Genomic DNA, 57,671 nt, shown 5'->3' with positions numbered 1-57,671 from the left:
TGATCCTGCACTGCCCGGACTTCCTGGCCGCGACGCGTTCCCCGCAGGCCGGCACACGGTCATCGCGCGACATGGTCGACTCCCTGCTCGACCAGTTGAGTTCCTCGGAGGCACCGCGTCCGCCGGATCTGGTGATGGTCACGGGCAATCTCGCCGAACGCGCGACCCCGGCGGAATACGAGATGGCACACCAGACCCTGAGTACCCTGCGAGACGCGCTCGCCATCGATCACCGCCGGATCGTGCTGGTTCCGGGCAGCAGCGACGTCAACCGCCTCAAGTGCCACGCCTACTTTCTCCAGTGCGCCGCCGACGAGGAACAGCCGACGCCGCCGTACTGGGAGAAGTGGCAGCCGTTCGCCACGATGGTCCGCCGGTTCCACGGCATGGAGCTGCCCCGGGACCAACCCTGGACCCTCACCGAGCACCCCGACCTGGGTGTCGTCGTCGCCGGTTTCAACTCCACGATGGCCCAGACCCACCTACCCGGCGACGAGTACGGCCACCTGGGCGCGGAGCAGATCGACTGGTTCTCCGACCACCTGTCCGCGCCCGCCCGGCGGGACTGGCTGCGGGTCGGCGTGCTGCACCACCGGCCGGACGGTGCCGCCGGCACCAGCGGTCGGCTCGCCGACGCCGACCGGTTCGTCGACGCGCTGGGCCCGCACCTGGATCTGGTGGTGCACGGCCAGCCGGACGAGCCCGCGCTCGCCCTCCTGCGCCCCGTCGGCGTGCCGGTGCTCGGCGGCGGGAGTGGCGGCTGGCAACTCGTCGAGGTGCACCCCGGCCACCTGCGGGTGCACACGCTGCCCGACGGTCCGTGTCCGGCCGGCAGCACCGGGCCGGTCCCGCTCCCGTACCCGCCTCCGCGCCGGGCGGTGCCCCTGCCCCGCCACCCGGACCCACCGGCGGCGCTACGGCGGCTGGCGGACCAGGTCGCGGAGGTCTGCCGCCTGCGCCATCCGGCGGCCGACGTCACCCTGGTCCGGCAGCCCGACTCGACGAGGGTTGCCTATCTGCGCGTCTCCCCCGACTCCACGCGCGGCGACCGGGGCCCGGCGGAGCAGCATCCGATCGGGGTGTGTGCCGCCGTCCCGACCCACGACGACGTCGGGTGGTTCGTCGAGGTGCTGGCCCGGTTCCGTACCGGCAGCGCCGGCCGGACGGCCAGCCTCGTGCACGTCGGGGCGGCGACGGATCCGCGACTGCGTGAGTGGGCCCGCGGGCGCGGCGTCGCCCTCGTCACCTTCGCCGACTTCCAGCTCGGACCCGATCTCGACCGGTTCACCGAACGTCAGGACGCCGTGCTGGACAGCGACCCCGTCTATCCGTCCGCCGCCTACGTCCCGCAGCGCTACACGGAGTTCCTGCCCGGAGCACGGGCACCGTCGGAGGCACCGCCGTCCACGGATCTCCTCGCGTGGCTGCGCGACTGGGTGGACGCGCCGCGCGGGCGGCTGGTGGTGGTTCTGGGCACCTTCGGACACGGCAAGACCTTCCTGCTGCGGGAGCTGGCCCGCCGGATGCGCGACGACGGTTCCCGCACGGTGCCGGTGCTGATCGACCTGCGGGGCTTCGAGAAGGCGTACAGCCTGGACGAACTCGTCGCCGTGCAGCTCTCCCGGCACGGCCAGCGGCAGATCGATCTCGACGCGTTCCGGTACCTGCGGCGCGAGGGCCGGGTGGCACTGCTCTTCGACGGCTTCGACGAGTTGGCCACCCGGGTCAGCTACGACCGCGCCACCAACCACCTGGACACCATCGTGCAGGCGGCCGAGGACCGGGCCAAGGTCATCGTCACCAGCCGGGACCAGCACTTCCTCACCGACGCCGACGTGCTGTCCGCGCTCGGGGCCCAGCTCGGCGCCGACCGCCGGGTGGTACGCCTGGCCGACTTCGACGACCACCAGATCCTCACCTTCCTCACCCACCAGCTGCGCGATCCGGTCAGGGCCCGGCACCGCCTCGAACTCCTCCGTGACGTCAAGGACCTGCTCGGGCTGTCCCGCAATCCGCGGATGCTCGGGTTCATCACCGAACTGGGTGAGGAGTCACTGCACGTCGGGACGGACGCCGGGAACCCCATCACCGCCGCCGGCCTCTACCGGCGGGTACTCGAACGCTGGTTGGCATACGAGACCAGGCGGCTCGGCCGCCTCGGTCCGCTCGCCCCCAGCGAGGCGGACCTCTGGGAGGCCGTGACCCATCTGGCGCTCCGGCTGTGGGACTCGCCCGACGACAGCCTCAGCCTGGACGACCTCGGGGCCGCCGCGGCCACGCTGTCCCAGCTCACCGCCACCGCGGTCGGTGAGACCGCCGCCCTGGAGCCGCAGGAGAGCGCCCACCTGCTCGGGTCCAGCACACTGCTGGTCCGGTACGGCGAGCGACGGTTCACCTTCGTCCACCACTCGGTACGCGAGTGGCTGATCGCCAACCACCTCGCCGGCCAGCTGACCGCCGGGGGTGGCGCCGCCCCCGGTCTGATCGGCCGGTCCATGTCCCCGCTCATGATCGATTTTCTGGTCGGCCTGGCCGGTCACGACGCCATGCGCGACTGGGCGGAACAGACGCTGGCCGGCCGGTCCACCGCGCGCGGGGTGGGACGCAACGCCGTGGAGGTCCTCCGACACCTGCGGGTGGCCACCTCGTCGCCCCTGCACATGCCCGGCTTCGACCTGCGCGGGGAGGACTTCTCCGCCCGGTTCCTCGCGGGCGCCGACCTCGGCGGGGCCGACCTGACCGGCGCGAGGCTGGTGGGCACCAACCTCACCGGGGCCAACCTGACCGAGGCCAACCTCACCGGGGCCCGCCTGGACCGGGCCACGCTGCGCGACGCCGACCTCACCGAGGCCGACCTGACCGGGGCGAGGCTGCTCGGCACGGACCTCACCGGCGCGGTCCTCACCAACGTGCGGCTACGCCGGACCGCCCTGGTGGCGGCGACCGGAGCCGACGGCGAGGCACTGCGGGGCGTCGACACGCTCGGTGCCGCCCTGCCCGACGACACCGCCGCCGAACCCCAGATCGCCTCCTGCGCCGTCGTGCACGCCGTCGCGGTGGCCTTCGGCGTACGGCTGCTGGCCGGCGGCGGCCAGGACGGCGCGATCCGGGTGTGGGACGCCGGCAACGGAATGCCGCTGCGGATGCTGGCCGGGCACACCGGGACGGTGCGGGCCGTCGCCTACCCGCCCGACGGCCGGCACCTCGCCAGCGCCGGGGACGACGAGACCATCCGCATCTGGGACACCACCACCGGCCACACCCTCCACACCCTCACCGGCCACACCGGACGCATCCGCACCGTCGCCTACAGCCCAGACGGCCGGCACCTCGCCAGCGCCGGAGACGACGAGACCATCCGCATCTGGGACACCACCACCGGCCACGCCCCCCACACCCTCACCGGCCACACCGGACGCGTCCGCACCGTCGCCTACAGCCCACACGGCGGGCACCTCGCCAGCGCCGGAGACGACGAGACCATCCGCATCTGGGACACCACCACCGGCCACACCCTCCACACCCTCACCGGCCACACCGGCACGGTCCACGCCGTCGGGTACGCCCCCTCCGGCGATCGGCTGGCCAGCGCCAGCGACGACCGGCGCATCCACGTGTGGGACGTGACCACCCGCGCCATCGTCCACACCATGACCGGTCACACCGGTTGGATCCGCGCTCTCGCCTTCTCCCCCGAGGGGCGGCGGTTGGTCAGTGCCGGCGACGACGGCACCATCCGGGTCTGGGACGGTGGCACCGGCCAAGCTCTGCATACCCTCACCGGCCACGGCGGCAGCGTCCACGCCATCGCCTACTACCCGGACGGTCGGCATCTGGCCAGCGCGGGCGACGACGAGACGGTCCGGGTGTGGGACACCGCCGAGGGCAGGTTGTCGCGCACCGTCCGGGGCGGCGGCGGCGACTCCCGCGCACTGTGCTTCTCGCCCCGGGAGGGCGATCCGTGGATGGCGGTCGGATCGGGCGACGGCGCGGTACGGATCTGGAGTCCCGTGGTCGGCGACCAGCCCCGCGTGCTCAGCGAACCGGGCGGCCCCGACACCGCCGTCACCGCACTCGCCGTCTCCGGCAACGGCCGCTACCTCGCCTGCGCCGGCCACGACGGCGGCATCCGGGTCTGGGACCCCACCACGGCGGAACTCGAACGGACGTTGACCGGGCACATCGGGGCGGTCCGCGCGATCGCCTTCGAGCCGGGTGGGTGCCACCTGGCCAGTGCCGGCGTCGACGGCACGATCCGGATGTGGGACGTCTCCGGCCACGGAGCGGTCCGTGCCCTAGCCGGGCGGTACGGCGGGGTCACCGCCATCGCGTTCTCGCCGGGCGGGCACTACCTGGCCAGTGCCGGCACGGACGGCACGGTCCGGGTGTGGCATCTCGGCACCGGCCGGCGGCAGGTCCTGCCCGGGCACGCCAACACCGTCCGGGCACTCGGCTTCTCCCCCGACGGGCGTCATCTGGCCAGCGCGGACGAGGACGGGACGATCCGGATCCGGGGCCTCGACGCCGGAGCGCGGCCCCGCGTGCTCGCCGGACACGAGGGTGCGGTCACCGCCATCGCCTTCTCCCCGGACGGTTACCACCTGGCCAGCGCCGGAGCCGACGGCGCCATCCGGATCTGGGCCACCGCCACCGGTCAGCTCGCCCACACGATCACCGGCCACGCCGGTTGGATCTGCTCGCTGGCCTACACCCCGGACGGCCGTCACCTGGCCAGTGCCGGCGGCGATCGTGCCGTCCGATTCTGGGACACCACACGTGCCGGACCGCACGCGGTGCTCGTGCCGCTGGCCGCCGGCGGCTCGGCCGTCCTGCTCGACGACCAACGGTACGTCCTGACGGGGCAGCCGCACGGCGAGTACTGGTACGCCATCGGGATGTGCCGGTTCGAGCCGGGCGAACTCGACCCGTACGTCCCGGCGCTACGCCCGGTCCCCTCCGGCGGGCGGGTCTGGTGAACCGGCTCCGCGCTGGTCCGGACCGGGCCGACCCGCGTCGAACCGGTCGAGGTGGTCCAGGATCCGGTGGGCGGCGGACCGGACCTCCAGCGGCGCGGCCGGGTCGGCGTTCGCTGCCTCCGCCCATCGGCGGGCGGTGTCGTGCCCGGCGAGGTCGCACAGGAACTCCACCAGCAACGGGGTCAGCTCCCGACGCAGCAGCCCACGCACCCGGCCGGCCGGCTGGTCCGGGTCCAACTGGTCGGCGATCTCCCGGGCGACCAGCCATTCGAGGACCGACTGGTCGACGAAGTGGAAGCGGTACGCCGAATCGCGCACCAGCAGCGTGCCGGCGCCGAGCAGCCGCGCGGTCGCACTGCGGCCCGGCGTCCCGCCGCCCCGGGCGGTGCCGAGCCGGGTCAGGATGTCCGCCGCCGCACCGAGCGCGTCCGCGCCGAGCGCCGGCTCGCCCGACTCCCACAGCCGCCGGGCCAGGTAGGTCGCCGCACGCTCCAGGTCGTCGAGGACGATGTGGTGTGCCCCGCCCCGCCTGCGTTCCCCGTCGAGCCAGTCGCTGATCAGCCACCGGTAGAGGTCCGCCACGGTCACCCGGCCACCACCCGACGCGGCCGAGCGCAGCCACTGCTCGTCGATGTCGGCGATGAAGGCGAGCATCCGCGGGTTACGGGCCATCCCCGGCAGGCCGCCGACCCGCCCCAGCAACTCCAGCCGGTCACGCGCCCGCTCCGGGCCGCCGAGTCGCCGGGCCAGGAACTCGAGCATCCGCTCCCGGTCCAGGCCGACGAGCCGGACCCAACGCACCACCGCGCCGGCCGGGTCCTCGGCGGCGTACGCGCCGAGCGCGTCGGCGAGCAGGTCGGCGTCCCGGCTCACCAGGACGACCTTGCTGCGACCGGGCCAGATCCGCGCGCCGGCCTCCCAGCCGGCCACCCATTCCCCCAGCTTGTCGTGAGCGGTACGGGTCGCGAGGTCGTCGAGCCCGTCACACAGCAGCACGACACGCCCCTCGTGCAGCAGGTACCGGTTCAGGTCCAGGTCCACCCGACGTACGCCGCTCCGGGCCAGGTTGATCGCCATCAGTTCAGCCAGGCCGACCCGCCAGTCCAGGCTCCGCAGGTCCACCAAGATCGGCACGACCGGGTCGTGGTCGGCGTACAGCCGACGCGCCAGCTCCCGCAACAGGAACGTCTTGCCGGTCCCCGAGGCGCCCAGCACCGCGATCACCTGCCCCTCCGGGGCCGCCAACCACCGGCGGAGGCGGCCCAGCAGGTCGGGTGCCGGCGGGACCGGTGCCCCGTCGGGGGTGCCGGACGACCCGGTGCCGGGGTCGAACAGGACGTAGGGCTGCGCGACGTAGTGGACGGCCGGGAACGCCGGGTCGGCGTCGAGCGACGCCGCCCACCTCTCGGCGGACCGAAGCACGTCGTCGCCGAGTTCGAAGTCGGCGAAGCTCACCAACCGGACGCCCTGGCCGAGGGCCCGTTCCCGGAGGCCGGGGTCGGCCGGTGCCGACCGGCAGACCAGTGTGGCGTCGCGGTGCGGACCCGCCGGCCGGACCACGTCGTCCAGGAACCGCCGCACGGTCTCCGCGCGCGGCTCGCCGTCGTACACGCCGATCCGGTACGGAGCGGAGAAGTGCTCGCCGCCCGGCGAGACCACCAGGTAGCCGGCGAAGGGACCGCCACGGCGTGTACCCGGCCACCGGTGCTCCGCCATGGTGGCGTCCGGCGTACGGGTACGGTAGATCCGGGCCACCCGGGCCAGCAGGTCGGTCCGGGTTCCGTCGGTCAGGGCGTCGGCACCGCCCGTCGCACCGCTGCCCGACCCCTCGGCGTCCGGCGGCCACCAGTGGTCGCCGTAGGCGTGCGAGACGACCTCCCCGGCCGTCGGGGCCGGCCCCGCTCCGTGGCCGCGCGGCAGGACGCGCAGCGTTCCCGGCCGGAGGTCGACCAGCTGGTACCGGTACCCGCCGGCCTCACCCGTCCGGTCCGTGTCCGGTGCGGTGGGGTCGTCCGCGCGGTGCGCACCGACCGCCGGCACCCCGGTCAGACCGAGTTCGCGTACGCCACCCCGGTGACCGTGCAGCACCACGTCCAGGTGGGGAGCCAGCAGACGGGTGAGATCGTCCGCGTCCCGGAGCCCCGGATCGCCCGCCTCGCCGGTCGGGTCGTGGTGCAGTACGCCGACACGCAACCAGCCGCGGCGTTCGTAGGCGCGCAGCCGGTCGGCGAACCAGCGCAGCTGGGCGTGGCCGAGCCGGCCGAACCGCTCGCCCGGCAGGTGACTGACGGACATGGTGGAGTTCAGCACGGCGACCACCGTGCGCGCGGCGGGGACCGGCAGCAGCTGCCAGGGTTGGTGCGGTTGGAACGCCGTCGCGCCGGGCAGTCGGGCGGTCAGCTCCGCGAACGGTTCCCACTTGGGCCAGTACGGCGGGACCGGCTCCGCACCGTCGGCCGCCCGGTCCAGGAAGTGCGCCAGACACCTGCCCTCGTTGACGTCGGACAGGCCGGGGACGACGACCGTCCGGCCGGTGGGCAGGTCCAGCCGCGTCCGCAGGTCCTCCAGCATCCGGTAGGCCGCCTGGTACTCCGCCGGAGTGGCCCGCCGGGTCACCGCGGCGGTGACGACGACGAGGTGCGGGACCATCCGGTCGCGGCGGCAGGTGGCGACGAGGTCGTCGAGCAGGGCCGGGTCGAACCGTCCCGACGCGGGCCCGGGGTCGTCCGCACCGCCCGGTTCCCATCCGGTCAGGTGCAGGATGGTGAGGCGACCGGCGGCGGGCCCCGACCTCCACGCCGGGCCCGCCGACTCCCCCGGACCGCCCGCCGGCTCCGTGTCACCGGGTGGTCCCGCACGCCCGGCGAGCCTGCGCAACACCTCCGCACGGATCTGCGCGAACGGCTGGCGCAGCGCCGGGACCGTCAGTCCGCCCACCGGGGCGGACACCACCGCGGTGAACGACGCCCCGGTCCGCTCCAGGTGCCGCTCCAGGTAACGGGACACGTCGGCGAGCACCCGGCCCGCCTCCGCCCGGTGCAGGGTGCCCAGCAGCACCTGACGGACGCCGGGAAGGAACTCGAGGTGCTGCTCGTCGTCCGCCCCGCCGCCCGGCGACACCGGCGCGAGCAGCCCGCCGTACAGCACCTCGGCCAGGTGGGACGGGCGGGCCCGGGGCACCATCACGGCCTGCACGACGCGGATCACCGCGAGGTTGAGCGGCACCGCCGCCGACAGGTACCGGGCAAGCTGGTAGGCCGGGACCGACGCTCCGGCGCGGAACGTGCGGACCCGCTGCTCAGGGGACGGGTCGACCGAGGGGTCCGCCGACCCGTCCGGGTCCACGGTGACGACCGGCTGGCGGGCGACGGCCACCCCGGCGGGCGTCACGATCGTGTCGATGCCGCCGACCGCCCGGCCGGCGACCAGGTTCGCCCAGGACCGCAGCCACCTCGGCTCGATCTCCAGCACCGGCACCGGCCCGCTGCGCTCCGGCAGGCCACGCCGCCGCCAGGCCGAGGTGAACCCGTACGCGGTGCCCGGCGCGCCGGCACGCGGGGCGGACAGCCGCCCGGGGACCGGGTCGAGACCGGTACGGGACCACAGCCGGTCGGGCAGCGGCTGGAGGATCGCCACGGGTGCGCGGCGCGCCCAGTGCCCGAGCACCCGGGACATCTCACCGTCGTGCCAGGGGCGGCTGACGCAGTCGCTGAGCACCAGGAGAAGGTGGTCGCCGGTCAGGTCGGCCAGGCCCAGGGGTGAGCGCGGCGCGGTCGCCGGCCCCGACCCGCCGGGACGGGCACGCGCGGTCACCCCGATCGTCCCGTCCTGGCGCAGGCCCAGGTACGCCACCCGGATCGTCCGGAACGCCCCGAGCCGCTCCAGCAGGGTACGGACCTCGTGCCCCAGGCGGGCCCAGATCCCGCCGACGGAGCTGCGGTCCAGCACGAGCGTGAGGTGCAACCAGCGGTCCGTCGCGGGCCGCCAGACCGGTGTCCAGAGCCGCCGCTCGGCGATCTGGCAGGCGGTGGCCACCTCGTCGATGGTGGCGCGGTGGCCGGACCGGATGCGCCGCTTCAGCGGGCGCAGGGCGCGCAGCACCTGACCACTGTCGGGCAGCGCGCTGGCGGTGGGCACCGACAGCGGCCACCCCGGCACCGTCGCCAGGCTCAGCCCTCCGTCGTCGGCTCCGCCCACCGGGTCGGTGTCGGGGGCGGTCCCCGGGACCAGCGGTTCCGGGCCGCCCGTGACCGGGTCGGCCGGTTCCCCCGGGCGTCCCGCCACCCGGTCGGCCGCGTCCGGCGGAGTCTCGCCCGCCGGCACCGGCAGCCGCAGCTCGACCTGTCCCGGGCCGGACGGCCGGGACGATGCCGGACCGGGCACGGGGTCCGCCGGACCTGGCACGGATTCCCCGGGCGACGGTCCGGTGGACCCGCTGCCGGCCGGAGTGGACACCCGTCCGGCCACGTCCACCCGCAGGGCGAGCCAGATCGCCTCGGCGAGCTCGGCAGGGGTCAACCGCACGCCGGCGGCGTCGAGGACGGCGAGCAGGCGGTCGATCCGTGCGGTCACCCCGGGCCGCTCAGCTCGCGCAGCACCACGTCGACCAGCTCGTCCCGGTCGGGCCGGCCGTCACCGCTGGCCCGGTGGAGCAGGTACACCGCGTTGAGCAGCTGGTCGGTGGCGAGCTGCCCCTGTTCCCGGCGGGCCAGGAAGTCGGCGATGAGATCGGCCGCCTCGGCGACCGCCCCGTCGCCCAGGTGCGCCCGGACGATCGCCTCGATCCGTCGCTCGTCAGGTTGGGCCAGGTCCAGCTGGACGCACCGGCGCAGGAAGGCAGGCGGGAACTCGCGCTCCCCGTTGCTGGTCAGGACGATGAACGGGAACTCGCGACAGCGGACCCGCCCGTCGTTCACGGTCACCGGCTCGCCGTTGTCCGCCGGGCGCACCCGGACCTGTGGGACGAGGTCCGCGATCCGTTGCAGTTCCGGGATGCCGTACTCGCCCTCCTCGAACACGTCGAGCAGCTCGTTGGGCAGGTCGATGTCGCTCTTGTCGATCTCGTCGACGAGCAGCACGCGGGGCCACGCGTACGGCGCGAAGGCGGTGCCCAGCGGCCCCAACCGCAGGAACCGTCCGATGTCGACCGGACCCCACCGGCCAGGGTCGTTCCCGCTCCGGGGGAAGCGGTCCGCCTCCGGGGCGGTCCGGGCGCCCGGCTGGCCGGCGGCGCGGGCGTTGGCCTCCTCGATGCGACCGACCGCGTCGTAGTGGTAGAGACCGGAGGTCAGCGTGGACCGGCTGGTGATCGACCAGCGCAGCACCGGGCCGAGCCGCAGCTCGTGCGCCACGGCATACGCCAGGGTGGACTTGCCGGTGCCCGGGTGGCCGGTCACCAGGAGTGGTCGGCGCAGGTGCAGTGCGACGTTGACCAGTCGGACCGTGTCCTCGTCGGCCTGGTAGGGCACCGTCCTGGTCCGGTACGGAAGCTTGCGTCCCACCGGCGCGTCCCGGTCCAGCGGGGTCGGTGGTTCCCCGTCGAAGACCCGCCACGGCGGGGGTTCGGCCCGCCGCGCGATCCGGTCGTCGTCGCGGTCGGCGACCCCGGTGCCCTGGTAGATCAGGAATTCACCCACTACCGTATTGCTCCCTGCGTCGGTGGCGCCATCCGTGGCCGCGGTAGCCGGCGACCAGGGTCGTCCCACAGCAGGACGACGTCGTGTCCGCACTCGGGATGCCCGTCGGCACCGGCGCGGTTGCGCAGCCGCCTGATCCGCTCCGGGACGTCGTCCCGGCCGGCCTTGCCGAACTCGGCCGCGACCGCCTCGGAGAGTCGGCTCCCCGGGCAGTCCCGGTGCGAGATCTCGGGCTGCCCGGTGCACCCGCGCCGGCGCCACACCACGATCGGAACGCCGCAGTGCAGCCCGACCTCGAGCGCCCCTCGTGCGGGACCGTCCTGCGGTGAGCCCGGCAGCACGAGCGCGCCCAGCGCGGGTTCAAGCTGGAACCAGGCGTGCAGGGCCCGGTGCTCCCGGCGTTCCAGGCAGGAGACCGGGGTGAGGGCGACGCCGACGTCCTGGCCGTCGAGCGCCTTCCACCGTCGCCGCCAGGTGCCGAGGCGTTCGTCGTCCTCCTCGAAGCGCTCCAGCTCGCGGACCACCACCGGGTTGGTCTGCCCGAGAACCGACCAGGGGTTGCGGTCCGGGGCCTCCAGCCAGTGGTCGACGTCCTCGTCGAGAAGGTGGTACGGAAGCACGAGTTCGATCATGGGACGCCGCCCGTCGTCCGGTCCGCCACGGGCCAGTTCCGGCAGCCGGTCCCGCAGGTGCCGCCGCAGCTCCTCCAGCGACCGGTCGGGGTCGTCCGTGGCGATCGGGGTGATGTCGTCCTCGTCCTCGTAGCGCCAGAGTTCACAGCGGTACCGCCGCCGGTCCTGGCCGGCGGGGCGCACGTACACCAGCACCGACGGGATCCGGGACGTGGCCGCGTCCGGGACGCCGACCCGCGCGTCGGCCAACCGGTTCGCCGCCTCGTCACGGTCCCGGCGGGTCTGCGGAGACATCCGCGCCCACACCCGCAACGATTCGGCGACGGACTGCTCGGCGACGCGGGAGGACATGTCGATCGCGTACGCCAGCACGTGCGGGAAACCGTCCTCGGCCGGTAGCAGCCCGGCCAGCTCGCTGACCACGTCACCGTGGTCGTGCAGGGGGTGCCGGGGTGGCACCGCAAGGTCACCGGCCACCGCCCGGTAGGTCGTCAGGTGCTGTTCGTGGTCGGTCGCCGGCAGCCCGGAGAGGATCGCGCGCAGTTCCCGTTCGGCCCGGCGACTGACCGGTCCCGCCGCGCCGGGAAGATCGTCGGCCAGGCCCGTCCAGCGCCGGTTGCGGCGGTGGTAGGCATCGTGCTCCCGGCGCAGCCGCCGGTACGGGGCCGGATCCATGATCGCCCGGATGGCCCGCACCGGGACGGCGACCCCGCCCGAGGGTTGTCCCGACCGCCGGGTCGCCTTGGTGATGGCACACACCCCACCGGTCTCGGCGTTGAGGACGGGCGCGCCGGACATTCCCGGCGCCACCTCGTCCCCGGTCAGCCGGATCATGTCCTCGTAGTCGCCGCCGTGGGCGAACCACCCCGACGTCCGGCCGACCTGCGGGCCGTACGTCCGGGCGTGCCCGACGACGACGAGCCGCGCCGACATGGCCGGCAGGTGGTCGTCCAACCACACCGCGGGGTGACCGCCGGGCGGCACGACCACCTCGACGACCGCCAGGTCCGGGTACGGGGCGAGACCCCGGCCGGTCAGCGTGGAGGCCCAGCGGACGGTGCCCGGCAGGTCGGCGTCGCGCCACCCGACCGTGACCCGGTCACCGGTCGCGCCGGCCACGTGGGCGCAGGTGGCCACCAGTCCGGGACCGACGAAGAAGCCGCTCCCCTCACCGCGTCCGGAAACCAGCACCAGACAGTCCTTCAGCAACGCGGTCAACTGGTCGGTACGGTCCGGCGCGGCCATGCCGTCACCGGGGGTCGGTGGCCGGCTCGTCGTCCGCCGGCCCCCAGCTCATCGTGACCTTGACGGCGGTCTTGCCCCCGACGCCGCCGAGCGCGGCGACCAGCCCCCGCTCCCCGACCGCCAACTCGACGCCGAGTTCGGCGGTCAGCCGGTCCGGCTTGGCATGTCGCAGTCCGGCGGTCACCCCGGAGGTCACCCACTCGACGATCTCCGCCAGCCCCGGAAGCTCGGCGAACCGCTCACCGAACCCCACGTCGCGGGACTCCTGTTCGGAGTCCACGGTGACCCACATGCTGCGTCCGGAAGGAAGGTGAACCTCGATCAGCTCGCGCACGCCGCGCTCCTCGGTCCCGATGCGGTGACTCTTCGTGCAACCGTAGTGCCACCGGGACCCCTTGCAGAAGAGCCGATCTCGAAAGCGCGCACTCGTCCACTGTGGTGCGTACCCCGTCAGCGGCACCCCGGCCGCCCGGATCCGACAGGTGCGGGCGGCCGGGGTGCTCACCGCCGTCGCCACGGGCAACGCCGGAACGCCACGGGCGACGCCGGGAATGCCACGGGAAGACCCGTGCAGATCGACGTGGGCCGGCACAACCGCGGGTCGACCGGTCCGGGGCCGGGAAGGCTCGTACGCTGGGTGGCGATGACACGGAGGATCCTGGGGCGACCGGTGCGCAGCGTCGCCTTCGACGTGGCCGTCGCCGGCGTGGTGGCGCTCCTCGCGGTCGCCGCCGCGCCCACGCCGGGCGGCTGGGGGGCCAGCGTCGTCGGTTTGGCCATGGCGGTGGCCCTGGTGTGGCGTCGGGTCCGACCGGTGGCGGTCACCGCCGTGGTGGGGGTGCTGGCCGTCGTCCAGGTCGCGTTCGCCTGGGGGCCGCTGACGCCGGGGTGCACCACTTCGCGCCGGTCGGCGACACGGTGGAGGCGGCGGGCAACACGGTGCTGGTTCATGCCGGCAGCACCGGCTACAAGACCATCCACCTACCGCAGGCCATGCCACGGCTCTACGAGACCGTCCTCTACCCGAGCGACGTGGAGATGTGCCGCAACTGCTCACAACTGACCAATCTGGCCTTCAGCGTCGGCGACACCCGGGTCTTCCGCTGGACCTCACCACCACGGGGCAACATCGACACGCTCACCGGCTCGACCGTCGAGGGCTGGGCGGCCGACCTGGACCAGCCGGGCACCTCCTCGACGGTGACCGTGTACCGGGGCGGACCGGCAGGCGTCGGTACATACCTGGGCGAGTTTCCCACGACCCTGCACCGGTCCGACGTGAACGACGCACTCGGCATCACCGGCGTGCACGGCTTCCGGTTCACGCTCTCCGGCTGCTCACCGGGCACCCCGATCCACGTCTACGCCCTCGACCCCGAGGGTGGCAACGGCGACGGCAGCGCCTACCTGGGAGCCCGTTCCTGCACGTGACGCGGGTGATCGCTCGGGGAAGGTGACCCGCGGACGGTGCACGGGGTCGGCGTCGTGCACCGCCTGGCACAATCGCCGCCATGGACGCTCCCGCCCTGGTGCTGGTGCTGCGCTACCGCAAGGCGGTGACGTACGGATTCCACGTCCTGCTCGGCGCGTTGGAGCAGCACCCGACCAGCACCCGGTACGAGGTCCGGTTCGGCGAGACCCCGGAGTCGACGGCGACCCACATCCGGAGCGCGCTCGACGGTGGCGCGCAGCGGGTCCTGGTGCTCTGGTCGTTCTACTCGCCGGACGCCGAGGCGCTGGCGGAGGAGCTGGCGCTGATCCGTGGACTGGTCGACGCCCCCAACGTGGCGCAGGTCGCCGGTGGGGTGCACGCCACCGCCGAACCCGGGCAGACCTTGGACGCGGGGTGGGACGTCGCCGCGGTCGGGGAGGGCGAGACGACGCTGCTGCGCCTGGTCGACGCAGTCGGCGACCCGACCGGGATCCCGGGGCTCGCGTACCGGGACGCCACCGGTGCCGTCGTCCGCACCCGACGCCCGGAACGGCGACCGCTCGACGAGTTCCGCGGCTTCTCCCTCCGGTGGAACCGGTTCAACGCGCTGGAGATCACGCGCGGCTGCGTCTTCTCCTGCCGGTTCTGCCAGACCCCGTTCATGTTCTCCGCGAAGTTCCGGCACCGCAGCGTGGCCAACGTCCGCTGGCACGTCGACGCCATGCGGGAGCGCGGGCTACGCGACGTCCGGTTCATCACCCCGACCGCGCTGTCGTACGGCAGCCAGACGGACGAGGCGAACCTCGACGCGGTCGAGGAACTTCTCGCCTCCTGCCGGGAGGGGATCGGCCCGGACGGGCGGGTCTTCTTCGGCTCCTTCCCCAGCGAGATACGACCCGAGCACATCACCCGCGACGCGCTGCGCCTGGTCCGCAAGTACTGCGCCAACACCAACATCATCGTCGGCGCGCAGTCCGGCTCCGACCGGATCCTGGACGCCGCCAAGCGTGGGCACGGGGTCGAGGAGGTGAAACGGGCGGTGCGCCTCGGCATCGAGGAGGGCTTCCGGATCAACGTCGACATGATCTTCGGCATGCCCGGCGAGGACCAGTCCGACGTCGATTCCTCCCTGCGGCTGGCCCGTGAGCTGGCCGACCTCGGCGCCCGGATCCACGCGCACACGTTCATGCCGTTGCCCGGAACCCCGTGGCGGGAGGCACCGCCCGGGGACGTCGCCCCGGAGACCATCCGGGAGGTGGACCGGCTCTCCCAGCGCGGTGCCCTGTACGGCCACTGGCAGAAGCAGCGCGACCACGCGGTACGGCTGGCCGCGGCCGCCGACGCGCACCCTCGGCCCGGCCGGAGCCGCACCATCCTGCCCGTCGTGGACCGCTGATTCCCTATCGAGGATCGGTTGTCAAGACGGCGGGTTGCTTGACGGTCCGTGACGGTGTCGCGGAGGATTCGGGTGGGGAAGGTCGCCTCGTTCGTACGCTTCGAGCGTCTTTTCGATCATGTCCCGTGAGGACTTGGTGAGGGGCCTTCCCCGCCCTGCGCTTGTTGCTGCGCCGCCTGCGGCGGATCTCCTCGGTCACGGTCCACTGCTGCGCGATGATCTGTTTCGCCTGCTGTGGGGTGACCGGGGTGCCGTCGACGTCGCAGATGACATACGGCATGCGGCGGCGCATCACGGTCCAGAGCCGTTCGGCGAGCCGGGCCGCGACCACACAGCTGGCCTTGAGGTGTTCGGCACCGCGTTCGACCATCTGCTGGTGGTAGACGCGCGCGAGCTGCGGGTCCTGCTTGCGGGCCCAGTCCGCGGCCCGGATCAGAGTGGCCCGGGCCAGCCGGGAGCCGGCCTTGGACATCGGCTGGCCCTTGCGGTCGGTGTCACCGGTCTCTGACGCGCGCGGCGCCAGCCCCAAGTAGGACTTGAAGTGCGCCGCGGTGGGGAACCGGGCGGCGTCACCGATGACCGCGGTCATCGCCGGTCCGCCGACCTCGGCCAGGCCGGGCAGGCTACGGGCCAGTTGCATCGGGTCGACCCACCGGTAGCAGGTCTCCCGCTCGGCCGCGTGCGCGGCCAGCTCGGTGGCGATGGCGCGTAGTAGCCGGACCTCGGTGGCGATCTCGGCGGCCAGGTCGGTGAACGCGACCGCCGGGTGATCACCGTAGAGGTCGACCGCCGCTTGGGCGGCGGCCAGCCACTGCTCGGCGCGTGCCGCTCCTTGGTGGTTGTGGGAGGCCTTGACGATCAGCGCGGTCAGCCGGGCCCGGCCCAGCCGCAGCAGGGCACGCGGGTCGGCGTAGCGTTCCAGCACCGCCAGATCGGCCTTGCCCAGATCACCGGTCAGCGGGGTGCACGGCATGACCTGCCGGACCAGATCCTTGATCCGCACCTTGTGCTCGGATGCGGCCATGGTCAGCCGGTCACACGCGCGCACCCGCCGGTCCAACGCCGCCGCGGCCGCGCCCGGCAGTTCGAGGGGCCGTAGCCCGTCCGGGTCGATCAACGGCAGGCGGGCCAGGGTATCCGCGTCGATGCCGTTGGACTTCGCATGCCGCGACAGGAACCGGCGCAGATCCGCCGCCTTCGCACTCGACACCCGGAACACCAGATGCCCCCGAGCGGTGAAGAACACCGCGATCGGCAGCCACGCCGGCCCGGTCGGCTCGATCACCACCTCCAACCGCGTCCCCGTCGCAGCGCCGGCCAACGCCGCGGACTCGATCGCGGTCAGGCTCTCCACCGTCGGCTCGCACCGCCGCCGGCACACCTCCCGTCCGGCCTCGTCACGCACCCGTACCGTGTGCGCCGACGCGATCCCCAAATCGATACCGACCAACCTGCGCTGCACTTACCGCCTCCCAGGCACATAGACCATCTACCTGCTCCGGCGATCCGCGCAGGTCAACACCGCACGACAGCCACGGTCCCAAGGAGGCAGAGCCCTCCGACGACGGCTCCCACTCATGTGCTGCAACCGGGCCCGGCCTCGCAGGGCCGGCCCACTTCCCTCATCCGGGGCATCCGTGGCCAGACCAGCGGTGGCAATCAGCGGTACGAGGCTCTCCCTCAGACCCCAACTCGTCGCCACCCACCGGACCAACCGGGATGCTCATGCAATCCCAGGACCACCGGGCTGATCAAGCACCGGAGTTCCTTACATGACCCTCCGGGAACCCGGACCCGGACTCCGGTGGCCTCGCCACCGCCTCCGCATTCCGACGGCCACGAGGACGACCCGGTCGGACGACACGGGCAGCGTCGACGTGACCCGGGTCGAATCGACCATCAACGGTCATCTCAGAGTGCCGGAATCCGAACAGAGACCGGATACTGATCGTAAACAGTCAACTTCACCGCGTTGATACAGTGTCGACAGCAGCGGGGGGTGCGCCTCGAGGTTCCACCAACCGATCGGCACCTCGACACATATGCGGGGGGGGGTGCCCACCCCGACCCGAACAGGCGCTGCGACAGGCTCTCGGCGAACTCGGCCCGATTGCGGCGAGTGTGGCGCGGTCCGCTCCCCGACACGTCGACCGGATCGAGGCCATGGTCCGCGACGACGCCCTGGTCCGCCGGATGGTCGATCACTCGCTGCTCTACTCCCATCCGGCGGTTCGCAGCCGGATGGACTTCCTGCTCGCCTCCGACCGGACCACCACGGTGGCGGAGATGTCCCGCCGGTGCAGTCTCGTTCCCCAGGACGACCTGCGCAACGATCTGCACGCCCTGATAGGCCGCTTCCTCTCCCCCGGCATGGATGTGCTGGTGGTGGATCAGACCACTGCGGAGCACCGGGCTGCGGGACTGTCGTGCGTCAAGGTCATCGTGCCGGGCACCCTGCCGATGACATTCGGGCACGCCAATCGGCGGATCCACGGAATCGAGCGATTGAGGACGGTACCCGTACGCCTGGGGCACCGCACCTCCGTGCTGCCGGACACAGCGGTCAATCCTCATCCGCACCCGTTTCCCTGACCGTATTCCCTGCGCTACTCCGGTAGCGTGTCAATGCGCCTACATCCGACGAAACAGTCCTCACCGACCGGTGGTGGGGAGGAAGGCCCTGATGCTTCTCGAGAGCCGTGACCTGTCCGTGGGCTATCGAGACCAGCCCTTGTTCAACGCTCTGCGGATGGACGTCGACACCGGGGAGGTGCTGGTGGTGACCGGCCGCAACGGCAGCGGAAAGTCGTCCCTGCTCAGGTGCCTGGCCGGTCAGCAGCGACCACTCGGCGGCACGGTGACGGTCGAGGGACGGACGGCCGACGACCGTGCCCCCCGCTTCCGCCGCTCCGTCGCCGCCCTCCTCGACGGTGGTGCGTGGTACCCGAACCTGACCGCCGCCGAGCACCTGAGCTTCGTCCAACTGGTCAACGACCCGTTGCCGGACGACTGGTTCACCGCCGCCGACCTGACCACTGCGCTCGCGCTCGACGGTTTCGCCGACACCGTTCCCGGTCAGTTGTCGTCCGGGCAACGCCAGCGGCTGGCGGTGGCCATGGTGCTGGCCCGTCCGAGCCGGCTCCTGCTGCTCGACGAACCGGAGCGGCACCTCGACGAGACCGGCCGTGACGCCGTCGGCCGACTGGTGGTCGAGTACGCCGACCGTGGCGGTGCGGTCGTGCTGGTCACCCACGACGCCTCGCTCGCCACCGGCCCGGGCCTGCGCACGCTCTCGCTGGATCGGGACACCACCGCTCGGCCGGCGGGCACGTCGGGGAAGCGGCGTCGACGCAGCGGCGCGCGATGAGTGTGACGAGGCGGGCACCCGCCGATTCCCCGGTGTCCGACGCGCGGCCGTGGCGGGCCACCCCACCCGGGGCGGCACGGCGGTGGCTGAGGCAGCGCCGCCGCGAGCACGAGGGCCGGGCCGGAAACATCTACTTCCTGTCGTTGTCCATCCTGGTGGGCATCGCTGTCGGGGCGGGTACGCTGCCCCGGCTGCTCAGCGGCGTCAGTCGCGCGGCGGATCCCGCGACGGCCGTACCGCTGCTCGCCGTGGGTCTACTCGGGTACGCCTTCGCCCTGACGGTCGCCGCCCGGTTCGGTCCGGTCACCGCCACCCCGGCCACGTTGGCGTGGTGGTTGACCGGCCCGGTCGACCGGCGGGCTCTCCTGCTCCCCTCCGCCGCGCTGGTGTTGTCGGTCGCCGCCGTCGCCGGTGCGCTGCACGGCGCCTTCGTGGTGGCCGTCGTCGGGGCGACCGACCAGGCGGCAGCCGCAGCGGTGGTGACCGCCGGCATAGCCGCTGGGCTGCTGACCGGGGCCCTCGTCATGGTTGTCCAGACCGTGACCGACGCCTCGGCGACAGTGCTGGAACGAATCGCGGTGCTCCTCGGCGTGGCGGCCGCGGTCCTGACCGTGGTCCGGACTCCGGCGTCGGTGGTGTCCACCTGGATCGGTCCGTGGAGCTGGCCACAGGCCGCCGCCGACGGCCGGGGCGGGTCCTGGTTGCCGTGGGCGGTGCTCGCCGGGCTCGTGGTCACCGCGGTCGCCGTGCGGCGGCTCGACCGGCTTCCCCTGCGCCGGCTGGCCGCCGGCAGCACACTGGGGGCGATCGCGGGTGCGGGGCTGGTGACCGTCGACCCGGGCATCGCGTCCCGGGCCGCCGAGGAACGCCGGTGGGCCGTGCGCTCCCCGAGGGGCGGTGGGCTGCCGAGGGTCGCCGGTCCCCGTGCCGTGGTCGGCCACGATCTCGTCGTACTCCGCCGATCTCCCCAGCATCTCCTGGCCGCCGGGGCGGCCCTGCTGGTGCCGGCGCTCCTGGGCATCCTCACCGGCTGGGGCGTCACGCTGGCCGTCGGCTGGCTGCTGAGCGGGCTCGTCGCGATCACGCCGTCGACGGTCAACGCGAGACGGGACCGAGACCTGCCCGCGTTGCGTCGGCTGCTCAACCTCCCTGGCCCGACCCTGGTGGGCGCCCGGTCGGCGCTGCCGGTGACCCTCGCCGTGGCGTGGTGTACCGGTGCGGGTGCCCTGCTCGCGGCGCGGACCCCCGGCGCGGACGGTTGGGTCTGGCCGCTGCTCGGTGCCGCTGCCGGGCCGGGACTGGCGGTGGGGGCGCTCCGGGCGGCACGACGCGGCGCGGTCCGTCACGAGCTGCCGCCGATCGTGACTCCCATGGGTATCCTGCCGACCGGGCCGCTGCACTGGGCCGCGACCGGCTACGACGTCGCCGTGCTGTTCACCGCGCCGACCCTGGTCGCCCTGGTCACCGGCGCGCCCACCGCCATGATCCTGCCTCAGGCGATCGTCTCGGCGGTCGGGGTGGTCGCGTTCGTCCTTCTCGCCGGGAGAGGCGACGAGCGACGTTGAAGACAGCGGTTCCATGCGGCACCCGGTCCGAGCGGGTGACCACGCTACGACTGCCGACCGGCCACCCACGCGGCGTGCCCGAGCGAACGGCAGGATGGTGCCCGTGGCAGTCGATCCCGAAGTGCTCGGCGATGTTCTCGGCCGGTTACGACCGGAGGTGCCGGGCATCCAGCTGGACCGGTGGGCGCCATCGGTGCAGGGTGCGGTGGGCCAGGTCGTCGGCGTACGCGACGGCAACGGGTCGCCGTACGTCCTGAAGGTCTATCCCGCGACCGCCCGACGGCGGCTGGACACCGAGGTGCTGGCCCAGCGGCTGCTGGGTGAGGTGCCCGGGGTCGTGGGGCCCCGGCCGGTCGGGTACGGGCAGCTCGGGCCGTCGGCCGTCGGCTTCCTGCTCATGACCCGCCTGGACGGCGTGCGTTGGGCGGACCGTCGCGCTGACCTCGACCCGGCCCGGACGACGGCCCTCACCCGTGAGGTGGGTCGGGCTCTGCGGCAGTTGCACCGGGTGTCCGGCCGGCAGTTCGGCGACCTGCTCGACGACGGGCCACGTCGGCCCACCGCGTGGGAGCACGTGGTGGCCCGGACCGGTGAGCTGACCGCGCGGTACCTGCGGACCGGTGGCCCGTCGCGCCTGGCGGATCGGATCCGGCGCTTCGTCGAGGACCACCGCCAGACCGTGGCGGCGTGTCCGGGGCCGGTGCTGTGCCACAACGACTTCGTCGACAGCAACCTGCTGGTCCCCGCCACCGGCGAACCCCGCCTGTGCGGCGTCGTCGACCTGGAACGCGCGTCCTGGAACGACCCGTTGAGCGACCTGGCCCAGACCCGGCTGCACGTGCGCTACCACCGACCCGCCGACACCACCGCCCTCACCGAGGGGTACGGCGTCGACGGCCCCGGTGAGCACCAGCGGTTGGACGTCCACGAGGTGCTGCACGCGCTGGCGGAACGGAACTGGATCGCCTACGACCGCCCCGCCGGCTGGCGGGAGTCGGTCGCCGCCCTGGACGCGCTCCTGGCCGAGAGCACCTGAGCCGGGCGGTGCGCCCGGGCGACTCGGGCGGGCCGGCGCTGGCAGGATAGCGTCGGGGCGGTGCGCACCCCTGGCGAACCAGCCACCCGGACCACGACCGAACGCTCGATCGATGCCCGCGTCCACGCGATCCTGGCGCGGCTGCCGCAGCGCGGACCGGCCTCCTGGCTGACCGAGTTCGTGGTCTTCGGGCTCAAACAGGCCTGGGCGTGCGTTTTCGGCGGGGCCATGCTGGTGGTCATCTTCGCGGCGCACCTCTGGTATCCGCAGGACGCGACACTCGCCCGCAACGACTTCCTGACCATCGCGGCGGTGGCCATCCAGATCGTCATGGTCGCGGCACGCCTGGAGACCCTGCGGGAACTGCGGGTCGTGATCCTGTTCCACCTCGTCGGCACGGCCATGGAACTGTTCAAGACCCAGGTCGGATCGTGGTCCTACCTGCCCGACGGCCTGCTGCGCATCGGTGCGGTCCCGCTCTTCAGCGGCTTCATGTACGCGGCGGTGGGCTCCTACATGGTTCGGGTGAACCGGCTGTTCGACCTACGTTTCGCGCGCTACCCGAAACGCTGGGCGACGGCCGTCCTGGCTACCGCGATCTACGCCAACTTCTTCACCAACCACTACGTCCTGGACGTCCGCTGGCTGCTCATCGCCGTCGTCGTGCTGGTGTTCGGTCGCTGCGTCATGCAGTTCCGCGTATTCCGGTTCCGTTGGCGCATGCCACTGTTGCTGGCGTTCCTCCTCGTCGCCTTCTTCATCTGGCTCGCGGAGAACATCGCCACCTGGTCCAACGCCTGGCTCTACCCCAGCCAGTTGGGCGGTTGGCAACCCGTCTCGCCGGCGAAGCTCGCGTCGTGGTTCCTCCTCATGATCATCTCGGTCGTGCTGGTCACCTGGATCTCGCCGCCGCAACCGCCCGACGACCCACCGTCGGCCCCGCCGGTGGGCGCCGACACGACAGCGTCCGGACCGGACGGGCTCCCGTCCTCCTCGTCGGAGCCGAGCTGATCCCGCTACGGGTTGCCGTAGTTGCCCTCCCAGTGACCGCCGACTGCGGGGGTGTCCGCCTGGATGGCGGTGCGGTTACCGTCGAGGTCGTTCTCCACCACCCGGCAGTTCAGGCAGCTGCCCCGATCGGTGATCCACAGGCCGTGGGTCTGGGTGCCGGGGCCGTTGTCACGGATCAGGTTGCCCCGGATGGTGACGGCGTTGACGCTGGCGTTGATGGTGATCCCGGCGCGGTTCGCGGGCGGTGCCGGCAGCTCGTACGCGGCACCGGGCAGGGGCGTGGCAGCCGACCAGGCGCTGGTCGCGCCGGGACGGATGGGGGCGAGGGTCAGGGTGTTCTCGTCGTTGGCGGCCACGACGGCGAGACGGTCGCCGACGCGGAGCACCTTGCCCCGGTGGCCGTCCTTCGGCCAGGTGGCCTGGTGGTCGACCAGGGTGGTGTCGCGGTAGCGGACGGACTCCCCGCCGCCGGCGGTGGCGGGAGCGCGTTGGCGGCCGTTGTTGCGGATCCGGTTGTTGATGACGACGGTGTCGCGCAGCGGGCGGTCGAACCGGATCCCGTCGGCGCTGTTGCCCCAGATGTCGTTGCTCTCGATGACGATCTCCTCGGCGGCTGTGCCGTCACTGGCACCCAGGTCATGGTGGTGGTAGCCGTAACGACCGTTGCCGCTGATCCGGTTGCCGCGCACCGTGTAGGGGCCCCGGGTGTTGCCGATGCTGACCCCGTCGCGCAGGTTGCCGTCGATGACGCAGTCGGTCAGCAGTCCACCCTTGCCGGGGATACCGGTGGTGCCCTTGGCCGACACCTGGAAGCCCGCCTCGAGGTTCCCGGTCATCGTGCACCCGGTGACGATGAGCCCGTCGGCGCCCCAGTCGGCGATGCCGAAGCGGTTGCCCTGGGCATGGCAGTTGGCGATACGGATGCCGCGCGGCTGGGGTTCGTCCCGGTACTGCATCTCCAGGAAGATCCCGTTGGTGGCGTTGCCCACGGCGCTGCAGTTGGCGATAGTCAGCCGTTCCACGGCCCCCCAGGCGCCGATGCCGACGCCGATGCCGGCACCGCCCATCTCGAGGCCGTTGTCCATCCGGCCGCATCCGACGACCCGTACCCCCTCGACCAGTGTGTCCTGGAGGAAGTCGCAGCCGAACCCGGTGGCGGCGGTGTGGTGGATGAACAGGTTGCGGAACAGCCCGCCGATCACGTACTGCAACCCGAGGCCCTTGGCCAGGGGGTTGTAGTCGGCCGACGCGACGCCCGACCCGTCGATCTCGAAGTCGGTGAAGGTGCAGTAGGCGAGGTGGTGGTCGGGGCTGGCGCCGTGCAGCTGGGCGGTGTGGAACGCCAGGGGCACGGGCTCGGCACGATTGCCCTCGTTGCTCAGCACGAAGCGGGTGGCACCCGGCCCGGCTCCCACCAGCGAGACCCCGCTGCGCCAGACCGTGCCGGCGTCGCGGATCGCGTACACGCCGGGCGGACAGTAGATGACCTGGGCCCGCCCGTTGGCGGCGAACACGTCGCCGAGCCGGTTCACGAGGGCGGCGAGAGCCGGCTGGTCGTTCGTCGTCCCGTCCCCGGTCAGCCCGTGCTCCCGGGCGTTGCACAGCGACGGTGCACCCGCCGCCCCGTGCGGGGACGGTCCCGGAGCGGTCGACGTCGCCTGGCGCGGCACCGGACCCCCCTCCTGTCTGCCGCCCGGAATCCGTGGGCGCCCGGCTCCGCACGATCCGGCAGGACGGTGAGGTGTGCGGACCGGCCACCCCGGGACAGCCTCGGCGTGCCCTGGCTCGACGGTACGGCCGACCCGTGGGACGAATGGCCGGAACCGACGAAACCGGCCGCCCGTGTGGTGCCGGCCGACCGGCACGGGCCCACGGGGAGATCCGGCCGCCGTCAGATGACGAAGTGCGTCCAGTAGGCCAGCCACGCCACGAAGAGGGCGCCCTGCACGAGGGCGAGGGCAGCGGTCAGGTAGGTGTCGAGCGTCGCCTGCCGGGCCCAGCGGGCCAGCACCAGGCAGACCGGGAAGACCGCGAGCAGGTAGCGCAGCAGGCTCTTGTACACCGGTGGGCCCATGGAGAGCGGAACCATGATCGTGACCAGCGCGTAGACGAGGTAGGGCAGCCCGATGTGCCGGACGCCCGCGACGACGACCACCAGGACGGCCACCGCGAACCACACCCGGATGCTGTCCCGGGGCTCCGCCGAGGTCAGGCCCTCGATGAGCACCGCGAGCGGGTTCTGCACGGTGATGGCCCACCCCTTCTCCTGGGCGTGCTTGTAGGCGAACCAGTCCCCGCTCTGCCACCAGCAGAACGCCATGAAGGTGAGCCACCCGGCGGGCACCAGGAGCAACGGCCAGCCGACCCGGACGTATCCCCGCAGCGCCCGGAGGCCGAGCCGGTAGCGCTGCTGCCGGAGCAGGACCAGGGCCAGCGGGACGACGACGAACATGCCGACCGACCGGCTGAGCGCGAGGAAGTAACCGATCACTCCGACGGCGAGCCAGTGCCGGCGCTCCGCGTGGTAGAACGCGGCGAGGGCGAGACAGAGGAAGAGCGACTCGGTCAGCGCCGCCTGGAACAGGAACGCGGTGGGCAGGAGCACCAGGTACCGGGTGAACCGTCGCGCCGAGGCGTCGTCACCGAGCAGCCGTCCGCCCAGCCGGTGAGCGTAGTAGAGCTGGAAGAGGAACGCGACGTTGCTGATCAGGAGCAGCGCCATCGCGGTGTTCCCGCCCAGGACCAGCGCGACGGGCCGGGCCAGGAAGGGGTACAGCAGCGGGAAGCCGAAGTCCCGCCACGGTTCGGTGAGCGGCAGCCGGCTCAGGTGGTCGTAGAGGAACGAGTCCCAGGCGAACCAGAAGGAGATCCACCGGTGTGGGGAGATCTCCTGTTGCTGGAGGCGCATGGTCCGTTCGTCGGCCGGGGGCGCGCCGGGCACGTCGTCGAACACCCGCAGCACCAGCACGGCGACGAAGGTGAGCAGGAGCTTCGTCCCGAGGAAGAGCGCCAGCACGAACGGCCAGGGTGCCGGTACCCGGTCGCCCAGCCGGGCCACCCGGCGGCCCACGCCGACCGCCCGCTCGCCGAGCCGGGAACGATCCAGCCGGGCGCGGGCCAGCGCCACGCGGCGTCGTACGCCGGCACCGGCCCGCCCGCCTGCGCTCATGTGGTGGTTCCCCCGCGTCCACCCCGCAGCCCGGCCGGCCGCGACCGGGCCCGGCATCCCCGTTCCGGGCCGGACGACACCTGCCCCACCCGATCCGACGGGTCGCCACCGGCCGCCGTGCGGACCGCTGCCGCCCAGGTGACATCGTCGCGAAGCCGGGTAAGCGTCCCGCCTCCACGACACCCACCGGTAGCAGGGGGCGGCGCAGGTATGGGTGAAGAGCACGGCACGGTGGTCATCGGCGCGGGGCCGGCGGGGCTGACCGCGGCATACGAGTTGCTCCGGCGCGGGATGCCGGTGCGGGTGTTCGAGGCCGACGAGGTGGTGGGCGGGATCAGCCGCACCGTGGAGCGGGACGGGTGGCGGTTCGACATCGGCGGGCACCGGTTCTTCACCAAGGTGTCGCGGGTCGAGGCGTTCTGGCACGAGATCCTGCCCGACGAGGACTTCCTGCTGCGCCCGAGGATGAGCCGGATCTACTACCGCGGCGCCCTGTACGACTACCCGCTCAACGCCATGAACGCGCTGCGCAACCTGGGGATCGGTGAGGCGGCGCGCTGCGTCGGCTCGTACGCGCGCTCGCGGCTGCGCCCGCCCAGGGACCAGTCGCACTTCGAGGGGTGGGTCTCGGCCCGGTTCGGCTGGCGGTTGTACTCGATCTTCTTCAAGACGTACACCGAGAAGGTCTGGGGCATGCCGGCCGACCAGTTGCAGGCCGACTGGGCCGCGCAGCGGATCAAGAACCTGTCGCTGTCCAGGGCGATGGCGAACGCGCTCCTCCCCCGGCGCAACCGCAAGGACGTCACCAGCCTCATCGAGGAGTTCCAGTACCCGAAGTACGGCCCCGGGATGATGTGGGAGCGCTGCGCCGAGCTGGTCGAGGAGCGCGGTGGGCAGGTCAGCACCAACACCTGGGTGACGGCGCTGCACCGCGACCCGGACCGCCGCCGCGCCGTCGCCGTCGAGGTCACCGGGGCGGACGGTCCCCGGTGGGAGCCGGCGGACCACGTGATCTCCTCGATGCCGATCTCCGAGCTGGTCGACGCCCTGCGCCCGGCACCTCCGGCGGAGGTCCTCGCCTGCGCCGCGGACCTGCGCTACCGCGACTTCCTGACGGTGGCGCTGGTGGTCCCGTCCGCGTTCTCCTTCCCGGACAACTGGATCTACATCCACGACCCGGCGGTCCGGGTCGGTCGGATCCAGAACTTCGGTTCCTGGTCGCCGTACCTGGTCAAGGACGGCCGCACCTGCCTCGGGCTGGAGTACTTCGTCTTCGAGGACGACGAGATGTGGCGTACCCCGGACGCGGACCTCGTCGCCCTGGCCAGCGGCGAGCTGGCACGACTCGGGCTGGTCGCGCCGGGCGTCGTCGAGGCCGGCTACGTCGTGCGGATGCCGAAGGCTTACCCCGTGTACGACGAGCGCTACCAGCGCAACATCGACGTGATCCGCGGGTGGCTGGCCCGGGAGGTGCCCAACGTGCACCCGGTCGGGCGCAACGGCATGCACCGTTACAACAACCAGGACCACTCCATGCTGACCGCCATGCTGACCGCCGAGAACATCGCCTGTGGCACCACGCACGACGTCTGGTCGGTGAACGTTGAACGCGACTACCACGAGCAGACGTCGAACGCCGACGGCAGCAGTGGGTCGGGGACGGGGCGCGACGCGCCCGTCATGCCGGCGCGGGCCTGACGCCGTCCCGCCGTCTCCCTGCCCTGGGCGTCGAGCATCCAGCGACCGGTGAGCCGGTGCCGGTCGGCGGGAGTCAGCGCCACCGGCTCGCGCCGGGGACCAGGCGGGCGACCGGTCGCGCCAGACGTGGCGGCCTGACGCCATCCCTCCGGGTCGGGCCAGGCTTCCGCGCACGTCAATGTCGTGGACGGGTCTTCGGTACCGGACCACGGCCCACGGCCATCGACCGCCGTTTCCACCCGGCGGATTGCGGAATCGACACCGGCCTCGACGACGGAACCCGATCATGAAGGTTGCTGTCAGGTAACGCAGAGGTGTCCGGAGCATTTCTTCAGCCTGATGCGTTGGTAGTGTGCGGCAGTGCCTCCCCCTTCGGTTGCCGAAGACGCCCGAGCCACGGCGGCCCCGAGCGCCGGCGCAGCCACGCCCGGCCGGCCACGTGGCGAGCGCGGCCTGTCCTGGTTGCTGCTCCTGCCATCGGTCGCGATCTTCGTCCTGTTCATCTTCTGGCCACTCGGCCGGACCCTCTACCTGTCCACCCACGCCAATGACATCTTCGGCGCACCGAGCGCCTACGTCGGCTTCGACCACTACGTCGAGATGCTTTCCGGCGAATTCCTCGGGGTGCTCGCGACCACCGCGATGTTCACCCTGATCAGCGTCGTTCCGGCGGTGCTCGGCGCACTACTGGTCGTCCTGCTGCTGGAATCGCGGATCCGGGGCGTACGCGCGTTGCGCACCGCCTTCGCCCTGCCGTTCGCGTTCTCGGTGGCCACCGCGTCGGTGGTCTTCGCCGTGATCTACAACCCGGCCATCGGCATCGCCAACGGGCTGCTCGGCGCGGTCGGCGTCGACCGGGTCAACTGGCTCACCGACCCCTCCATCGCCCTGCCCGCGGTCGGTGTCGCCACCATCTGGATGAACCTCGGCTACAACGTGCTGGTGCTCTCCGCCGGAGTCGCGGCCATCCCGCAGGAGGTGGTCGAGGCGGCCCGGCTCGACGGCGCGACCGGCTGGCGGCTCGCCCGCAGCGTGACCGTCCCGCTGCTCTCCCCGCAACTGTTCTTCCTCGTCGTGGTCTCCACGATTCACGCGTTGCAGAGCTTCGGCCAGATCCACATCCTCACCAAGGGCGGACCGGACGACGCGACCACCACCCTGGTCTACGCCATCTACGAACGGGCGTTCGCGTTCGGCTCCGCCGACTTCGGCGGGGCGAGCGCCCAGGCGGTCGTCCTGCTGCTGATCATGCTGGTCTGCACCGCCATCCAGTTCGGTGTCCTGGAACGGCGGGTGCACTACCGATGAGCCGACGTACCACTCCCGGCCGGGTCGCCGTCTACGTCGTACTCGGGCTGGCGCTGATCCCGGTGCTGTTCCCGGTCTACTACGCGTTCGCCGGTGCCGTGATGGGCCCCGGCGACCTGGCCACCTATCCCCCGGCGCTGGTCCCCGGCGACCTGCACTGGCAGAACTTCGGTGACGTCGAGGCCGTGCCGCTCGGCCGGTTCTACGTCAACTCCGCCGTGCAGGCCGGCGTGATCACTTTCGCCCAGGTGGTGACCAGCATCCTCGCCGCGTACGCCTTCGCGTTCCTGCGGATGCCGGCGAAGGCGGCGACGTTCGCGCTCTTCCTGGCCACGCTGATGGTCCCCTGGGAGAGCATCATCATCCCCAACTACCTGGCCATCTCGGACTGGGGGTTGACCCGTGGTGGGCTGACCTACCTCGGGCTCGTCCTGCCGTTCCTCGCCTCGGCGTTCGGCACGTTCCTGCTGCGCCAGGCGTTCCTCCAGTTCCCGGGCGAGCTGCGCGACGCGGCGGTGATCGACGGCTGCGGGCACTGGCGGCTGCTCTGGCAGGTGGTCGTCCCCCTGTCCAAGCCGTCCATCGCGGCGGTCGGGGTGTACGTCTTCCTCTCCGCGTGGAACCAGTACTTCTGGCCGCTGATCCTCGTCCGGGATCCGGAGTACCAGACCCTCCAGATCGGAATCTCCCAGCTCAACGATGCTGAGGCGGCCCAGCCGGGGCTGATCCTGGCCGGCGTCGCGCTCTCCCTGCTCCCCACCCTGGCCGTCGTGCTCTTCGGCCAGCGGTACATCGTCCGTGGTCTCACTGCGGGCGCACTGCGTTGAACCCCCACCGAGGAGAGGCAATGGCACTTCCACGACCACGCCGTACCGGCGCAGTCATCGTCGCCCTGCTCACCGCCGCCGCGCTGGTCGCCGGGTGCGGTTCCGAGTCCGGCGGCGAGTCGACCGACGCCCTGGACGCGCCGGGCGCCGAGGCGCTCAAGGGCACCAACGGGAAGACGACGGTCGAGTTCTGGCACTCCATGAAGGGGTCGAACGCCGGCGCCGTCGACAAGCTGGTCGCCGACTTCAACGCCGGCAACGGCGGCAAGGTCGAGATCAAGGCCGTCTACCAGGGCAGCTACGACGAGACCATCGCCAAGTACAAGGCGTCGGTGCAGCAGAAGACCACCCCCGCCCTGGTCCAGGTGTACGACATCGGCACCCGCTTCATGGTCGACTCCAAGCAGGTCGTGCCGATGCACCGGTTCATCGAGAAGGACGGGTTCGACGTCGCCGAGATCGAGCCGAACATCGCCAGCTACTACTCGGTCGAGGGCAAGCTCTGGTCGATGCCGTTCAACACCTCCACCCCCCTGCTGTACCTCAACAAGGAGGCGTTCGAGTCCGCCAAGCTCGACCCGACCAAGCCGCCGAAGACCCTGGCCGAGCTGGGTGAGATGGCCAAGAAGCTCACCGTGAAGGACGCCAGCGGCAAGACCACCCGGTACGGCTTCGGCGCGGCCATCTACGGCTGGCTGCTCGAACAGCTCCTCGCCACCGACGGCCAGGAGTACTGCGACAACGGCAACGGACGCCAGAAGCTCGCCACCCGGGTGCAGTTCGACCAGGCGGCGGGGGTGCAGGTCGCCCAGTGGTGGACGGACCTGGTCCGCAACGGGTACGCGGCGAACACCGGCCGGAAGACCGACGACGCCCAGGCGGCGTTCAAGGCCGGCACGGTCGCCATGCACCTGGAGTCCACCAGCGTGCTGCGCGGCTACGTCGACGCGGCGGCGGGCAAGTTCACCGTCCTCACCGCCCCGTACCCGAAGGTGTCGGACTCCTCCACCGGCGGGCCGATCATCGGCGGCGCGTCGCTCTGGATCAACGGGGTCGGCCACAGCGCGGCCGAGAAGCGGGCGGCCTGGGAGTTCGTGAAGTCCGCGGCCGGGGCCACCCCGCAGGCCCAGTGGCACACCGGCACCGGCTACGTGCCGATCAACGTGGGCGCGCTGGAGCAGGTCGACAAGGGCTGGGTGACGAAGTACCCGCAGTTCCGTACCGCGGTGGACCAGCTGCACGCGCTGCCGCCGTCGGTCGCCTCGGCCGGCTGCCTGCTCGGTGTGATGCCGCAGGCGCGCAAGGCCGCCGAGGACGGGCTGGAGGCCGCCATCGTCGGCACCAAGCCCGCCGAGCAGGCCATGAAGGACGCCGCCGCGAGCGTCCAGTCGGCGATCGAGAGCTACAACACGTCGGTGAGCTGACCTGCGGTCCGCTGGCCCACCGGCACCCCGGCGGGCCAGCGGACCCGGGCGGGGAACGCCGTTGCGCGGTTCGTCCATACTCGACACGTGGAGCCCGAGGCGTACCTGACGCTTGAGCTCGGCCCGGATGAAGTCGGCGCCGAGACCGTGAAGACCGTCGTCCTTCCCTGGTCCGGACACGCGGCGACGGTCCGCGTCCCGGCCGGGACCGTCGACGGCTCGATGCTGCGGCTGCCCGGTCTGGGACCGGCCGGGCCGGACGGATCACCGCAGGACGCCTACGTCCGGGTCCGGGTGAACGCGACGCCGGCACAGTTCGGGCCCCCGCCACAGTTCGGGCCTCTGCCCGGTCCGCCGCAGCACGGTCCGCCGGTGCTCGCCCCGGCCCAGCCCGCCCGACGCAGGACGGTGCTCGTCGCCGCCGCGGCGGTCGTGGCGGTGCTGGTGTGCTGCGGACTGCCGCTGGCGTTCTTCCTCGACGGCGACGACGAGGACGGCGCACCGGTCGCCGGGGTCCGCTCCGGAGCACCGTCGGTCGCGCCGTCCCCGAGCGCCGCGCCCATGACCCCGGACCAGTACCAGACGGTGCTGACCAGCACCGACCAGGCGTTGACCACGGGCTTCCGGACCCTCGCCGCGGCCAAGAGCCCCACGGCGGTGCGTACCGCGGCGTCCAACCTCGCGACGACCGCCGGCACCCAGCACCAGGCGTTGGACGACGTGGTGCCGCCGGCGAGCGTGGCGACCGCCCACGACACCCTCGTCGACGCGTTGGACGATCTGGCCGCCGCCCTGACCGGCACCGGCACCGGCACGTCGGGGCGGGCCTGCCTCGGGCCGGCGGCGGTCGCGCGGGTCAGCCGGGAGACGGCCGCCGACCAACTCCGGGCCGCTGCCCAGGCGTTGGCGACCGCCGACCCCACCCGGGCCTACCAGGTCGGTTCCTTCGTCCCGAAGGAAACCAAGGACGGCAACCGACGGCTGGGCAACGGCTCCTACGTCAAGCGGACCAAGGGCGGCCTCGGCCAGCTCAAGATCGATAATGGTGGCGCCGACGCGGTGATCAGCATCGTCCGGGGCAAGACAGCGGTCACCCGGGTCTACGTCCGGAGCAAGAGCACCTTCACGGTACGCGGTGTCCGGGACGGGACCTACCAGATCTTCATGACCAGCGGCAAGGACTGGGACGCCAGGAACAAGGCGTTCAGCCGGGACTGCGACTTCGAGAAGTTCGACGACCCGCTCACGTTCAGCACCACCTCGCGGACGTACACCAGTTGGACGCTCTCCCTCACCCCTGTGGTGGGCGGCAACGCCAGCACCAGCAGCGTCGACCCGGACCAGTTCCCCGGCGGATGACCGGGTTCACCGGCTCGCCGTGCCACATCGTGCCGGCCGTCGGTGACAGGCCCGGTGGCCGGGCCAGCTCACCCGAGGGCGGCGAGGGCGGCCAGCAGGCGGTCCACGTCGTCGTCGGTGCTGCCCAGTCCGAGACTGGCCCGCAGGGCGGTGGGCGGCAGGTCACGGTGCCCACCACGCGCGGCGGCCTCGGCGAGCAGCCGTCGGGCCAACGGGTGGGCGCAGAACAGCCCGTCGCGTAGCCCGATCCGGTGCTCGGCGGCGAGGGTGGCCGCCACCTCGGCCGAGTCCCGGCCGGCGACCACGAACGACACGATGCCGACCCGGTCGGCCGCGGGGCCGAACGTCCGCAGCTCGACGAGGTGCGGCAGTGCCGCGATGCCGGTACGCAACCGGGTCAGCAATTCCTGCTCACGGCGGTGCAGGGCGGCGCGGTCCGCGGCGGTGAGCGCGGCACAGACCGCCGCCAGGGCCACCGCACCGAGCAGGTTCGGGGTGCCGGCCTCGTGCCGCCCCGGGCCGGTGGTCCAGCGCACGTCGTGCGTCGCCGGCCCGACGTGCCGGGTGGCCCCGCCGCCGAGAAGGTACGGCGGGGCGGCGTCCAGCCAGTCCGCCCGTCCGACGAGCACGCCGGCACCGAACGGGGCGTACAGCTTGTGCCCGGACGCGGCGAGGTAATCCACGTCGAGCGCGGCCAGGTCGACGGGAACGTGCGGTGCCAGCTGGGCGGCGTCCAGCGCGACGCGGGCGCCGTACCGGTGGGCCACCTGGGCGAGTTCGGCCACCGGCCAACATTCCCCGGTGACGTTGCTCGCGCCGGTGACCGCTACCAGGATCGGCGCACCCGGGTCGGACCCGCGACGCAGTTCACGCAGGGCGGCGGCGAGCCCGCGTACCGCCGCGTGCGGAGAGTCGGGCACCGGCAGCCGGAGTGCCCCGGCGGGCCAGGGCAGCAGGTTGGCATGGTGTTCGGCGGCGAAGGTCACGACCTTCGTGCCGGCGGGAAGCACGTGGGCGAGCAGGTTGAGCGCGTCGGTGGTGTTCCGGGTGAAGATCACGTGATCCTCGGGGCGGGCGGAGAAGAAGTCGCCGACGGTCTGCCGGGCCCGCTCGTACGCGAGGGTGCAGCGCCGGGAGAGGGCGCCGGCACCCCGGTGCACGCTGGCGTACCAGGGCAGCAGCTCGGCCACCGCGTCGGCGGCGGCACGGGCGCACGGTGCGGAGGCGGCGTAGTCGAGGTTGACCTCGCCGGGCACTCCGAGCACCTGGAGCGGCTGGTACGGCGGTTGCGGTGCCGGACGGAGTCCGGCACGCAGGGGCGACGGTACGAGGGCAGTGGTCATGGCAGACCTCCGGCAGTCCAGGGACCCCGGAACGGCAGCTGGACGGGGTCCGCGCTTGCCCAGCACCTGGTCGCGCTGGGCCGGGTCATCACCCGGGGCACCCCACCGCGAACCTCGACGAGGGTTGCCGGCCAGCAAGCCGGGGCTTGTCGCTGGCACTCATGACCTGGGCCGCAGCTTAGCTGCCGGACGCGGTCCTGCCAAATCCGGGCAGCTGGGTGGTGGGCATCCGCTGGTGCTGCGTCACGATGCTGTCGGTGATCTCGCTGGGCGGCACCGGGTGACCGAAGTACCAGCCCTGCCCACTGTCGCAGCCGGTGGCGGCCACGCGGTCGGCCTGCTGGGAGGTCTCGATACCTTCGGCGGTCACGGTGAGACCGAGCTGGTGGCCGAGCGACACGACGGTCCAGCGTGTGGTCCGCCGACAGCCCCAGGTCGGCGAGAAGACGCGAACCGACGATTGCGATCGTCCGGCCGAACGCCTCCGGTGACCCGAAGCCGGCCGCCACGAGTTCGGCACCGATCCGCCGGCCCCCGCCGGGGTCAGCCGGTCCGGCGAGGACAGCGGCGACCAGACGGTCCGCCAGCCCGATCACGATCCGACGCCGCTCCTCGGCGCTGATCGGCACGTAGTGCGCCCGGTGCAGCGCAGCGGCCCACACCCTGGCGAACTCCTCGACACCCTGACGGCACCGGTCGTCGACCCCGTCGGCATCGGGCCGATCGCTCACCTGCGGCGTCCGACTCCCACGTAGAAGCTCATCCGCTCGGGATACTCACCGACATCGTCCGGCGTCTCGGGACGCCACAACGGCGACCACACCACGCCGGGTTCCACCAGCTCGAGGCCGGCGAAGAGATTCTGCACCTGGGAGAGGGTCCGGGCGGTGACCGGGGTGCTCGTCCGACCACTCAACCGGGCGCCCTCCCCCATCTCGTCCGGCCGGCTGTCGGTGGTGACGTGGCTGATCGCCACGCAGCTGCCCGGTGCCAGCGCCGTCCACAGTCGCCGGACCAGCCCGTACGGATCGTCCTCGTCGGCAATCGCGTGCACGACCGACACGAGCAGCAGGCCGACCGGCTGGTCGAGGTCCAACAGCCGGCGGGTCTCGGGGTGTTCGAGGATGACCTCCGGATGGCGTAGGTCCTCCATCAGTGCCACCGCGTTCGGTTGATCGGCGAGGATCCGCGTGCTGTGCGCCACGGCCACCGGATCGATGTCCACATAGACCACGCGGGCATCCGGATCCACCCGCTGGGCGATCTCGTGCACGTTGCCGACCGTCGGGATACCGGACCCGATGTCCAGGAACTGCCGGATCCCCTCGTCGAGCATGAACCGCACCGCGCGATGCAGGAACTCACGGTTCGCCCGCGCCACCAGGCGGAGGTCCGGCACCGCCGCGAGCGCCTGGCGGGCGAACTCCCGGTCGACCTCGAAGTTGTGCGAACCGCCGAGCCAGTAGTCGTAGGCCCGGGCGACGCTCGGGCGACTCAGATCGACATCGTCTGGTGCCCAGTCCGGCCGCTCCATCGCCGCCCTCCTCGCCGACAGTGACGTAACCGGCGCCACCGCTGCAATGGGAATCCATCGGTAGATGATCCGCACCGGGATCGCGAACGGCTAATAGTAACGAACCCTGCTCTTCTTCGCGATCACGGCCGTGTCCCGGTGCGGGCTCCGCAGGCCAGCACCCGACGGCGCAGCCGGATCTGACAGCGGGGAATGGCGGTGGGGGCGCGTCGGTTGTGTCCCCGTGCGGCCGTGACCCGCCGCCGGTGAGCGCGCGGGTGGGTCGGGTGGCCCGGGAATGGGGTCGGCCCGCCGGTCGTTACACCATGTCGACGCCGATGGAGCAGCCCGCCCGGCGGGCCCGGTGGATCCCCCGATCCCCTCTCCGGTGCGTCGCGAAATCCCCCGGAACGTTCTCAGAGCGCCCTTACGTGTGGTGCTCACGCACCGTCCGCTCCCTCCCCGCCCGCCTGGGCGGCATGTCCGGATGTGTGCGTCGACCCCCGAACGGAGCTTTGACCATGAACAAGCTTATCCAGCGTGGTGTGCTGTCCATCGCAGGTCTGACCGCCGCAGCCGGAATCGCCGCCGGTCCGGGCCTGTCGCAGGACACGACCCCGGCAGTGACCACCACGCCGGTCGCGGCGACCCAGCAGGTGACGGCAGACAAGCCGGTGTCGACGGACAAGCTACTGCCCAACGGTGTGCCCGCCGGCCAGTCGACGGTCCCCCTGACCGACGAGCAGAAGGCCAACGCCAAGGCCATCATCGAGGCCACCAAGAAGAACGGCATGGACGAGCGGGCCGCCGTGGTCGCCATCGCCACCGCCCTCCAGGAGTCGAAGCTGGAGAACCTGGGCCACCTGGGTGACCGCAACGACCACGACTCGCAGGGCCTGTTCCAGCAGCGCCCGTCGAGCGGGTGGGGCACGGTCGAGCAGATCACCGACCCCGAGTACGCCACCACCGCGTTCCTCACCGGTCTGAAGCAGGTCGACGGCTGGCAGGACCTGCCCCTGACCCAGGCCGCCCAGACCGTGCAGGTGTCGGCCTACCCCGACCACTACGCCCAGTGGGAGAAGCAGGCCGCCGACCTCGTCGCCGAACTCTGGACCAGGTGACGACCGGACAGGACAACCACGAGGGCCCCTTCCCGATCCGGGAAGGGGCCCTCGTCGGTGTGCACGCATCGACGGAGGTCGGGTCGCGCCAGGCGGTCGGGCGGGCCCGGCACGAAGCTCCGGACCCTCCCCGACCGCCGCCACGGTCCGGTCAGTCCTTGACGCCGATGACGACCCCGTTCGCGCCGGCCGCGACGAACGGCAGGGTACGGATGTCGGAGAATCCGGCATCCCGCAACCACATCGTGTACTCGGTCTCGGAGTAGTTCTTGCCGGCTGTGGTCTCGATGAGCATGTTCATACCCATCAGGGCAGCCTCGGCCGGGCCGGTGCGTTCGGCATTGAGCATCAGTTCGCTGATGATGACCACGCCACCGGGTGTCAGCGCCGCGTGGGCGCGTGCCAGCAGTTCCCGGTCGGTGTCCTCACCCCAGTCGTGCATGATCATGCTGTACAGGATCACGTCGTAGCCCGCAGGCAGCGCGGCGTCGCGCAGAAAGTCCCCGGAAACCGTGGTGATCCGTCCACTCAGTCCAGCGTCGGCGATCTTCGAATCAGCGATCGGGCAGACGTGGGGCAGGTCGTACACCGTCGCCGACAGGTTCGCGTAATGGCGGCACAGCTCGATCGGGAACGCTCCGGAGCCGCCCCCCACATCCAGCAGACGGGAGTGCCTGCCGAAGTCGTAGACCTCGCCGAGAGCACGGGCGGTGAATGTCGAGATGCAGTGCATCGCGTCCCAGAACAACTGCAGCATCTGCGAGTCCTCGGCCACGAACGGAGAGTCCTGGACCTCCGGGTTCCAGGCGGTCGGCTTGTCCGTCCGAAGCGCGTCAAGAACACGGTCCCACGCGGGGTACTCGCGCTTGTCGTAGAACCGCACCAACCCACCGAAATAGTAGGGGCGTCCCTCCACCAGGAACGTCTCGGCGAGTGCGGTGTTTCCGTACCCGTCACCGCGTTTCTCCAGCAATCCCAGCGAGGCGCAGGCGGTGAGCAGCAGATCCGCCGGCCGATGCGGTAGTCCGAACTCGGCGGCCGCCTCCGGCACGCTCATCGTCCGGCCGTCGGCGAGCCGGGTGAACAGACTCAACTCCACTGCGGCGGCGAAGGTCTTGAAGCTCGAGAAACCACTGCTCAGTTGCAGCAACGGCATGGGCGTCAGCGTCGAGTCGTTCAGTGTTGTCATGGCAAGTCCGGAGCGCGGCGCCCTTGCGGGCCCACACTCCTCCCCCTTTCACAATCCGCGCCTACGACTCTTTGCACATACCGTGCCGTTGATCTTTTGTCACGACTGCGTCGTCTCCAGCGGACAGTTACTCGGCCGCGACGACAGGAATCAGGGCCGAACAAAGGTGACGTCTGATGTCGACAGTGTTGTCAGAACAGGAAACCCTTACCGGAGCGCCCCGAGCTGGCGCCAGCCGTTAGGAGTGCGGATCAGCGGACAGAAACGAAAGGTTCGACGGTCAACGAAGGCTACGCGCAAGCGCATCCCGGCCGCCGTCCATCATGCACACGAACTGATAGATCCATTTTGTTGGCTGTCACCGTACACCGCCGTCGGAGTTGCTCACAAGACTCGTTGATCAAGGTCCTGACGCTTCCCCCGGCCAGTCCTTCCGTCCGGCGGGAGCACCCTCCGGTGGCACGTACCCACTTCCGAGGTAAGCGGTGACGACCTGGCCGAGTTACCGGGGACGCACCACCCAGCCGGACTGCCGATCGTCACGGTGGCGACTTCGGTCAGGCGGTGCCGAGAAGACGGTGGCGGCGGGACCAGGTCAGGTGCGGATTGTGTCGCACCGGCCACCCCGTGGACCGTTCACCCACCCGCCACGCGGGCGTGGTCGGCGTGCGAGCGGGAGAGCACGCGATCCACCGCGCCCGCCACGGCGAGGTGGCGGGCGGTCTCGGCCCGGACGCCCTCGGCGGCGAGGACGTCCCGCTGCTGGCCGGTGTAGCCGATGCAGTCGAGGAAGACCAGTTCGGCTCCGCCTGCGGCGACCTCCCGTCCGGCGGCCGCCACCTCGTCCGGTCCGGCCGTGTAGGGGTCCACGGCCGCCGCGACGACGGGCCGCCCCAGACGCCCCTCCCATCGTTCCCGGATGTCCGTCAGCTGCTCCGGCACGGGGCACAGCACGCCCAGGCGACCCGTATCGACGAGCCCCGCCACGAGGTCGTGGGCGAGGTCCTCCGCATGGAGCACCGGCACCGCCGCCGGGCCGTGCTCGACACGGCCGGTGCACAGCACGAGGACGGCCGCGCAGCGGTCGGCCACGCAGCGTCGGATCGCGTCGTCGAGTGCCGGGGCGATGCTCGTCGCGCCGAGGCGGACACGCGAACCGTCCCGCAGCCGGGAAACGAGGGTCCGCTCCCCGTCGCGAGGTTCGAGCCGGGCGATGCCCTCCTCGTCGAGGAGGTCCAGCGCGCCGTGTTCGACCCAGTCGACGCCGGAAAGGGCAGCCTCGACATCGGGGATGAGATCGGTGCGGGGTGCCTGGCCGATCGTGACGAGGCCGAGCCTCGGCCGCGTCCCACCCCCCGTCGCTCCGTGCATCACGCCACCGCCTTCTCGGGCAGGTCGGCAGCGGCGACGCCGCGCTCGACGATGCGGCGACGCACCGCCCGGTCGACCCGCGCGGTGGGGTCGGCGACGGGGATCGCGGCGAGGAGCGCCTTGGTGTAGGGGTGCTGGGGCGCCCGGAAGATCTGCTCGACGCTGCCCTGCTCGACGACGCGGCCCTGGCTCATGACGACGATCTCGTCGGCCATCATCTCGACGACGGAGAGGTCGTGCGAGATGAAGACGTAGGTGAGTCCGAGGTCCCGCTGCAACTGCTTCATGAGGTCGAGCACCTGGGCCTGCACCGACACGTCGAGTGCCGACACGGGCTCGTCGCAGACGACGAGACTCGGGTTGAGCAGGAGGGCCCGCGCGATGCCGATCCGCTGGCGCTGGCCTCCGGAGAACTCGTGCGGGAAGCGGTCCATGTCCTCCTCCCGCAGTCCTACCGTCTCGAGGACCTCGACGATGCGGGCACGGATCGCCGCGGCGTCCAGGTCCGTGTGCAACCGCAGCGGCTCGGCGAGGGCTCGGTGGATCGTCCATCGCGGATCGAGCGAGGCGTACGTGTCCTGGAAGACGATCTGCATCTCGGAGCGGAGCCGGCGCAACTCGTCGTCACTGGCCGCGAGGAGGTCCCTCCCGTTGAAGGTCACCGCACCCGACGTCGGTTCGTGCAGGCGCAACAGGGCACGACCGGTCGTCGACTTGCCCGACCCCGACTCGCCCACGATGGCGAGCGTGCGGCCACGACGGACCTGGAAGGACACGCCGTCGACCGCCCTGACCGTGTCGGCCGGGCGTCCCAGCCGGCGGCGTCGCCCGGCGAAGACCTTCGTCAGGTCGGTCACCTCGAGCAGCACCGGCGCGTCGTCGTCGGGTGCCTCCGTGCGTGTCTCCACGCGGTCCGGCGATCCGTCACGCGTGCCTGCGTCGGCGAGCGCCTCGACCGCTGCGACGACGTGCGCGTTGGCGGAGGGGATGAAGCTGAGCAACCGCTTGGTGTAGGCGGCCTGCGGTGTGGTGAAGAGCTGCTCTGTCGACGCCGTCTCCTGTAGCTCGCCGCCGTACATCACGGCGACCCGCTGGCAGGTCTGGGCGACGACGCCGAGGTCGTGGGTGATGAGCAGGACCGCCGTCCCGTGCTGCTCCTGAAGGTCGGTGATGAGGTCGAGGATCTGCAGCTGGGTCGTCACGTCGAGCGCGGTCGTCGGCTCGTCGGCGATGAGCAGCTTCGGCTCGCACGCCATGGCCATGGCGATCATGACGCGCTGGCGCATCCCGCCGGAGAGCTCGTGCGGGTACCCGGCGAGGACGCGCGCGGTGTTGCGGATCCCCACCATGTCGAGCAGGTGGCCCGCGCGGTCCGCCGCCTGCCGTCGGCCGAGGCCCATGTGCTGGCGTAGCGGCTCGGTCAGCTGGTCGCGGATCGTGAAGACCGGGTTGAGCGCGGTCATCGGCTCCTGGAAGATCGTCGCGATGTCCCTGCCGCGGATCCGGCGCATCTGCCGGTCCGACAGCGCGGCGAGGTCGCGCCCGTCGAAGCGGATCTGCCCGCCGGTGATGTGCGCCTGCCGCGCCGGCAGCAGTCCCGTGATCGACATGGCGGTGACGCTCTTGCCGGAGCCCGACTCACCGACCAGTCCGACCATCTCGCCGCGCGCGATGGAGAGGTCGAGGTTCCGGACCGGATGGATCGGGCCGCGCGACGTGTCGATGCGGACCGAGAGGTTCTCGATCGACAGCAGGGTCTCTGCCATGTGCGTGCTCCTTGTTCCGTGGTGCCGCTGAGCGCGGTCGCGCCCGCCCGATCAGGAGTGCCCGGGGACCGTTCCGGTCGTCTGCAGGTGGGTGGCCGGACCGTAGAGGCTCTCGAGGAGCGCCGCCTGGGCCTCGTCGTGGAAGGACACCACGCCCGCGGTGAAGCCCTTGGCGACCTCGAGGGCGAAGCGCGCGGCCAGTGCGATGTCGACCTCGTGACTCGCGCCGGTCGCGCAGCCGGCCACGGGCGTCACCGTCGTGATGGCGACGCCGACGACGGGCGCGGCCGTCGCGACAGCCGGCTGGAGGATCGAGTTGAGGTGGTGAAGGCCGTTGCCGTACGGCGTGATGTCCTGGGTCGACAGCGCGAACACGACGGCGGGCTCCCCGGACACGGTCTCCAGGATGCTGATCAGGTCGGCGCTCACGGGGAGGATGTAGCCGGCGCGGACCGTCGGGGAGATGGCGATCCCCCGGTGGTTGACGATGCGGTTGCCCTTCGTGGTGTCGATGGACAGGACGGCGTCCATCTCCGAGGTGACCTCGTGCTCGTTCATCGCGGTGATGTCGACCGGCGAGTCCATGAAGGGCACCGGGTCATGGGGCCGGGTCGGCGCGTCGGGGCAGATGTGCGTCGAGATGACGACGTCGCCGGGCAGGACGTCGCCCCGGGCGTGCATCGCGAGCAGCTTGGCGGCCGTGGCGACGGCGGCGGTCGCACCGTCCCCGTCGGACACGTAGCCGATCAGCTCCGGCCGGGCACCGAGACCGCCGAGGCGTCCGACGACCCCGAGCGTCGGGGCGTCACCGCCGGCGGTCCGGCCCCGGCTGCCCGGGACGGTGACCTGGAGGAAGTCGGTCGAACCCTGCTCGCCCGCCACCGTCTCGACGGCGATCGAGCAGGCGTCGTCACCGAGGGAGCGGAGATGGTGGGCGACGAGTTTGCCCGACGCGTCGGGACGGTCGAGGAGGTCGAGGACGGTGAGCACGTGGGACAGCACGATCATTCGCTTTCGACAGCGGTCCCGGCGACGCCGAGGTACCGGAGGGTGGTCAGGGCGTAGGTCTTCGCGGCGAGGACGACGTCGGCGACGGGTGCCCTCTCGTCGAAGCCGTGGATGGTGGCCAGCTCCGCCGGCCCGTACTGGAGCACGGGGATGCCGTGGCTGCGGAAGGTGCGGGCGTCGGAGGACGCCCACTGGAGCACCCCCTCCGCGGTGGGGTCACCGGTCAGTTCGCGCAGGACCGCGACGAGTTCGGTGACCACGGGGTCGCTCGGCACCGTCCAGTTGGGTTCGCTACGGAAGCCGGTCGGCTCGATCGTCGCCTCGACGCCCGCCTCGGCGAGCAGCTCGTCGACCCGGGCGAGGACCTCGGCGCGCGACAACCCGATCGGCACGCGGGTGTCGACGTCGACGACGCACCGGTCCGCGACGACGTTGGAGGACGTACCGCCGTGGATCGTGCCGATGTTGACGGTGACGTGCTCGAAGACGGCACCGATGCCGGCTCCGTAGCCCTCGCGCTCCTCGGCGAACGTCTTCGACCGCTCGATGAGCTCGACCACGTCCCCGGGCGGCGACGGCTTCATCTCCCAGAGCTGTTGCAGGGCGATGACGGCCTTGGCCGCGAGGAGGTTCGCGTTGACGCCGTGCAGCGGCTGGAGGCTGCCGTGCCCCGGCCTGCCGTCGATCGTCATCCGGAACCAGTTGCTGCCCTTCTGGCCGATCGTCGGGTGCGTGCGTTCGGCCGGCTCGGCGATGATCGCGCCGGTCGCGCCGTCGAGGACCCCCTGGTCGAGGAGCCAGTCCGCGCCGCGCGAACCGCCCTGCTCCTCGTCGGGGACCGCCGCGAGCGACAGCTTCCCGGCGAGCGGGACGCCGAGACGGTGCAGGACGACGAGCGTGTGGATGACACCGGCGAGGCCGGCCTTCATGTCGCTCGCCCCGCGACCACGGAGGTAGCCGTCGACGATGTCCCCCGCGAAGGGGGGAAACGTCCAACGGTCCAGGTCACCGACGGGGACGACGTCGGTGTGACCGGCGAGCACCAGGTGGCGCGCCGAGTTGGGGTCGTCGTCCACCGCGGCGTTGCTCGCGGCACGGTGGACGACGACGCTGAGGCGACCGTCCCCCGCGTCGTGGACCTCGGGGTCGAGGCCCGCGGCGCGCAGGTGGTCGGCGATGAAGTTGCCGACGTCCGTGCAGTCCCCCGGAGGGTTCTCGCTCGGGATCCGGATGAGGTCTCCGGCGAGCGTCAGCAGTTCGTCCCGGGTGCGCTCGATCTCGTCGAGGACCCGGGTCTCCCAGTCGGGGGGTGTGGTGGTCACGTCGGGCTCCAGGTGTCGTTGCGGGAGGGGTGGTTCGAGGTGGCGCGGGGAGGCGTGCCGCCGGGCGTGTCGGGTCCGCGGCGGCCCGGCGGCACGCCTGCCTCGGCGTCAGCCCTTGTTGCTCATCTGGAAGAAGCGGATGATCCCGTCGGGGTACGAGGTGTACCCCTGCACGCCCTCGCGCTGCGCGACGACGATGTTGTACTCGTACAGGTACGCCCACGGCGCCTGGGTGTTGATGATCTCCTGCGCCTTGCCGTACAGGTCGTTGCGGACCTTCTGGTCCGGCTCGGTCGCGGCCTTCTTCCAGAGGTTGTCGACCTCGGCGTTGTGGAAGTTGGCGTAGTTGCTCGTGCCGTCACTGGTCAGCAGGAGGCCGAGGTGGTAGCCCGGGTCGTTGACGAAGGAGGTCCAGCGGGTGATGTAGCTCTGCACCTTCTTCGTCGCGAGCGCCTCGAGGAACTGCGGACGCGCCATGTTCTTGATGTTCATCGTCACGCCGATCTTCGCCAGCTCGGCCTGGATGAGGACGGCGTCGTCCGACCAGTCCTGGAAGCCGCTGCCGAGGATGAAGTCGAAGCTGAAGCCGTTGGGGTGGCCGGCCTCCGCGAGCAGCGCCTTGGCCTTGCCGAGGTCGTACGAGTAGACGTAGCCGGCGTCGCTGAAGCCCGGGGTCGAGCTGGCCACCGACGAGCGCATCGGCGACGCCTGGCCCTTCATGACGTCGTTGACGAGCTTGTCGTACGGGATCGCGTACGAGATCGCCTGGCGGACCTTCGGGTTGTCGAACGGCTTGATCGCGTTGTTCATCCCGAAGAAGAGGACCTTGTTGCTGGCCCGGGAGTCGACGGTGACGCCGGACTGCTTCGACAGGGTATCGACGTCCTTCGCCGGCACCTCGAGCGCGATGTCGACCTCGCCCTTGCTGAGGAGCTGGACGCGGTTGCTCGCCTCGCCGATGAACTTGGTGTTGATGGTGCGCAGCGCCGGCTTCTCACCCCAGTAGGTGTCCTTGCGCTCGAGCACGGCCTCCGTCGCCGGGTCCCACTTCTTCAGCCGGTAGGGGCCGGAACCCGCGGTGTTGGTGTCGAGCCACTTGGCGCCGCCCTCGGCGTTGACCTTGTCGATGTTGATGATCGAGAACGAGTACATCGGCAGGATCTGCAGGAAGAGGTGGTTCGGCGCGGTGAGGCCGATCTTCACCGTCTGCGGGTCGACCGCGGTCACGGTGTCGATGCCGGCCATGCCGTAGAGGAAGCTCGCCGAGCTCGACTTCTTGATGAAGTCGAACGACTTGACGACATCGTCGGAGTCGAGGGGCGAACCGTCCTCGAACGTCACGCCCTGCCGCAGCGTGAACGTGTAGCTCTTCGAGTCGGGGCTCACCTCCCACTTCTCCGCCAGCATCGGCACGATGGTGTCCGTCTTGGCGGTCGGCTTGCCGTCGACCGTCGTGCGGTCGTACGTGACCAGCTGGTCGTAGGCCGCCACGACGAACGTGTCGGAGGTGACGTCGTTCGCCTCGGCGGGGTTGAGGGTCTTGCCGCCCTCGGAGTAGGCGACGACGAGGGTGTCCTTGCCGGCCCCGCCGGCCTGCGAGGAGCCGCCCTGGTTGGCGTTGGCTCCACAGCCGGCGGCGAGGAAGGTGGCGGCGACCGCGGCAGCCAGGGTGGCTCTGCGCTTCACGCTGTTCTCCTTCGGGTCAGGGGTGGGGGATGGATGGGCGGATGGGCTGGCGTCCGTGGCAGGTCCGCACCGGGTCATCGGCTCGTCCGCAGGCGCGGGTCGAGGACGTCACGAAGGCCGTCGCCGATCAGGTTGAAGCCGAGAATCGAGGTGGCGATGGCGATGCCCGGGAAGAAGGTCATCCACCACTCGCCGCTGATGATGTAGCCACGGCCGTCCGAGATCATGACGCCCCACTCCGCCGTCGGCGGCTGCGCGCCGAGGCCGATGAAGCTGAGCGAGGCGGCCGTGAGGATCGCGTAGCCCATGCCGAGGGTCGACCGGACGAGGATCGGGGCGACGGTGTTCGGGACGATGTGGCGGAGGAGGATCGTGCGGTCCCGCAGCCCGATGGCGCGGCCCGCCTCGACGAAGTCACGCTCCCGCAGCGAGCGGGTCTGGCTGTAGACGATGCGGGCGAACTCGGGGATGCCGACGACGCCCACGGCGACCATCGCGCTGGCCAGGCCGGGCCCGAGGGCTGCGGCGATCGCCATGGCCAGGACGAGGGACGGGAAGGCGAGGAGCACGTCCATCACCCGCATGAGCACCGTGCTCACCGCGCCGCCGACGAAGCCGGAGATGGCGCCGATCGGGACACCCACGAGGAGCGAGATCCCGACGGCGATGAGCCCCGTCCAGAGCGAGATCCGCCCGCCGGCGAGGACCCGGGCGAGGATGTCGCGACCGAAGTTGTCCGTGCCGAAGAGGTGCTCGCGGGAGGGTGGCTCGAGAAGCCCGCCGACCCCGGTCTCGGTGGGCGAGTACGGCAGCAGGTCGGCCAGGAGTGCACCGATTGTCCAGATCGCGATGAAGACGAGACCGACCATCGCCAGGCGGTTGCGGACCAGCAGGCGCCACGCCGTCGTGGGCCTCGACCTCGCCTGGTCGGCCGACGCGGTCCGGCTGCCCGGCGCGGTGGCGGACACGGTGGTGTCAGGCATTCTCGATCCTCGGGTCCAGGCGGGCGTTGAACAGGTCGACACAGAGGTTGACCGTCAGGTAGACGACTGCGGCCAGCAGCGTGAATGCCTGCACCGGCGCGTAGTCGGTGGCGAGCACGGACTGGACCACGTACTGGCCGATGCCGGGCCAGCTGAAGACCGTCTCGGTGATGACCGCGCCGCCGAGGAGTTGACCGAACTGCAGGCCGACGACGGTCACGATGACCGGGGCGGCGTTCTTCAACGCGTGCTTGAGGATGACCCTGGCCGGCGGCAGGCCCTTGGATCGGGCGGTGCGCACGTAGTCCTGGTTGATCACCTCGAGCATCTCGGAACGGGTCATCCGGGCGATGATCGCCGTGCTCCCGGTGGCGAGGCACATGGCCGGCCAGATGACGTGGGCCAGCGACGACTTCAGCGCGACGACGTCACCGCTCAGGAGCGAGTCGAGGACGTAGAGCCCGGTGATCGAGGTCGGGGGGTTCACGTCCTGGGCGATGCGGCCCAGCGGGGCCGGTTCCCAGCCGAGCTTGTTGTAGAAGACGAAGATCACGAGGAGGGCGAGCCAGAAGAGCGGCATGGACGCCCCGACCAGCGAGAAGATCCGGCTGGCGTGGTCGATGGGCCGGTCGCGCCGCGTCGCGCTGACGACCCCGATCGGGACTCCGACGAGCAGTGAGATGAGGATCGCCACGACGGCGAGTTCGACCGTCGCCGGCAGCCGGGAGGCGAAGTCGGTGAGGACGGGCTGCCCGGTGTGCCACGCGAACCCGAGGTCGCCCGAGAAGAGATCACGCAGGTAGGAGACGAACTGCGCGGCCAACGGCTGGTCGAGGCCCATCTCGACGCGGATCTTCTCGACGGTCGCCGGGTCGGCCTGCTCCCCCGCGAGCGTGCGGGCCGGGTCACCGGGCAGGACGCGGGTGAGAAGGAAGATGCAGAGCACGACACCGAACAGTGCCGGGATCATCGCCAGCACCCGTCGCACCACGTGGTTCACGGACACCTCCAATCTGCGCGTTGTTGGGCCTGACCTGGGCTTTGCGTCACCAAGGGTTCGCCGGCCCGGCACCCTCGTGCAATACTTTCTCTCTATCTGAGAGGGCATCCCGAACTGGATCAGGGTGCGGTAGGTTCTGACCCGTCCCGTCCAGCCCGGAGGACCCATGCCAGACGACGGCGTCGCCCGCCCCCGCTCGCCGCTCCAGACCGTGGACCGCGCCCTGGAGGTCCTCCTGTCGTTCACCGAACGGCGTCGGGACTGGGGCGTCATGGAGCTTGCCGAAGCCTTCGCCATCGACAAGTCGACCGCGCAGCGGATCCTCGCCGCGCTCGCCGCGCGTGGCTTCCTCAGCGCCGACCCGGTGACCCGGCGCTACAGCCTCGGACCGACGATGTGGCGGATGGCCGCCGTCTGGGAGCGGGCGGGCGGGCTGGCCGCCCTGGCGCAGCGGGTGCTCGAGCCGCTGGCCTTCCAGACCGACCGCACCGCCATCTTCGCCGTCCCGGACGGGCTCCACGTCCGCTGCGTCGCCGCCGTCGACGGCGGCGGCCCGCTGCGTAGTCACCCGCTCGTCGGCGAGTTGTACCCGGCCAACGCGGGAGCCACCTCCCGCGGCTACTTCGCCTTCCTCGACAGCAACGAGCGACGCGCCCTGATCTCCGGCCGGGTCTTCGCGACGTTCACCGGGCTGACGAAGGTCGACGAGCAGGAACTCGAACGGCTCTTCGTCGAGACCGTCGCCCAGGGCTACGCCTACTCGGAGGGCGAGTACGACTACGCCACGAGGGCGCTCGCCGTGCCGATCATCCTCCGGGGGCGGCCCGTCGGCTCGCTCAGCCTCGGCGAGAGCAAGTACCCGGCCCGTCCGGACGACATCCGGGACCACCTGCCCGCGCTACAGGCCGCGGCGGAGCAACTGTCCGCCCTGCTCGACAACCGGGCGCACTCGGCCGCCGTAGCCCGGCAGACCAGGGTGACCCGGTCCCACTGAACGCCGCGCCGGCCAGCCGGACCGGCCGCACCGAGGAGACACCATGACCCAGGGCCACCAGAACCTGCTGCTGCTGTCCAACTCGACGGCCCCGGGACGGGCCTACCTGGAGCATGCGCGCGACGCGATCCTCCAGGCACTCGACGGCCGGCGCTCCATCGTGTTCGTCCCCTTCGCACTGGCAGACCACGACGGCTACACCGACACGGTCCGTCGGGCCCTGGAGCCACTCGGCATCACCGTCCGGGGAGCACACGAGGGCACGCCACGCGACCTGGTCGCCGAGGCCGAGGCGGTCTTCGTCGGCGGCGGCAACACCTTCCGTCTCGTCAAGGCGATCCACGAGGCGGGTCTGATCAGCGTCGTACGGGCCCGGGTGGCCGAGGGGATGCCATACGTCGGTTCGAGTGCCGGCACCAACGTCGCGACGCCGAGCCTGCGGACGACGAACGACATGCCGATCGTCCAACCACCGTCCTTCGAGACCTTCGGTCTCGTGCCGTTCCAGATCAACCCCCACTACCTCGACCCGGACCCGGCCTCGACCCACCAGGGCGAGACCCGGGAGGAGCGACTGACCCAGTTCCTCGAGGAGAACGACGTCCCGGTGCTCGCCATGCGCGAGGGCACCTGGCTGCGCGTGAGCGACGGTTCGATGCGGCTCGGCGGCGTGACCACGGGCGCGCGGGTCTTCTGCCGGGGGTCCGAGCCGGTCGAGGTACCGAGTGGCGCCGATGTGACCTGGCTCGTCGAGAGGGTGGGTGCGTTCGAGGTCGGCCGTTGAGGCCGATCCGTCGGACGCCGGTGGGCCCCTCCGCGTCGCGCGAAGGGGCCCGGCCGGCCGAGGATCCGGCGTCGAGGCGGGTTACAGGCCGAGGGTCCACGTGTTGAGGTAGCCGACGTCACCGGAGGCGGCGTCCTGCACCCGCAGGGTCCAGGTGCCGTTTCGGGTCTCCGACGACAGGTTGACCGGGTAGGTCTGGTTGAGGTTGTCGGCCGAACCGCCGGCCCGGTTGTGCAGCACGTAGGCGCTGCCGTCCGGAGCGATCAGGCTGACCACCAGGTCACCGATGTAGGTGTGCACGATCGCCACCTGCACGGTGCTGGCCGACGACGCGTTGCCGGTGCAGCCGCTGACCGCGATGGTGCTGGTGACCGTGGTGTTGTCCGCGATGGTCACGTCGGTGCCGTTGGTGCCACCGCAGGTCGGCACGGGCGGGGCGCCCAGGTTGAGCGTCCAGCTGTCGAGGTAACCGACGTCGCCGCTCGCCGCGTCCTGGACGCGCAACCGCCAGGTGCCGTTGGCGACCTCCGACGACAGGTTGACCGGGTAGGTCTGGTTGAGGTTGTCGGTCGAACCGCCGGCCCGGTTGTGCAGCACGTAGGCGCTGCCGTCCGGAGCGATCAGGCTGACCACCAGGTCACCGATGTAGGTGTGCACGATCGCCACCTGCACGGTGCTGGTCGCCGAGGCGTTACCGGTGCAGCCCGAGATGGTGACGGAGCTGTCCACGGTGCTGTTGTCGGCGATCGTGGCGTCGGTGTTGTTGGTCTGCGCGCAGCCGGGAGGCCCGTTGACGGTCAGCGCGTACGACGTGCTCTGCGTGGTCACCGGCCCGGTCGCGGTGATGGTCACGGGGTACGTGCCCGGGGCGGTGCTGCCGGTGGTGGCGATGGTGAGGGCCGCGGAGGCACCGGTGGCGATCGACGCCGGGCTGAAGGTCGCGGTCGCGCCGGCCGGAAGGCCGGTGGCGGTGAGGGTGACCGTCTGCGGGCTGCCGACGGTGGTCGTGGTGGCCACCGTCGCGGTCAGCGAGCCGCCCGGGTTGACCGAGCCGGCGGCCGGGGTCACCGCGACGCTGAAGTCCTGGGTCGGCGGGACGACGTTGCCGGTGTAGAGCAGCTTGTTCGGCGAGCCGGTGCCGGGGTTGGTCACCACGTTGCCGGTGGCGTCGTTGACGAGCTTGTCGCGCACCTGCTGCGGCGTGTGCGACGGGTTGGCCGCGAGCACCAGGGCTGCCGCGCCGGCCACGTGCGGGCTGGCCATCGAGGTGCCGCTGATGGTGTTCGTGGCGGTGTCGCCGGTGTGCCAGGCCGAGGTGATCGCGCTGCCCGGGGCGAAGATGTCCAGGCAGGTGCCGATGTTGGAGTAGCTGGCCCGGGCGTCGGTGGACTCGGTCGCCCCGACCGTGATGGCCGTCGGCGTGCTGGCCGGCGAGACGTTGCAGGCGTTGGAGCCGGACTCGTTGCCCGCCGCGACGGCGTAGCTGACGCCGTCGGCGATCGACCTGGTCACCGCGTCGTTGGTGGCCTGGTCGAAGCCGCCGCCGAGGCTCATGTTGGCCACTGCGCGCTCACCCGGGTCGTGGTCGCCGGTCACCCAGTCGATGCCGGCGATGACCTGGGCGTAGGTGCCGCTACCGCCGCAGTCGAGCACCCGGACGCCGACCAGGGTGGCACCCTTGGCCACCCCGTACGCGGTGCCGCCGACGGTGCCGGCGACGTGCGTGCCGTGCCCGTTGCAGTCGTCGGCCGAGCCGCCGTCGATGGCGTCGAAGCCGCTCACCGCCCGGCTGCCGAAGTCGCCGTGGCTGAACCGGATGCCGGTGTCGATGATGTACGCCCGCACCCCCGAGCCGTTGTTCGGGTAGGTGTACGAGTTGTTCAGCGGCAGGTTGCGCTGGTCGACGCGGTCCAGTCCCCAGGAGGGGGTGGGCGACTGGGTGGCCGCGATGCTGACCCGGTGGTTCTGCTGGACGTACTGCACCGAGGGGTGGGCGGCGAGTCGGCGGGCCGCCGACTCGGAGAGCCGTACCTCGAAGCCGCGCAGCGCGTGCTGGTAGGTGCGGGCGACCGTGCCGCCGTACTCCCGGGCGAGACTCCGGGCGGAGGCGTCCACCCCGGTACGGGCGACGGAAGTCTCCTTGAGCACCACGACGTACGAGTCGGCGACGGCGGTGTCACCGCCGGCCTGAAGGATGGCACCTTCGGCGGGTGCCGCGGTGGCCGGGGCGGCGAAGGCCACCGCGGCGGCCACCGCGGTGGTCACGACGCCGAGGCGCCAGTGTTGCCTGGCGGAGGGCTTGAGAGCCATCTGGGCATGTCCTTCCATCACCGTGGAGCATGATCGACATCTGTCGATCAGGTGAGGAGATGTTAGACGACTGACATGCAGAAGTAGATAACTTTCTATCAACTGGCGGGTATCCGACTGGCGGGCCGGGAGCCCTACGCCCGGTCAGCGCCCCGACCAGGGGTTTCGGACCGGAAGCTCTCTCCCAGTTCCGCCCCAACCCGAAGTAATGTCGGAAGTTGTAGATCAAGGGACTCCAGGCGGTCGGGTCGACGTGCTGGGTGCCGGGGACCACGATCCGCCGGTCCGCGTGCACCCGGCAGACCTCGGCCTCGACGATGACGAAGCCGCCGGCGGTGGCCGGGTGGATCCGGGTGGCCCGCGCCTCCAACTGGATCGGGCAGCCAGCGACCCGCGGTGGCCGGACCGCCTCGGACGGCTCCGGCCGGAGTCCCGCCGCCGCGAACTTCGCCGGCTCGTACCGGAACGCGGCCCGCTTGGGTGCGGGCACCGGGTCGCGTCCGGTCAACGGGGCCAGGCGCTCGACGGCGGTCCACTGGTGCGGCGCCGGTAAGTTGATCACCACATCGGGTCGATCGCGGAGGTTCCGCGCCGTCTATCCCCTCCGCGCCGAGCCCGAGCACGACCACCCAGCCGAGCGCCCACGCCGAGGAGATGGGGGCGAGGTTGGCGGACCCGTCCTCGTTCTCGGTGCTGAGCAGCACCACCGGGGTGCCGAAGTACAGGATCCGGGGCTGGATGGTCAGGTGCCCGGCCGGTCGGTCGGAGACGGGGTGGCAAATCGCGTTCCCGCAGGTGGCGTTGGTCATCGTGGGACCGTAACCACCCGACGTTTCGTTGCCGGCCGAAGCGTTTTCCGGGCAGGATCACGACGATGAGCAGCCAGAACACCGTCTCGGGCCAGTCGGGCCGGCTCGAGGGCGGCCGCCGGTCCGGGCACGGCCGCCGCAACGGGCCCGGTGGCTCCCGGGTGCACGAGGCCACGGTGGGGTTGGCCACCGTGGCCGGCCTGCTCGCCGATCACACCCGAGCGGCGTTCTGCCTGGCGCTGCTGGACGGGCGGGCGTGGACGGCGACCGAGTTGGCCCGGCACGCCGGGGTGGCACCGTCGACCGCGACCGCCCACCTGCACCGACTCGTCGCCGGTGGCCTGGTGACCGAGGTGCGGCAGGGCCGCCACCGTTACCTGCGGCTGGCCGACGCCGGCGTCGCCGAGCTGATCGAGACGTTGACCGGCGCCGCACCGGTCGAGCCGGCGCCCGTCCGGTCGCTGTCGGCGGCCAGCCGACGCCGGGCGCTGGCGCACGCCCGTACCTGTTACGACCACCTCGCCGGAGCCCTCGGCGTGGCGGTCACCGACGCGATGACCGGACACGGCTTCCTGAGCTGGGAGCGGGGGCTGAGCCTGACCGACCGGAGCACGGCGTGGCTGGCCGGGCTCGGCATAGCGCCGGAGTCGACAGCGCCGACCCGCCGCGCACCGGTCCGGGCGTGCCTGGACTGGACCGAGCGGCGGCCCCACCTCGCCGGCACGATCGGCGCGGCGCTCTGCCGGCACGCCCTGGACGCCGGTTGGGCCGTCCGGATCGGCACCGGTCGGGCGCTCGCCGTCACCGCCGAGGGCCGTCGGGCGTTCCGCGAACACCTCGACCTGCCCGGCCGAGTCCTCGACCCGCAGCCGCGACCACCCCAGCAAGGCTGAGGCTCACCCGGGGACCGGCTGCGCGCCGCGCAACGCACCGAACTGCACGCCCGGTACGGCAACGACGACCACGAGCCGGGGGTTGCCCCCACCGCTGCATCGACGTCTTCCTCGTCGCCCGCGACGCGCACGGCGCCGCGGTGGGATGCGGCGGATTGCGGATGCTGGGGCCGGACTCGGCGGAGATCAAGCGGATGTACGTCGAGCCGGCGGCCCGTGGCACCGGGGTGGCGGTGGCGATCCTGCACACCCTGGAACACGAGGCGCGCGGCCGGGGCGTGGTGAACCTCCTGCTGGAGACCGGCACCGCCCAGACCCGGGCCAGCAGTCCGGTCGGCACCGGCAGTGAGGACACCACCCAGGCGTCGACCCGGGCCAGGCATTCGGAGGCGTGCCGGTCCAGCCACTGGGCGAGCTGGCGCAGCCGGTCCACCTCGGCGCTGTCACGCAGCACCTTCGGCAGGGTCTTCAGTGGACGGGCGGTGGACCGCGGACCGCTGGACCGGGCCGCCACCTTCCCGTCCACGAGGGAGATCTCGTACGAGTCCCCCACCGGTAGCCAGCCCATCAGGACCACCATCCGCAGCGGGAAATTAGCCACATTCCATGGCGAATCGCCATGATCGACGACGCAGCGCAGGCTAACAGTAGTCCCCGACACGACCGGGGCCCGGCGACGGCGGCGGGTGTACCGGGGCGACAGGCGCGCGTCGACGCCGGCCCCGCGGGCCGCCGGACTCTGTCCGACCCAGCGGCTAGCCTGTGCGCGTGCAGGAAGCGGTGTTCTGGAGCAACCTCGATGGCTGACGCCGGCGATGTCCGTCGCCTCGCGCTCGCCCTGCCGCACGTGGTCGAGATCGACAGTGACGGCTTCGACTTCCGGGTTGCCGACAAGGGGTTCGTCTGGTCCTACCCCGAACGCAGACCGGGTACGTCGCGCCTCGTCCGGACCGACATCGCGGTGCTGTACGTCGGGGACGAGGCGGAGAAACAGGCGTTGCTCCTCGGCGAACCCGAGGTCTTCTTCACGACGCCCGCGTACGACGGGCTGCCCCTGGTCATGCTGCGGCTGGCACAGGTGGACGTCGAACGCCTGACCGAACTCGTCACCGACGCGTGGCACATGCGCGCCCCCCGCTCACTCGTCGGCGACCTCGACGACGGCACCGGCCCGTCGGGCCCCGACCTGAGCAGAACCGACCAGCGGGTCAGGTGACCCCTCCCCCGACGCGCTGACACCGGCAGTCGGGTCGCGGTGCCGAGCCACCGGTCCGGGGTGCTAGAGCCGCGGGTCGACGGGTTCTGATTCGAGGGCGAGCACGGCGAAGACGGGTTCGTGGACGCGCCACAGGGGTTCGCCCCCGGCGGCGCGTTCGAGTGCTTCGAGGCCGAGGGCGTACTCCCGCAGCGCCAGTGACCGCTTGTGGCCGAGGCCGCGCTGGCGCAGCCGTTCCAGGTTGGCCGGCTCGGTGTAGTCCGGGCCGTAGATGATGCGCAGGTACTCCCGGCCACGCACCTTGATGCCGGGCTGGAGCAGCCCGCGCCGGCCCCGGGTGAGGTTGGCGTACGGCTTGACGACCATGCCCTCACCACCGGCGGCGGTGAGCTGTTCCCACCAGTCGACACCGGCGGCTGTCGACTCCGGCTCGGTGGTGTCGACGACCAGCCGGCGGGTGGTCCGGACGAGATCAGGTGCGGCGTCGGCGAGCCGGTCGGCGAGCGCCAGGTGCCAGCCGTGGTCCCGGTCGTGGTAGGTCGCCCCGTCGGTGGCGAGCAGCTGGAAGGGGGCCAGGCGCAGGCCGTCCAGGCCGTCGGTGGGCCAGCAGTAGCGGCGGTACGCCTCGGTGAACGACTCGGTGTTGCCGACCCGGGCCCGGGTGCGGTCGAGCAGCGCGCCGACGTCGAGTCCCGACGCCTGCGCCGTCCGTAGGGCGTCGAGGGCGGCCGGCAGGGCGGCCCGCGCGGCTGCGCCCACCGCAGCGTACTGGTTACGGAGGAGGTCCTCGGCCTTGGCCGACCACGGGAGCAGTTCACCGTCGAGCAGCAACCACCCGGTGTCGAGTTCCGACCACAGCCCGGCGGCGGTGACGGCGGCACGCAGCCGGTCCAGCAACTGCTCGGTCAGATCCGGGCCGAAGAACGGCCGGCCGGTGCGGGTGTGGAGGGCGCCCGTCGTGCCGTCGGCGGCGCCGAACCTGGCCCGGGCCGTCGCGGCGTCGCGGCAGACCAGGACGACGGCGCGCGACCCCATGTGCTTCTCCTCGCAGACGACCTGCCCGACACCGTCGGCCCGGTAGGCGTCGAACGCCTCGGCGGGGTGCTCGAGCAGATCGCTGCGCGGGGAGGTGGCGCACGGGGCCATGGTCGGCGGCAGGTAGAGCAGCCATCGCGGGTCGAGGGCGAAGCGGCTCATCACCTCCAGCGCGCCGGCGGCCTGGTCCTCCCGGACCGTGACCCGCCCGTGGTGGCGGGTCTCGACGGTCCGCTTGCCGAGGACGTCGGTGATGTCGAGCAGGTCCGGTTCCCGGCGCCCCCCGGCATCGGCCATGCCGACGGCAGCCGCCTCCGACGGCGGGAACGGCTTCACCGGCTCGTACCAGACCCGCTCGGCCGGGACCGCGACGATCTGCTTCTCCGGGTAGCGCAGGGCGGTGAGCCGCCCGCCGAACACGCATCCGGTGTCCAGGCACATGGTGTTGTTGACCCACTCCGGCTCGGGGGTGGGCGTGTGGCCGTAGAGCACCATCGCGCGACCCCGGTAGTCGTCGGCCCACGGGTAGCGCACGGGTAGGCCGAACTCGTCGGTCTCCCCGGTGGTCTCGCCGTAGAGGGCGAAGCTGCGGACCCGCCCCGACGCCCGGCCGTGGTACGCCTCCTTGAGCCCGGCGTGGGCGACGACCAGCCGCCCGTCGTCGAGGACCAGGTGCGAGACGAGGTCGCGGCAGAAGACCTCGACCCGCCGACGGAACTCCTCGGGCTCCTCGGCGAGCTGGGCCAGTGTCTCGGCCAGCCCGTGGGTGACCTGCACGTTCCGGCCGGACAGGGCGCGTACCAGCTTGTTCTCGTGGTTACCGGGCACCGCGAAGGCATGCCCGGCGGCGACCATACCCATCGCCAGGCGCAGCACCCCGGGCGAGTCCGGCCCCCGGTCGACCAGGTCACCGACGAAGACCGCCCGGCGGCCCTCGGGGTGCACCGCGTCGACGGCCCGCCCCGCCTCGTCCCGGACCACCGTGTAGCCCAGCCGGCCGAGCAGGGTCTCCAACTCGCTGCGGCAGCCGTGCACGTCGCCGATGACGTCGAACGGGCCGGTCTCGTGTCGAAGGTCGTTGAGCAGCCGCTCGCGGACGATCGTCGCGGCCTGCACCTCGTCGGTGCCGCGCAGCACGTGGACCCTCCGGAAGCCCTCCCGGGCCAGGCCACGCAGCGACCGGCGGAGCTGGTCGTGCTGGCGGCGGACCACGTGTGCGCCGAAGTCCCGGTCCGCGCGTCGGGCGTTGCGTTCGACGCAGACCTTCTCCGGTACGTCGAGCACGATCGCCACCGGCAGCACGTCGTGGGCGCGGGCCAGCTCGACGAGCCTCCTCCGCGCGTCGGGCTGGACGTTGGTCGCGTCGACGACCGTCAGGTGGCCGGCGGCCAGTCGCTTGGCGGCGATGTGGTACAGCACGTCGAACGCGTCCGCGCTGGCCGCCTGGTTGTTCTCGTCGCCGCTGACGAGGCCCCGGCAGAAGTCGCTGGAGAGCACCTCGAAGGGCCCGAAGCGGGTGGCGGCGAAGGTCGACTTGCCGGAGCCGGACACGCCGACGAGCGCGACCAGGCACAGCTGCGGGATGACGAGCTGCCGTTCGGTGTCGGTCATCGGGTGTCTCCGGTGGCGTCCTGGCGGGTGAACACGGCCATCTGGGTCGGCGGGCCGAGGTCGGGATCGTCGACGCCGACCGGCAGGTGGCGCACCGCGTAGCCCCGCTCGGCGGCGACCCCCTCCGTCCACGAACGGAACTGCCCACGGGTCCACTCGAAGCGGTGGTCGCGGTGCCGCATCCGGCCCGCGGGCAGGTCCGGGTACCGGACGTTGTACTCCACGTTCGGTGTCGTCACCACGACCGTGCCGGGGCGCGCGTGGGTGAACACGGTCCGCTCCAGCGCTCCGAGTCGCGGCGGGTCGACGTGCTCGACGACCTCCATCAGCACCACCGCGTCGAAGCCGGCGATCCGGGTGTCGCGGTAGGTCAGCGAGGACTGGATCAGCCGGATCCGCTCCCGCTGCCGGTCGGACATCTGCTCCAGACGCAACCGGCGCGCCGCGACCTGGAGCGCCCGGGCCGACACGTCCACCCCGACGAGTTCGGTGAAGACCGGATCAGCCGCCAGCGCCCGCAGCAGCGCCCCCTCGCCACATCCCAGGTCGACCACCCGGGTCGCGCCGGCAGCCCGGAGCGCGGCCAGCACCGCACCCCGGCGTTGCTCGGCCAGCGAGAGCGAACGCTGCGGCACCTCGTCGGCGTCCCCGTCCGGTACGGCGTTGTCCAGCGTCTGCGGTTCGGCGTCGTCGACCTCGGCCAGCCGCCCCACGGCGGTGCCCACCAGGGTCCGCCGGTGTGCCAGATAGCGGCGGAGGATCAGGTCCCGCTCCGGGTGCTCCTGCAGCCAGCCCGCCCCGGCACGGACCAGCTTGTCCACCTCGTCCGTGGTGACCCAGTAGTGCTTTGTGTTGTCCAGCACGGGCAGCAGGACGTACAGGTGGTTCAACGCCTCCGCCAGCCGCACCCGACCGGTCAGACGCACGTCCAGGTACCGCGACGGCCCCCAGTGCGGCACCTGCGGATCGAGCGGGACCGCCGCCGCCTCGACCGACCAGCCCAACGGCTCGAACACCCGGCGCGCCACCTCGGCCCCACCCACGCACGGCAGCGCCGGAACCCGCACCTCCAACGGCAGCCGCTGTCCCGGCAGCTCCGGGCGGGCATCGCAGCGTCCCGCCATCGCCGTACGGAACACCCGCCCCAACGCCACCGCGAGCATCGACGACGCCGCGTACGGCCGGTCGTTGACGTACTGCGCCAGCGAGAACCCGTCCGGTCCGCCCGAACCCTTGCCGCGCACCAGGGCGACCGGGTCCACCTCCACCAGCAGGGCCGCCGTGCACCGCCGTGCCGTCGCCTCGGGGTAGAAGACGTGCGCCTGCCCCACCGACACCTCGAAGGTCTGCACCCGGCCCGGATGCTTGTGCAGCAGGAAGCCCAGATCCGTCGCAGCCGGCGCAGTCGAGGTGATCGTCAGGAACACCTGCACAGCCTGCCAGTCGACCACCCGGCGGTCACCCCATTTTGGGGAGTTCACTCACGCGCCCGACGGCGGTCGGAGGGGATGACCTTCCACGCGACCAGCGCGGCCACCAGCAGCAGGACCGCGGCGATGACCGAAGTGATCCGCATCCCGTGGGCGAAGGCGTGACCGGCGGCGTCCAGGACCAGGGTGCCCTGCTCGCCGGTGCC

39 protein-coding genes, 3 pseudogenes and 1 riboswitch (2 of these 43 only partly in view) are annotated in these 57,671 nt (G+C 71.8%); of the genes and pseudogenes, 19 read left to right on the top strand and 23 right to left on the bottom strand.

The annotated features are described in order from the left end of the window. Positions 1-4,976, top strand: the 3' portion of a protein-coding gene (locus GA0074694_RS21200) for a WD40 domain-containing protein (protein ID WP_091461115.1). It extends 1 nt beyond the left edge of the window; 4,976 of the gene's 4,977 nt are visible here — the last part of the coding sequence; the start codon is cut by the window's left edge — 2 of its three bases fall inside, at positions 1-2; its stop codon occupies positions 4,974-4,976. On the opposite strand, the gene GA0074694_RS21195 is transcribed toward GA0074694_RS21200, so the two are convergent. Genes GA0074694_RS21195 through GA0074694_RS31040 form a run of 4 tightly spaced genes read right to left on the bottom strand, consistent with a single transcriptional unit; the run spans position 4,941 to position 12,823 of the window. Next, positions 4,941-9,548, bottom strand: coding sequence for an SAV_2336 N-terminal domain-related protein (locus GA0074694_RS21195; protein WP_091461112.1), 4,608 nt, complete (start codon positions 9,546-9,548; stop codon positions 4,941-4,943). The genes GA0074694_RS21200 and GA0074694_RS21195 overlap by 36 nt on opposite strands. Beyond that, positions 9,545-10,612, bottom strand: a complete 1,068-nt coding sequence (locus GA0074694_RS21190) for an AAA family ATPase (RefSeq protein ID WP_176738051.1) — start codon at positions 10,610-10,612, stop codon at positions 9,545-9,547. The genes GA0074694_RS21195 and GA0074694_RS21190 overlap by 4 nt, the downstream gene beginning before the upstream one ends. Then, on the bottom strand, positions 10,612-12,489 hold the full coding sequence (locus GA0074694_RS21185) for a VMAP-C domain-containing protein (RefSeq protein WP_091461110.1): 1,878 nt from the start codon (positions 12,487-12,489) through the stop codon (positions 10,612-10,614). The genes GA0074694_RS21190 and GA0074694_RS21185 overlap by 1 nt, the downstream gene beginning before the upstream one ends. Before the next feature lie 4 nt (positions 12,490-12,493). Continuing rightward, the gene (locus GA0074694_RS31040) at positions 12,494-12,823 is read right to left on the bottom strand and encodes a CU044_2847 family protein (protein ID WP_141714227.1); all 330 of its coding nucleotides are present in this window, start codon (positions 12,821-12,823) and stop codon (positions 12,494-12,496) included. 554 nt (positions 12,824-13,377) lie between these two features. On the opposite strand from GA0074694_RS31040, the gene GA0074694_RS31880 reads away from it, so the two are divergent. Continuing rightward, positions 13,378-13,920 (top strand): hypothetical protein, encoded by a 543-nt coding sequence (locus GA0074694_RS31880; RefSeq protein ID WP_091461101.1) that lies wholly within the window; start codon positions 13,378-13,380, stop codon positions 13,918-13,920. Positions 13,921-14,000: 80 nt separating this feature from the next. Next, a complete protein-coding gene (locus GA0074694_RS21165; RefSeq protein ID WP_091461099.1) occupies positions 14,001-15,317 on the top strand; it encodes a TIGR04013 family B12-binding domain/radical SAM domain-containing protein in 1,317 nt (438 codons plus the stop codon). A 4-nt stretch (positions 15,318-15,321) separates the two neighbouring features. Here GA0074694_RS21165 and GA0074694_RS21160 read toward each other — a convergent pair whose 3' ends face one another. Beyond that, positions 15,322-16,779: a transposase gene (locus tag GA0074694_RS21160; RefSeq protein ID WP_091461097.1), complete on the bottom strand. Its 1,458-nt coding sequence runs from the start codon at positions 16,777-16,779 to the stop codon at positions 15,322-15,324. 518 nt (positions 16,780-17,297) lie between these two features. Here GA0074694_RS21160 and GA0074694_RS21155 point away from each other — a divergent pair. From GA0074694_RS21155 to GA0074694_RS21135, 5 genes are all read left to right on the top strand, one after another. After that, positions 17,298-17,909 carry a YcaO-like family protein gene (locus tag GA0074694_RS21155; RefSeq protein WP_176738050.1) on the top strand — a complete coding sequence of 204 codons (612 nt, stop codon included), beginning with the start codon at positions 17,298-17,300 and terminating at the stop codon, positions 17,907-17,909. A 91-nt stretch (positions 17,910-18,000) separates the two neighbouring features. Continuing rightward, positions 18,001-18,684, top strand: coding sequence for a heme ABC exporter ATP-binding protein CcmA (gene ccmA / locus GA0074694_RS21150; protein WP_091461091.1), 684 nt, complete (start codon positions 18,001-18,003; stop codon positions 18,682-18,684). Continuing rightward, positions 18,681-20,249 carry a DUF6297 family protein gene (locus GA0074694_RS21145; protein WP_091461088.1) on the top strand — a complete coding sequence of 523 codons (1,569 nt, stop codon included), beginning with the start codon at positions 18,681-18,683 and terminating at the stop codon, positions 20,247-20,249. The genes ccmA and GA0074694_RS21145 overlap by 4 nt, the downstream gene beginning before the upstream one ends. Positions 20,250-20,352: 103 nt before the next feature. Beyond that, complete coding sequence (locus tag GA0074694_RS21140; RefSeq protein ID WP_176738049.1) at positions 20,353-21,285, top strand: phosphotransferase family protein; 933 nt, start codon at positions 20,353-20,355, stop codon at positions 21,283-21,285. A 60-nt stretch (positions 21,286-21,345) separates the two neighbouring features. After that, complete coding sequence (locus tag GA0074694_RS21135; protein ID WP_141714226.1) at positions 21,346-22,296, top strand: DUF817 domain-containing protein; 951 nt, start codon at positions 21,346-21,348, stop codon at positions 22,294-22,296. Between the two features lie 5 nt (positions 22,297-22,301). Here the strand turns inward: GA0074694_RS21135 and GA0074694_RS21130 are convergent, their stop codons facing one another. Together GA0074694_RS21130 and GA0074694_RS21125 are read right to left on the bottom strand one after the other, a co-directional pair. Further along, a complete protein-coding gene (locus GA0074694_RS21130) occupies positions 22,302-23,966 on the bottom strand; it encodes a right-handed parallel beta-helix repeat-containing protein (RefSeq protein WP_091461082.1) in 1,665 nt (554 codons plus the stop codon). A 221-nt stretch (positions 23,967-24,187) separates the two neighbouring features. After that, the gene (locus GA0074694_RS21125) at positions 24,188-25,465 is read right to left on the bottom strand and encodes a hypothetical protein (protein ID WP_245714828.1); all 1,278 of its coding nucleotides are present in this window, start codon (positions 25,463-25,465) and stop codon (positions 24,188-24,190) included. A 210-nt stretch (positions 25,466-25,675) separates the two neighbouring features. On the opposite strand from GA0074694_RS21125, the gene GA0074694_RS21120 reads away from it, so the two are divergent. The 5 genes from GA0074694_RS21120 (at position 25,676) to GA0074694_RS21100 (ending at position 32,081) form a co-directional block, all read left to right on the top strand. Further along, positions 25,676-27,163 carry an NAD(P)/FAD-dependent oxidoreductase gene (locus GA0074694_RS21120; protein ID WP_091461080.1) on the top strand — a complete coding sequence of 496 codons (1,488 nt, stop codon included), beginning with the start codon at positions 25,676-25,678 and terminating at the stop codon, positions 27,161-27,163. A gap of 462 nt (positions 27,164-27,625) precedes the next feature. Beyond that, on the top strand, positions 27,626-28,471 hold the full coding sequence (locus GA0074694_RS21115; protein ID WP_218105764.1) for a carbohydrate ABC transporter permease: 846 nt from the start codon (positions 27,626-27,628) through the stop codon (positions 28,469-28,471). Beyond that, complete coding sequence (locus GA0074694_RS21110; protein ID WP_091461077.1) at positions 28,468-29,298, top strand: carbohydrate ABC transporter permease; 831 nt, start codon at positions 28,468-28,470, stop codon at positions 29,296-29,298. Before GA0074694_RS21115 ends, GA0074694_RS21110 begins: the two co-directional genes overlap by 4 nt. 20 nt (positions 29,299-29,318) lie before the next feature. Further along, a complete protein-coding gene (locus tag GA0074694_RS21105) occupies positions 29,319-30,722 on the top strand; it encodes an ABC transporter substrate-binding protein (protein ID WP_091461074.1) in 1,404 nt (467 codons plus the stop codon). Positions 30,723-30,809: 87 nt separating this feature from the next. Continuing rightward, complete coding sequence (locus GA0074694_RS21100; RefSeq protein ID WP_091461071.1) at positions 30,810-32,081, top strand: hypothetical protein; 1,272 nt, start codon at positions 30,810-30,812, stop codon at positions 32,079-32,081. Positions 32,082-32,149: 68 nt separating this feature from the next. Here GA0074694_RS21100 and GA0074694_RS21095 read toward each other — a convergent pair whose 3' ends face one another. From GA0074694_RS21095 to GA0074694_RS21085, 3 genes and pseudogenes are all read right to left on the bottom strand, one after another. Further along, entirely contained in the window at positions 32,150-33,424 is a 1,275-nt protein-coding gene (locus tag GA0074694_RS21095) for an aminotransferase class V-fold PLP-dependent enzyme (protein ID WP_091461068.1), read from the bottom strand. 46 nt (positions 33,425-33,470) lie between these two features. Next, a riboswitch (SAM riboswitch) is annotated at positions 33,471-33,591 on the bottom strand. Between the two features lie 11 nt (positions 33,592-33,602). Further along, positions 33,603-33,830: pseudogene (locus GA0074694_RS32340) on the bottom strand (EAL domain-containing protein); the annotation flags it as partial. A 321-nt stretch (positions 33,831-34,151) separates the two neighbouring features. After that, positions 34,152-34,958 (bottom strand): SAM-dependent methyltransferase, encoded by an 807-nt coding sequence (locus tag GA0074694_RS21085; RefSeq protein WP_091461062.1) that lies wholly within the window; start codon positions 34,956-34,958, stop codon positions 34,152-34,154. Between the two features lie 500 nt (positions 34,959-35,458). Between GA0074694_RS21085 and GA0074694_RS21080 the strand changes: the two genes are divergently transcribed. Then, positions 35,459-36,058, top strand: coding sequence for a hypothetical protein (locus GA0074694_RS21080; protein WP_091455755.1), 600 nt, complete (start codon positions 35,459-35,461; stop codon positions 36,056-36,058). A 151-nt stretch (positions 36,059-36,209) separates the two neighbouring features. On the opposite strand, the gene GA0074694_RS21075 is transcribed toward GA0074694_RS21080, so the two are convergent. The 8 genes from GA0074694_RS21075 to GA0074694_RS21040 all read right to left on the bottom strand — a co-directional run bounded on the left by GA0074694_RS21075 (position 36,210) and on the right by GA0074694_RS21040 (position 46,383). Further along, entirely contained in the window at positions 36,210-37,247 is a 1,038-nt protein-coding gene (locus GA0074694_RS21075) for a methyltransferase (protein ID WP_091461060.1), read from the bottom strand. Between the two features lie 636 nt (positions 37,248-37,883). Next, complete coding sequence (locus GA0074694_RS21070) at positions 37,884-38,618, bottom strand: AroM family protein (RefSeq protein WP_091461058.1); 735 nt, start codon at positions 38,616-38,618, stop codon at positions 37,884-37,886. Next, the gene (locus GA0074694_RS33100; protein WP_091461056.1) at positions 38,618-40,384 is read right to left on the bottom strand and encodes an ABC transporter ATP-binding protein; all 1,767 of its coding nucleotides are present in this window, start codon (positions 40,382-40,384) and stop codon (positions 38,618-38,620) included. Before GA0074694_RS33100 ends, GA0074694_RS21070 begins: the two co-directional genes overlap by 1 nt. A gap of 51 nt (positions 40,385-40,435) precedes the next feature. Beyond that, the gene (locus tag GA0074694_RS21060) at positions 40,436-41,392 is read right to left on the bottom strand and encodes a DUF1177 domain-containing protein (protein WP_218105762.1); all 957 of its coding nucleotides are present in this window, start codon (positions 41,390-41,392) and stop codon (positions 40,436-40,438) included. Further along, positions 41,389-42,714, bottom strand: a complete 1,326-nt coding sequence (locus tag GA0074694_RS21055) for a M20 family metallopeptidase (protein ID WP_091461054.1) — start codon at positions 42,712-42,714, stop codon at positions 41,389-41,391. The genes GA0074694_RS21060 and GA0074694_RS21055 overlap by 4 nt, the downstream gene beginning before the upstream one ends. A 108-nt stretch (positions 42,715-42,822) precedes the next feature. Beyond that, on the bottom strand, positions 42,823-44,400 hold the full coding sequence (locus GA0074694_RS21050) for an ABC transporter substrate-binding protein (RefSeq protein WP_218105761.1): 1,578 nt from the start codon (positions 44,398-44,400) through the stop codon (positions 42,823-42,825). Positions 44,401-44,474: 74 nt separating this feature from the next. Then, complete coding sequence (locus GA0074694_RS21045; RefSeq protein ID WP_091461049.1) at positions 44,475-45,383, bottom strand: ABC transporter permease; 909 nt, start codon at positions 45,381-45,383, stop codon at positions 44,475-44,477. Further along, positions 45,376-46,383 (bottom strand): ABC transporter permease, encoded by a 1,008-nt coding sequence (locus tag GA0074694_RS21040; protein WP_218105760.1) that lies wholly within the window; start codon positions 46,381-46,383, stop codon positions 45,376-45,378. Before GA0074694_RS21040 ends, GA0074694_RS21045 begins: the two co-directional genes overlap by 8 nt. A 166-nt stretch (positions 46,384-46,549) precedes the next feature. On the opposite strand from GA0074694_RS21040, the gene GA0074694_RS21035 reads away from it, so the two are divergent. Together GA0074694_RS21035 and pepE are read left to right on the top strand one after the other, a co-directional pair. Next, a complete protein-coding gene (locus tag GA0074694_RS21035; RefSeq protein WP_091461046.1) occupies positions 46,550-47,377 on the top strand; it encodes an IclR family transcriptional regulator in 828 nt (275 codons plus the stop codon). Between the two features lie 43 nt (positions 47,378-47,420). Further along, on the top strand, positions 47,421-48,161 hold the full coding sequence (gene pepE / locus GA0074694_RS21030) for a dipeptidase PepE (RefSeq protein ID WP_091461044.1): 741 nt from the start codon (positions 47,421-47,423) through the stop codon (positions 48,159-48,161). An 81-nt stretch (positions 48,162-48,242) separates the two neighbouring features. Here pepE and GA0074694_RS21025 read toward each other — a convergent pair whose 3' ends face one another. Both GA0074694_RS21025 and GA0074694_RS21020 read right to left on the bottom strand, forming a co-directional pair. Further along, on the bottom strand, positions 48,243-50,471 hold the full coding sequence (locus GA0074694_RS21025; protein WP_091461042.1) for a S8 family peptidase: 2,229 nt from the start codon (positions 50,469-50,471) through the stop codon (positions 48,243-48,245). A 134-nt stretch (positions 50,472-50,605) separates the two neighbouring features. Beyond that, positions 50,606-51,280 (bottom strand): annotated as a pseudogene (locus GA0074694_RS21020) (flavin reductase family protein). Between the two features lie 65 nt (positions 51,281-51,345). Between GA0074694_RS21020 and GA0074694_RS21015 the strand changes: the two are divergent. The 3 genes and pseudogenes from GA0074694_RS21015 (at position 51,346) to GA0074694_RS21005 (ending at position 53,389) form a co-directional block, all read left to right on the top strand. Next, positions 51,346-52,173: an ArsR/SmtB family transcription factor gene (locus GA0074694_RS21015; protein WP_091461040.1), complete on the top strand. Its 828-nt coding sequence runs from the start codon at positions 51,346-51,348 to the stop codon at positions 52,171-52,173. 18 nt (positions 52,174-52,191) lie between these two features. After that, positions 52,192-52,496 (top strand): annotated as a pseudogene (locus GA0074694_RS33095) (GNAT family N-acetyltransferase); the annotation flags it as partial. A 476-nt stretch (positions 52,497-52,972) separates the two neighbouring features. Further along, positions 52,973-53,389, top strand: coding sequence for an MmcQ/YjbR family DNA-binding protein (locus GA0074694_RS21005; RefSeq protein WP_091461037.1), 417 nt, complete (start codon positions 52,973-52,975; stop codon positions 53,387-53,389). A 63-nt stretch (positions 53,390-53,452) separates the two neighbouring features. On the opposite strand, the gene GA0074694_RS21000 is transcribed toward GA0074694_RS21005, so the two are convergent. The 3 genes in view from GA0074694_RS21000 to GA0074694_RS20990 are tightly spaced (at most 50 nt apart) and all read right to left on the bottom strand, a layout consistent with a single transcriptional unit that may run on beyond the window. Beyond that, positions 53,453-56,035 (bottom strand): polynucleotide kinase-phosphatase, encoded by a 2,583-nt coding sequence (locus GA0074694_RS21000; protein ID WP_091461035.1) that lies wholly within the window; start codon positions 56,033-56,035, stop codon positions 53,453-53,455. Next, positions 56,032-57,462, bottom strand: a complete 1,431-nt coding sequence (locus GA0074694_RS20995) for a 3' terminal RNA ribose 2'-O-methyltransferase Hen1 (protein ID WP_091463527.1) — start codon at positions 57,460-57,462, stop codon at positions 56,032-56,034. The genes GA0074694_RS21000 and GA0074694_RS20995 overlap by 4 nt, the downstream gene beginning before the upstream one ends. 50 nt (positions 57,463-57,512) lie before the next feature. Beyond that, positions 57,513-57,671: the end of a hypothetical protein gene (locus GA0074694_RS20990; protein ID WP_091461033.1), read on the bottom strand. 234 nt of this gene lie beyond the right edge of the window; 159 of the gene's 393 nt are visible here — the last part of the coding sequence; its start codon lies beyond the right edge, outside the window; its stop codon occupies positions 57,513-57,515.

This window comes from Micromonospora inyonensis (assembly GCF_900091415.1).
GTDB lineage: Bacteria > Actinomycetota > Actinomycetes > Mycobacteriales > Micromonosporaceae > Micromonospora > Micromonospora inyonensis.
Note: the sequence above shows the minus strand (reverse complement) of the source record. Positions and strands in the feature narration are given on the sequence as shown.

Bases quoted from the DNA above. Each gene is read 5' to 3' on its own strand.
- GA0074694_RS21185 (WP_091461110.1), bottom strand. From the start codon at position 12,489: ATGGCCGCGCCGGACCGTACCGACCAGTTGACCGCGTTGCTGAAGGAC.
- GA0074694_RS21165 (WP_091461099.1), top strand. From the start codon at position 14,001: ATGGACGCTCCCGCCCTGGTGCTGGTGCTGCGCTACCGCAAGGCGGTG.
- ccmA (WP_091461091.1), top strand. From the start codon at position 18,001: ATGCTTCTCGAGAGCCGTGACCTGTCCGTGGGCTATCGAGACCAGCCC.
- GA0074694_RS21145 (WP_091461088.1), top strand. From the start codon at position 18,681: ATGAGTGTGACGAGGCGGGCACCCGCCGATTCCCCGGTGTCCGACGCG.
- GA0074694_RS21125 (WP_245714828.1), bottom strand. From the start codon at position 25,465: ATGAGCGCAGGCGGGCGGGCCGGTGCCGGCGTACGACGCCGCGTGGCG.
- GA0074694_RS21120 (WP_091461080.1), top strand. From the start codon at position 25,676: ATGGGTGAAGAGCACGGCACGGTGGTCATCGGCGCGGGGCCGGCGGGG.
- GA0074694_RS21110 (WP_091461077.1), top strand. From the start codon at position 28,468: ATGAGCCGACGTACCACTCCCGGCCGGGTCGCCGTCTACGTCGTACTC.
- GA0074694_RS21105 (WP_091461074.1), top strand. From the start codon at position 29,319: ATGGCACTTCCACGACCACGCCGTACCGGCGCAGTCATCGTCGCCCTG.
- GA0074694_RS21095 (WP_091461068.1), bottom strand. From the start codon at position 33,424: ATGACCACTGCCCTCGTACCGTCGCCCCTGCGTGCCGGACTCCGTCCG.
- GA0074694_RS21085 (WP_091461062.1), bottom strand. From the start codon at position 34,958: ATGGAGCGGCCGGACTGGGCACCAGACGATGTCGATCTGAGTCGCCCG.
- GA0074694_RS21080 (WP_091455755.1), top strand. From the start codon at position 35,459: ATGAACAAGCTTATCCAGCGTGGTGTGCTGTCCATCGCAGGTCTGACC.
- GA0074694_RS21075 (WP_091461060.1), bottom strand. From the start codon at position 37,247: ATGACAACACTGAACGACTCGACGCTGACGCCCATGCCGTTGCTGCAA.
- GA0074694_RS21070 (WP_091461058.1), bottom strand. From the start codon at position 38,618: ATGCACGGAGCGACGGGGGGTGGGACGCGGCCGAGGCTCGGCCTCGTC.
- GA0074694_RS33100 (WP_091461056.1), bottom strand. From the start codon at position 40,384: ATGGCAGAGACCCTGCTGTCGATCGAGAACCTCTCGGTCCGCATCGAC.
- GA0074694_RS21060 (WP_218105762.1), bottom strand. From the start codon at position 41,392: ATGATCGTGCTGTCCCACGTGCTCACCGTCCTCGACCTCCTCGACCGT.
- GA0074694_RS21045 (WP_091461049.1), bottom strand. From the start codon at position 45,383: ATGCCTGACACCACCGTGTCCGCCACCGCGCCGGGCAGCCGGACCGCG.
- GA0074694_RS21035 (WP_091461046.1), top strand. From the start codon at position 46,550: ATGCCAGACGACGGCGTCGCCCGCCCCCGCTCGCCGCTCCAGACCGTG.
- pepE (WP_091461044.1), top strand. From the start codon at position 47,421: ATGACCCAGGGCCACCAGAACCTGCTGCTGCTGTCCAACTCGACGGCC.
- GA0074694_RS21025 (WP_091461042.1), bottom strand. From the start codon at position 50,471: ATGGCTCTCAAGCCCTCCGCCAGGCAACACTGGCGCCTCGGCGTCGTG.
- GA0074694_RS21015 (WP_091461040.1), top strand. From the start codon at position 51,346: ATGAGCAGCCAGAACACCGTCTCGGGCCAGTCGGGCCGGCTCGAGGGC.
- GA0074694_RS21005 (WP_091461037.1), top strand. From the start codon at position 52,973: ATGGCTGACGCCGGCGATGTCCGTCGCCTCGCGCTCGCCCTGCCGCAC.
- GA0074694_RS21000 (WP_091461035.1), bottom strand. From the start codon at position 56,035: ATGACCGACACCGAACGGCAGCTCGTCATCCCGCAGCTGTGCCTGGTC.